Genomic DNA, 57,671 nt, shown 5'->3' on the forward strand with positions numbered 1-57,671 from the left:
TTCGTGCTGGCGGTGGCGGGCTGGGCGGTCGGCGGTTATATCGGCGCCGCGGCGGCCGCGGGGGCGAGCGCCGGTGGCGGGAAGGCCGGCGCGGGCGGGATCGGCCGCGGCATCGGCACGAGACCCTGCGGCGCTGCGCCGATGATCGCGCCGACGACGGTGCCGTGGGCGTCGCAGTCCGACAGGCCGTCCTCACCCATGATGTAGTCGCCGCCCGGAACGACCGGCAACCGTGGGCTGGGCGTGATCCCCGTGTCGATGACCGCGACGGCCACCCCGTTACCCGTGCTGTATTGCCACGCGTGGCTGATGTTGAGCAGGTCGAAGCCGGGCGCCAGCTGCGAGACGTCGGGCGTCTTCACGGTGATCGGCACCGAGCAGCTGTTGCCGCGCCGCATCGGTTGGTCCGGTCGCGGCGGCCCGTCCGGGGGCACCATGGCCGGATCCACCTTGGGCGGTGAGATCGCTTGGGCGGCAGGAATATTGCCCGTCACGGCAACCAGGATCACGGCTGCGATGATCGCGGCGGCCCGAGCGCACACCGGTTTCAGTGGCGAAGCCAAGTGAACAGCCCTCCCAGAGCCGCGGCGGCCGGCAGCAACACGATCATGGCCAACACCTCGAGCCACTCCACGGTCAACCGGATCAACGGCCTGAACCGTGTCGCGGGCACCAAAAGCGCTGCGGCCAACCCCAACGCGGCGAACGCGACCACCAGGGCGACCGGCCACACCAGGGCGGCTTCGAGGTTTCTGGGCCCGCCCAGCGCGTACTTGACGACACCGGCGCACACCGCCGCGCACGCACCGCACACCAGCGCCACCGCCTGGTACTTGGCGGCGAATCCTCGGCCCTGGGTGATGAAGATGCCCACCACCAGGCCGGCGACCAGCAGCGCCAACCACGCCCAGCGGCGACCCGGCGTCAGCACCCCCCACACCGCGACCGGCAGCACAGCCGACACGCCGACGCACAGGCCCACCTGAATCGCATTGACCAATCGCGCCGAGGCGGCGATCGCGGCGCCGCGGGCCGTGATGTCGGTGAGTTCGTCGTCCTCGTCCTCGGTTTCCTTCACGCCGACCGGCGACACCGTGTCCACGGGCATACCCTCGCGGCGCGCGAAAAGGTCGCGCCCCGTGATGGATCCGAAGTGCGGCGGCCGCACCCTCGCCACCCACAGCGCGATCGTCGGCGCCATCCGCACCAGCACGAGCAGCCCGAACAGCACACAGATCGACAGCACCTGGGCCGACACCGGGCGAAACATCCGGGCGGCGGCGACCGCGGCCGCGATCCCGCAAACCGTAACCACCGCGGTTGCCGCCGCGGTCTGCCACCGCTTCCGCGTCGCGGCGCTGATCGCGATGGCACCCAGGATCACCACCACGAGCCCGATCAGGGCGTGCGGGGCGCCGAGCCTGCCGGGCGGCGCACAGGCACCCGCCACAGCGACCAAAAGCACCGTGAGCCAAGCGAATCCGCTGAACATGTCGCGCCGCTGCGGCCATCCCGTAAACACGACGATCGACGCGATCGCGAGGAGCACGCCGACCCCGCCGGCAACGGCGGCCGGGACCAGGCCGTCGGTAAAGGCGCGCTCCCGCAACGTCAGCCCGGCCACCACGCCGGCCGCCATGGCGGCGATCACGATCGCCGTATGGGCGGCCGTCAACGCGGTCACGGGTGCGAACATCCGGTCCCCGCCGTCGCGGCCCAGCCACTTGCCCATGGCCGCCAGTGCCGTCGACAACGACTCGTATTGCGGCTCAAAGGATTCCCCGTCGACGCGCGGCACCAGCACCAGCGTGTCGCCGTCTTGGACGCCGAGCTCGTCGAGGCTCTTGTTGATGTCCAGCCGCACGCCGTTGACCTTATGCAGCTCGTAGCTGCCCGGCGGTAACGCGACCCCGTCGAAACCCTTTCGTTTCAGGTCGTCGCTGAGCAGTTCGACCATGCCCTCGAAGAAGCCCTCCACCGGCGTCCCCGCGGGGAACACCTGAGAGCACAGGTGCCTGTCGTAGGAGATATTGACCGCACACCGCGCCGGGAAGGCGACCTTGTGGGGCGAGGTCACTGCTGGGCCCTTTCGGCGCCGGCATCGGGCACGTACTTGTCGGCGAGCGCCGCAGTGATTTCGAACAGCCGCAGCCGCGACTTCTTCTTCAACTCGTGGACCGTGTCGATGATCCCGCCCTTTGCCAGGTGGGGGTCGAACGGCATCACTTCCACGGTCGCGCCCACCTTGGCGAACCGCTCGGTCAGGTAGGCCAGGGCGTCCTTGTCGGCCGCGCTGTCGGTGTGGTTGATGATCACGGTGCTGTGCGAGACCAGCTCGTGATAGCCCTGCGCGCTGAGGAAGTCGATGGCGCGCAGCACCGGCCGGGAGCGGTCCGCGGTGATTCCGGAGACGAACACCAGGGTGTCGGTGTTGTCCAAGACGGTCTTCATGACCGGGTGTTCGAGGTCCGGCGCGGTGTCCACCACCATGACGTTGTGGGTGCGCCGCAGCCGCGCGAGGACCCCGGCGAACATCGCCGGCACCAGCGGCCGGGGCTGATCGGACGTCCGGTTTCCGGCCAGCACGTCGAGCCCGACCACGTTTTGGCCCAGGTGTTCCCGGATGTCCGCGTAGCCCTGGACGTCGGTGTCGTTGATGATGGCGGTGTAGTCGCCGGGCGGCGACTCGTCGATGCGGTCCGCCAGCGTCCCGAACCCGGGGACCGCGTCGATCGCGATCACGTTCGTCGGGCGGCACTCGCGGAAGACACCGCCGATGCACGCGGCCATGGTCGACACCCCGACCCCGCCCTTGCCCGAGACCAACGTGATGACGAACTGCCGCCGGATGTGTCGCCGGATGCGTTCCTTTAATTCACGATAATGCCGTTCCCTCGGTGATTCCCCGAGGTTTATATTGCGGAAAGAAATGTTGTAAATGAATTTTCGCCATCCGGAGCCCGGAGGAATTTTTCGGGGCGCGGCTAAATCGGTAATACGCATTGTGTCCGATACCGAATCCCGGTGGCGCGCCGCTGGCGGTTCCCCCCGCCCAAGCCTCTCTTCGTCGTACATATTGGGGTCATTCCAAGAGGTCGTCACGACAGTCGACTCTAACACGATTTGGGATAGGCCGTTTACGCGATCAAACCCGCGAAGTGCATTAGAAGCGCACCCGGGTTTGCCATTCCGATGATTAGTTGTAACGCGTCTTTTGCGGCGTTGTCAGACGACGCGCCGGTAGGAGTACCACTCCTCGCCGGCGGGCAGGCTTTGGATGAGCCGCTGCACGGCCGCGCCGATGTCGCTGCGCGATCCCGGTGAGAGAACCTGGTAGCGGCGCCCGCCCGACGTCACGCCTTCCACACACAGCCGGCCGGCCGTGGTATCCATGATCGCGACCGATGAGTCCGCGATCGCAAAGCGGGCCGTTTGCTCCGGCCCGGCGCCGGCCTGCACCGCGACGATCGCCGCGTGGGCCGAACGTTCCGGATCGGCCGCCATGGTGAGGATGTGCAGCTGGTCGACATCCAGATGTTGCTTGAGCAGAAACGATTTCAGGCTGGCGGCGTCGTGCACCGACTGCAGCAGCTCCTCGGTATCCAGCGTCACCGGCCGCAGCGGCGCCGCTTCGGCGACTCCGCAGAGCCGTTCGACTTGGCCCACTACGAGCTCGGTGGCCGTGGCCGACTCGCTGGCGGTGCCGGCCGGGTAGAGCCGTACCAGCTCACCATGGCGTTCCAGCACCACCCACCAACTGGCGAACCGGCAGATGGCCGCGCGGGTGGGTTCGCGCCCCGGCACGTTGATCAGGAGCAGCAACCCGAGGTCGCGCCGCAACAGGACGGTCATCCATTCCCGGATCATCGGGTCGGCGTTGCCGGCCTCGTCGAGGGCGCCGCACGCTTTGAGCTCGGCGACGACGGGGTGGCGCAGCGCCATCTCCGGGGTCTCCAGCCGCGGCAGCAACGGCCGCAGGCCCAGCTCGGGGCACAGCTGCTCCACACCGGTCACCGCCTGCAACACCCACAGGCCATCGATTGTCGTTGTCAGCACGCCAAATTCACCTCAGCACACGCCGAAGGTGGGGCACATGCGGACCCGGGCGCCCCACCTTGGCCACGGCCCCGAGACACCGAAGTGTCTCCGGGGCAGGCGATTTCAGAACAGGTGGCCGATTTGACGGTCGGTTTGGATTGCGGCCTCGAGCACGTGCCCGGTCGTCTGACCGTGTTGGCGCACCGTGTCGATGAGGCCCTGCAGTCCCGACAGCATTTGGTATTGCGCGTCGAAGAAGCCCATTGCGCCGACGCCCGCGAAGAATTCCTGAAGGGCGTTGGTCTTGTTCGCAACGTCGGCGTGAATGGCGTCGAGCTGGCCGGCACGCGAGCCCACGTCCGCGGCGAAATCGGCCACGGGCCCGGGGTTGTAAGCGATGGGATTGGTCATGGTGAATTCCTCTCTGAAGCGATTCGGGGGTCTCGATTAAGTGATGTTGTGCGCGGTGCCGCCGAACAGGGCGCGGAACGCGGCTTGTGAATCGGCCTCATGCCCTTCCATCAGCGCCGCGGCCTGCTTGAGGCCCTCGGCCAGGCGCGTGCCACCCGTCAAGATCTTGTTGAGGTCGTTCGAAACTTCCGAAGCCGTGACATGCGAGGCGACTACGGCGTCACCCGACCATGTCGCGGGGTTCATCACGTTTTCCTGGTTTGCGAGGTAGCCCTGCGCGATCGCGATCGCGTGCTCCATATGCGATTGGATCGCATCGCTCGTGCTGCGCAGCACGTCTCCGTCCACACGAATTGACACGGTTGACTTCTCCTTCTCCGGTTAGCGGATCCCTTTGTTTTGTTGTTTCCCCTTTGCCTCCCCGGGGGGATGCGTCGAAGTGTATGGCGGCTGTTCAGATGTGTCGATTCACCCTCTGAGCAGGCTGTTTTCAGACTCTTTCGTCGACGACGCGAACGGTGGCGGGCTGCTCGGACTTCTTGTGGGACCCGCCGTGTCCGCCGGCCGCATGGCCCACCGGCATGCCGCCGACGCCCGTGCCGCCGGCCGTCGTCGTCGTCGGGGGGCGCACCGCCTCGGCACCCAGCGCGCCGCTGGGCCGCAGTCCTACTGGGCGGCCGCTGCTGCCGGGCTCGAACGCGCTGACCGGCCGGGTGAAGGTGGTCGCGGGCATGCCGCTGCCACCCAGCGAAGCCCCTCCGCCGCCGAGGCCGCCGGCCGCTCCGGGCGCCGCGGAAACCGCGCTCACCGCCGAGGCGGGGGTGGCGGCACCAGCGCCCAGCGCGCCGGGATTGGCGAACATGCCCATCATCGACTGCAGCGGCTGCATCGCGCTCATCGGCGCCTGCATCAGCTGTGACGGCGCCTGCAGCGCCTGCGGGACCGCTCCCATCATCGACTGCAGCGGCTGCATGAAGGTGCCGACCTGGCTGCCCACGTCCTGGCCGCCCGATGCGGCCTGGCCGGCGCCCGTGGTGCCCGACTGCACGCCCTGGAAGGCGGAGCGCATGCCGTCGCCGGCCGCGGCATCGGCAGCCGCCTGACCGACCGCCGAGGCCGCCTCTGCGGGGGCCGCCGGCGAGGCGCCCATGGTGGCCAGTGGCGGTGGTATCGCCAGGCTTTCGGCCAGCGCCGCGAGGACGGCCCCGTAGCTGGCGCCGGTCGCGGAGTTGTTCGGCCACATCACCCCGTAGTACTCGAACTCCAGCGAGCCGATGCGTGGCGTCAACGCACCGAACACGATCGGATTGATCTGGTAGTCGGCCGCGCATTCGACTCGGTTCGCACTGCACTCGGGTTCCGGGCGCATCGCGGCGTTGGCCGTCTGGTAGGCCGCGATCGCCGTCGAGACCACCGCCGGCTTCATGTCCACCCAGCCGGCCAGCCCATGCAGCGACGCGTTCAGCGCGGTGGCGCTCGCGGCCGAGCCGACCGATCCCATGCCCAGCCAACCCGCCGAGGTGACGACGGTGTTGATCATCGACGCGCTGGCCGAAGCGTGGTGACTGGCCCCCACGGCGGTCCAGGCCGCTCCGTTGGCCAACATCGTGGCCACCCCGGTCCCGAGCTTGAGCAGGAGGTCGTTCGCTTCGGGTGGACGCGCCGCCCACCCAGGATCAGGCATGAGCGCCGCTTACAGCCCGAGCGCCAGGCTGCGCGCTGCCTCTGTCGCGGTGTACACGCACGACGCGACGCTCTGAGTTCCCGCGAACAATCCCCTCTGCACCGCGTGCTCCTGGACCACGCCCAGGTAGGCGCCCCCGCACGCGTTCAGCGCGGTGCTGAAAAGGGCCGAGTCGGGGTCATTGCCCATGGGCAGGGTGCCGAGCAGTGCGGGTGCGGCGGACGCGGCCGCGCCTTCGACTTCCGCGCTGATTGCGGATTCCGCCCCGGCTGAGCCCAAGACAGCTTCGGGCTGTACGACGAACGACATAATTTCCCTCCGAACGTTCTCGCAGGCGAATCACTGCGAATGTCGATCAGTCTAGTGCGTGCGAGCAGATCGTGTATTCACAATTTCAATCCGCCAATCTCAGCGGAACCGAATTGGCTCGGAGATGCAGTTCTCAGGCAGTTGTACTCGCGTCTAATTAATGTCACTTGCACCGCAGAGACCGCTGTCGCCACTTCTGTAACGTGCGTCACTCTGCTTCCCGCGCACTGAAATTGGCGTTTTCACACGGCGGGCGCCCTGCCGGATAGTTTGGCGCGAATTCGCGGGCCCTCTTATCCGGTGAATACGGACGGCAACCCGACCAAAATTCCCTCGACGTCCGACTCGTCGGTCACCAACAATCCACGCCCCGGCGGCAATACTTGCGCGCGAAGGATCCGATTGATTTTGTTTTGCGGATCGTTGTCCATATAAAGCTGCGACACTTTCGCGGATGTTTGATACCTAATCCACGGGTCCATCTGCAGCGTCGCCCAGTTGGTGCTGTTGCGCGTGGTGAACACGTGCAGGCCGATCTGCCGGGCGCGTTCCATCAGCATCCACAGCGCCGCACCCACCGGTCCTGTCGCCGGGTAGGTCTGCGTCTGCGCCGTGCGCAGGTCCTGGACGTCATCGATGAGCACGAAATGCCGGGTCCCCTCCCACGGCTTGAGCGCACGCAACTCCTCCTGGCTCAGGCCCTTGGGAGGCAGCCGGGGCAGCAGGACCTGCTGCGCCAGTTCGGTGATGACCCGGTCGATCTCGTCTTGGTCGTAGGCGTAGGCGCGCACATAACCCGGGGCGTGCAAGTCCCGTAGGCCGTGTGGGGCGGCCTTGGGGTCGATCAGTGTCAGTTGGGCCTCTTCGGGACTGAACCGGCTCATGACCGCCTCGCCGATGGCCACCAGCGACATGCTCTTGCCGCACCCTTGCCGGCCGAGAATCATCAGGCCGGGGCTCTCCGACAGCCGCAGGGGCACGGGACCCAGCTGGTGGCGCTCGCCGATCGCGAACGCGATCGACAGGTCCTCCGCGCCGGCGTGGGCCGCCAGAATCGCGCTCAGCTCAACGCGTTCCGGCAACCGCTGCAGGACCGCGTGCTTGGTGACTCCGGCGACCTCGGCGATGCGCGCGCCGACGTCCGGGGTGTCCACCAGAGTGCGGGTCGCCGGATCGACCACCTTGGGAAGGCCGACCAACAATTCGTGCAACGAGTCCGTCAGACCGAAACCGGGGCGATTCAACGTCCGACGGGCCGCCTCGCGTGACTCGATCGCCGAGTGCCCCATCTGACTCTCACCCGGCTCGGCCAGCCTCAATTGGATTCGCGCCGTGGCGTTCTGCAACAGCTTCTGCCGCTGCCCGTGAATCCAGCCTCCCGCGCTGCACATCACGTGCACCCCATATTCGGGACCGCGGCTGCTCAGCGAGATGATGCGATCTCCCAAGAGCATGTCTTTGGTGTAGAGGTCGTCGTAGTCGTCGACCACCACGAAGACATCGCCGAACGGGTCGTTGGGGTCGGTGCCGCCCAGCCCGTCGCTGCCGGGCCCGAACCGCCGCTCGCGGAACCCGTCGAGGTCGATGTTGGCGCGCCGGAATGCGTCCTCGCGGGCGTCGATCAGCGCGTCCATGCTGCTCAAGATTCGCTCGATGCCCTCGGTGTCCTTGGGCGACACGATGTCCGCGATATGGGGCAGCGACCCGATCTGCGCCATCGTCGCCCCGCCCACGCAGAAGAACGTCACCCGCGACGGCGTGTACATCAACGCGGCCGAGCACATCAGCGTCATCATCGTGGTCGTTTTGCCGCGCTGCTTGGCTCCGACCACGATGATGTTGCTGCGCAACCCATCAACGGAATACACCACCTGTTTGGACTCTTCGGGGATGTCCATGATGCCCACCGGGAACACCAGCCCCGGGTTGCGGCCGTAGTCAACGTGCCACGGCTTTCCGCGCCACCCGGACACCAGGGCATCGACGGGTTCGGGGTGCTCCAGCGGCTCCAGCCACGGCCGGCGCGGCGCCCGGTGTGGCACTGTGTGCAGAGACTCCCGCAGCACGTCCACGATCTTCTTCTTCTTGAAACCGTCGTCGTGCAAGAGGAATTCGTCGGGTTCCTCGTCCGTGGCCGACGCGGCCTCCAGCGCGGCGGCGTCCGCGGAGTCCAGCGGCTGATATTGCCAGTTGTAGAGCCGGGGCTGCGTCAGGGTCATGTCGACGGTCCGGACCGCCTGGCTCCTCTTGGGCAGCACGAACGGCGCGGACAGGTAGAAGCAACGGAACGGCTCCAGGTCGCGCGGACCCACCTTGAGCAGCGCGAAACCGTTTTCCTTCGAGGGCAGGTGGTAGGCGGCGTCGGTGCCGATCACCTCGCGGCTGTCGTCGCCGGATTCGGCGCGCAGCGCGATGCGAAACGCGATGTTGGACTTGACTTTCTGCAGCGAAGACAGGTCCAGCCGTTGGCCGCCCAGCATGAAGAAGACGTTGGCCCCCCGGCCTTCCTGACCGATGTGGATGATCAGGTTGATCCACTTGTCGTGATTGGCGAACAGCTCGAGGTATTCGTCGACGATCACCAGCAGCACCGGCACCGGCGGCAGATCGCGTCCGGCCAGACGGATCTCCTCGTAGTCGTTGGCGTCTCGCGCGCCCACCGAGGTGAAAAGCTCATACCGCTGCTTGATTTCACCGTCGATGACCCGGCGCATCCGCTCGGCCAGGTGCCGTTCGTCCTTGCCGAGGTTCGACAGCGCGGCCACCACGTGGGGGATGCCCAGGATGTCCTGGGCCGCCGATTCGAACTTCATGTCGACGAAGATGACATTGAACGCCTCGGGTGAGTGCGTGAGCGCGATGCCGTACACCAACGACAGGAAGAACTCCGACTTCCCCGAGCCACTGGTGCCGATGACCACCGAGTGAAAACCGAAGCCCCCGAAGTCCTTTGCGCGAATGATCACGTTCTGCAGCTCGCCATTGGGCTTGGCGCCGACGGGGATCTCGCACCACCGCTCGTCGCCGCGGCCGCGCCGCTCCGACCACAGCCGGTCGACGTCCAGCTCGCGGGGGTCGCTAATGCCCAGCGCCCGCAGCAGTTCGGCCGCGCCGCTGGTCGAATCGGCGATCTCGGCGCTGCTGGTGGGCGACCACCGCGCCATCGAGCGCGCATACCGGTAGGCCCTTGGGATCGACAGCTGGTCCGCGTGGGCGAAGAACTTGCCGCCGGTGCGAAGGAGCGGCGCCGGCCGGCCGTCATCGTCCGCGCCGTCGTCGCCGTTGCGGCTGGCATTTTCCGCGCCGTGGGTGGCGCCGTCGACGACGGTGTGTCGCTCACTCATCTCGTAGAGCTGATCCCTGCCGAACCCGACCCCGATACCGGGCCGAGAGGCTATGCGCAGCACCGTGATTCCGGCTTTACCGACTTGGCCGACCACGCTCTCCCATGCCTCCGGACTCCCGGTGTTGTCGTCCACGATCACCCAGTGCGGGCCGAGATCGGCCCCGGCGTCGGGCTGGCCGGTCTCCAGGGTCGAGCCGAGGGTGGTCGGGCTGGCCGCGGCCAGCGGCGTCCACTGCCCGCGCCTGCCCTTCATGTGCAGCTCGGCGCCCAGTGCCGCCTCGAGTTCCTCGGGTGTGGCGAAGATCAGGCGCCGCCAGCCGCACGCGTCGAACAGCTCGTCGTGCAGGTTGTGCGGTAGCCACACCATCCACGACCACAACTCGGGGTTGCGGGTGACCACCATCAACTTGACGTCGCGCGGGTTGTGGAACACCGCCAGCGAGCACAGCACCGAGCGCATCAGGGACCTGACCCGGTTCAGATCTTCACCGACGAAGCTGAAGCCGGGCGCGGATCGCAGGTTCACCACCTTGGCGATGTCGCGAATCTTGCGTTGTTCCAAGATGAAATCGCGGAGGGCCTGGCCGGTAACCGGTTCCAGCTCCTCGTCGGAGGCGATGTCGGGCCATGTCACCGACAGCACCGAATCCGGGGCATGCTGCACGCCGGTGCCCAGCCGCACCTCCAAGAAGTCGACGTCGCCGCGACCCCGCTCCCACATCCGCGGACCGCCGATGATGGCCCCCAACCCCCGGGGATCGGAATGCACCGATTGCTGCCAGTGGCGCTGCGCGCACACCGCGTTCTGGATCTCGTCGCGGTTACCGTCCAGGTCGCGCAGGTAGCGGCGGCGGCCCTTTTCCAGTTCCCCCCAGGTGATTTTGCGCGCGCGCCCGAACCGGCCCGAAAACGCCAACATGCTGAAGGCGCCGATTCCCATCAACGGGAAGAACCCGGTCGAGAGGCTGCGCACTCCCGATACGTAGAGCATGACGACCGTGCCGATCAGTGCGACGATCAGCGCCGGCACGCCGATCATCACCCAGATGTTGCGCGGTTCGCGTTCGGGCAGGGCAATCGGCGCATTGGGCGCCACCCGAACGGGTTTCGGTGGCTGGATCTTGACACGGTTGATGGGGAACGCTTTCTTGGACATCTTCTAGCCTCCCGCCCTTGCCGATGTCGTCACCACGGTCGCCTGTCCTGTCGCGGGCACCGTGTCGCGCGCGACCAACGCCGCCTGCTGCGACAACGCCGGCCCCGCGGCAAAGGTCCGCAACAACGGCCACGGCGCCTGCACCGCCATCGCCGGATCCAGGCCCAGTGCGCGCAGGGTCGAATCGTCGGATGCGATGCCGAACCGCACGCCGTTGTCGGCCACCCAGAACAGCGATTCCCTTGAGTCGCTCGTGATCACGCCGCTCGTCGATGTGACGAAGTTGGCCGCACCCGGCAACACCAGCACCTGATTGGCCACGACGGATGCCGGATCGCGGTCGTCGCGGACCAGGCGCACGATCCGGTCGTCCATCGACGAGGGCGCCGGAAGCCCACGCCCGTTGTAGATGGCGACCCGGGCCTGCGGATCGGTCGATGCCTTCTCCCACCCGACACATGTCGTCGGATTTGCCGCGGAGTCAATGAAATTCAGATGCCCGGTCGGGTAGTAGTCCACCGTCAGCGAGCTCACCTCGGGAATGTTGACCAGCACGTCAGGAGTGACCGTCCGCGGCGACGCCGACCCGTAGGAGTTCGCGCTGCGGAGCAGATCGGCCACGAAGCCCCCGACCTTTTGCACCCCATCGGCGAGCAACACGTAGAACTGGCTGCCGCCGCCGGCGGTTTGGGCCTGCAGCACCGCTCCCACCTGGGAGCCGGGCAGCCACCGCGACGGCGTTCCTGCGTCGGGGACCTTGGGCACGCGAATCGGCTCCGTGGCGGGCATCCCGTCGAAGAGCGCGCGCGAGATCTCCACCGGCACAGTGGTTCCCGGGTCTAGCCCAAGGCTCAGCGTGACCGCCCTGTCAGAGGGGTCGATTTGTGAGCGTTTTCCACCCCAGATCACATAGGTGGCGCCTTGAAACGTCGCCAGCAGTCCCGCGTCCTTTGCCATCGGGGCGGCGCGACCGCCGATGAGCTGGCCCGCGATGGAGGTCACCACGGGCTTATCCGCGGTGCGCGGCCTGCCCGCCGTATCGCATACCGCCCACGCCGACACCGCTCCCCGGTTGACATGCATGGCCGCGGGCGCGCCCGGAATGCCGACCAGCGGCCCGGTCGGATACTTCGCGATCTCGGCCGGTTTCACCCACGTCGGCTGCCCGGCGGTGCCCGTCGCTAGGCGCGCCGACGTCAAATTGAGCGCCGGATACAACCGGCCCTCGATGCGAGCGTAGATCGCCCCGGATTCGCGGTCCCCGATAATCGCCGAATCGCCCACCACGCCACTGGGTTTGATCACGTTCAGGAGAACCATCCAGCCTGAGGCGATGGCCACCAACACGACCGAGAGCACCAGGGCGGCGGTCTGTTTGCGGTCGTCGTGCTTCATTCGCACCGAGAAGCGGGTCGTCGCCGCCCGCAGCCGACGGTTGTAGAACAGGTGCCCCGAATTCTGGTCGCGGTTGGACAAACTCAACGGCATTGCTCAGTAGCCCCTCGGTCCGAGGCGCGGATCGGCCTGCTGTATCCGATCGGCCAAATCCGACGCATCGACGGCGACGCCGTACCGGCGTTGTGCGTAGTTGATGAAGGCGCAGGCCTGCGCGACCAGGTCATGGATGCGCGTCGACGTGCCGGGCTCGTGATAAGCAGCGAAGGTCGGGGCGATGAACTGCCACGCACCCTTGCTCGGCGTGCCCCTCGCGGCGTTGGAGTCCCAGTTGTTTTCGGCGTACGCGTCGTAGTTGGACTCCCGGCGCGCCACCAGGTCCATGCCACGCTCCCAGCGGGCGCGTGCGACCGGGTCGTGAATGCCCTTGATATCCAGGGCTTTACGGATAGCGGTCCGGACCGCTGCGCGGCCGCTGCCGAGCTCGGCGTGGCGGTGGTTGTATCGCAGCCGCCGCAGCCGCAGCGCCAACATCCGTGCCCGGGAGCGCGCCCGCATGATGTGCCCGTGCTGTGTGCGCAATCGAGCGGCCATCCGAACCGTCGCCTCGCGCCGGCCAAGCGGCGTGTCGCCCGCCGGCACGGCGTCGGCAATCGCGGCGTGCAGGTTGAGTCCCGTCGCGGTCCTCGCTTCAAAGCGGTCGGCACGCGCCGTTCCCAGGATCGCGGCCAGCGATCCGTCGATCTCGGCTAGCCGGCGCAGCCTCCCCGTCGCGATTGCCGATCGGGTCGTCGCCTGCGCCGGGCCCCCGCCCGTGTGGGTCGCCCGGCGGATGCGGTCGGCGTGGCCATGCAGCCGCGCGAGCGTGTCACCGACGTCGTGGCCGGGATCGCCGCCGGCGAAGAGGCGGTGGCCCCGGGCCAGGGCGGCCACCGCGTGCGTCATCGCAGGATCATTCAACGATTCCCCCACCGTAATTCCGATCGAAATCGGCCTGCGCCTCTTCGCGCAATGCCTCAAAGACCATATTCAGCCGGTCCATCAACTCCCGACACGAGTACGACGTCACCACATGGGGGGCCAACGACAGTCCGGTGAGCCGCCCGTCGGAATTGCACACCGCGTAGACGTCACCAACGTCGGCGGTAAAAGTCACCGATTCCTGGGCGGCCAGAACGGCCTCCCACTTCTCGAAATTCGCCTTTAGGTCCGCCAAGACCTGGTCGACTAATGCTTTATCCGCCGCGGCGTCCGGGCGCACCGCATCCGTATCGGACACCTCAGCCACAACTCCCATAACTCCTGGCCCACGAGCCGACCCTCGTTTCCCCGCCGCGACACGCACGTGGCCGCACGGTCATGACATTACTGCCGCTGGGGGGTAGCGACCACTCATCTTTTCGCCGGTATTAGGGGCCATCGCGTCAATGCAATTGGATCGGTAATGCCATTCAAAGCCGGCGTTTCTCCACTCAGCGCCGAGAATTGTCGTTTTCAATGCAGGACTGGACGAATGGCTTATTCGGGGGCCTCTTCGTCCGTCGGCACGATCACGATGCGCCGGTTGGGCTTGGCCACGACCGGCGGTTTGCCCTCGGCGGACTTCGTGACCGGAACCTTCGGCGGGACCGTCAAGCGGCCTTTGACCGGCTGTCCGTTGGGAATGCCCGGGACCGTCACGCGCTTTTCTGCGGGCTTGTCCTTGCTTGCGTCCCCGCCCGCGCCCATGCCGCCGGGCATCATCGGCATGCCGGTCATGCCCATCGGTCCGGTCTGCGGCGTCATCCCGCCGGTCTGCGTCACCGTCACCGGTTTGACCGACGATGCCGCGGGCGTGGTCGGAGGCGATGACGACGGCACGGGCGGCGGACCCATAAAGCCGGTCGGGGTGGTCCCACCGCCGACGCCGCCACCGCCTCCGCCACCGAGGCCGGCGTCACCGCCGCCGGCGCCGCCGAAACCGGGTTCTTCGGCCGACATATCAGTCAGCGCGGCCGCGGCCTCGCCACCCTTCGCCGCACCCATCAAGGGCTGGATCGCGCTCTGCGCGGCCTGCATCGCCTGCTGCGGAAGCTGGGTGAGCGGTCCCATGACACCGCCGAGCGCGCCGGTCAGCGAACCCGCGAGCCCCGAGGCCATCTGGGGAAGCATCTGCGCCAGCTGCTGGAACTGCTGTGAGGATTGGGCCTCATTGGCCGGAAACTTCTGCGCGGCGTCGAGCGCGTGGGCCCGACGATCGGCCTCGCCGGCAAGGCTGGCCGCCTGGTCGCCGGGCACACCGCCGTTGGCCGCGAGCGCGAGGCCGGCGGCAGCCCCGTCGACCGTTGTTCCGCCGGCAGGAACGGGATTCGGCCCTATCGTCGGCGGCGGGAACGGCGCCGTCGGTAGGGTCGGCACATCCACACTTATCGGCCCTCTGCCGCCTCCCATGAATGCCCCTCAACCCTCATGCGTCGCTGCCCGGCCGTCGCTTTGGGGCCGCCACACAAACCATCTCCTGAATCGAATGGTAGATCGACGGCAGCTCGGTTTGTAGTCACCGCAGCTTTGCCGCGACCGCTTGGAACCACGCAACGTGGTAGTGCGCCAGCCATTCGTGGCCTTCGATAAGGGCCTGCACCGCTGCCAGGAGCATCCAGTCGGCCGCCGGCGATAAGTCGTGCGGATCCTCGAGCGCTTTGTTGTAAGCGGCTTGCTGCTCGTGGCGCAACGCGTCGACCTCGTTCTCGGTGACTCCTGTTCCCCGGGTCGCGGCTTGTGCCAAGGTCTGGGCAATTCGCGGTAATCCGTCGCGGCGCCGAACTGCGTCAACCAGCGTTGGGCCGAGCTCTTCCACTTCGGGGCCCTTGCGTGCGAGGCGATCACCGGTGAGGGGCGGGTCATCGGGTCCCGGCTTGGCGATGAATCCATGGGCCTTGTACACCGCCACACTGGTGACCGCGCCCAGCAGATCGACCACGTTGGCGTCGGGTCGGCGGACCGCCGGCTCGAGCAGTCGGTTCACGCCGACCGGGATCTTCACGTTCGGCGGGATCCACCCGCACCCGATGCTGCCGACCAAAAGCGTTGTGCCATCGTCGCGCAAGCCGGCGGCCCATGAGAGGCCCGGAGCCTGGCGGGCCACCGAGTCCACCAGGCGCTGCAGCCTCTGCTGTTCGGCGGCCCGACTCGACGCGTCGCCAGCCACGGCGCCAGTGGCCGCGGACAAGGCCGCTGTTCCCGCCGGAGTCGCCGCACCGGCCCCGGCCTGAGCGGCCGCACCCCGCTGGACCGTGGACATCAACGGGCTGCCCGCCGAGGGCGACGTCGACGGCGACGGCGCTACCGGTGCGCCAGATACGGGCGCTGTTGGCGGTGAGACTGCCGGAGGGGCAACAACGGGAGGACGCAGGTCGGAGCCGTAGGCGGGGAGTGGACCTGCCGGGACTGACGACGCGCCGGCAACCGGGCTCATCGGAGTGGACATCGGCATCGCCGTGGCGACCGGTACCGCGCCGCCCGTCGAGGACACCGGGGCTGCGGGGGCGGCGGCGGCCGATACGCCCGAGCCATGGTCCACTGCAGCGGAATCGACGGCACCGGCCGCGATGGTTGGAGCTATCGCGGGCGCGACCGGCGCCTGGGGTGGTGCCGTCGCCGGCGACCCCGTTGCATTCATCAGTCCCTGTGACAGGTTCTGGGCACCGGCCGCCGCCGGCTGGCCGGTCATCATTCCTTGGGCGAACGACTGCCCGAGCTGATTCGGCGAGAGCCCAGGCAAGCTGGCGGCTGGGGAAAGACCGCCGCCACCAGGTAGCGGCGCATTTACTGCAGGAGCGCCTGGAAGCTGCGGACCCGTTGCAGTAGCCGGAAGCACTGGACTGCCCGCGCCGCTACCGCCGGACTGCCCAATGCCCGGCCCAAAGGCTGTGCTTAATTGTTCCCCGGGGCCCGAACCGCCGCCCGCGGCCTGCCCACCTGCGTTTCCACCTCCGACGCCAGAGCCCATCGGGGTAACGGGCTCGGGCCCGCTGCCGCTACCACCTCCGGTGCCGGTGCCCATAGCCGGTTGCTTCGCACCATCCAGCCCCTGCGTCTTGAGGAATTCTTGGGAGGACATCGCAACTCCCTCGGCGGCGAGGATTTTTTGCGTGGCGTCCATAATTGCCGCAACCGCAGCATCGGCTTTGTACGCAGCGAATCCGTTCGCCTCGGCGATTAGCTTTTCAATTTCGGCGGCCTTTAGGGGCGCGGGTTCCTTCGAGTTCTCGACGTTCGCGATCCGCTGATTGTAATCGTCGGCAATTCCCCTAAGCCCCTCACGCAGGTTATCGATTGCATCAGCCCCCGCTTCAAGAGCATCTGCTTTCGCAGCGTATTTCTCAGCTAAATCAAGGTGATGTTTTTCGCCCTGCTGAAAGCGGCCGACAAGATCATCGACAGTATGTCCCTGATTGCTTGACGCTAATAGTGTCCACTGCGCATGTAATTCCTGGGCGTAGCCTTCTTGCTGTTGTGACTGCCCCCTCCAATGAGCAGCACCTGCCCGAAGTGTCGCTGAGGATTGCGGCCACCACGCGCCGATCAGGACCGGCGTGTGCTTCCCAGCAGGCAAGTCGGCCCCCATGCCCCCTCCTCAGACGGCGATTGACCTAGTAAACGCAGGCGTGCCACCGGCACGAGCGGCCTCGATGTCGGGCGGATGCAGCCACCGGGCGATTTGATCTGCTGCTGAAAGTTCCCATTTTTCCTGTGATTACGGACATATCGCCGCCATCGCCCCATCTAAGCGGTTCACATCATCGACAGCTTGCTGGAAAACCGGCGACGTCTTATCGAACACGCTACTTATGGCATCCGCGTTGCGGTACGCAGCCGCGAGATTTCGGGCAGCGTCGCGCTCACTATTGCCCAAGGCAGGGTTACTGGCCGCCACTTCAAGCATCCCTGCCGCATTGGTAACTGATACCCGCGCGATCGCCACGTCGGTCGCATTCGTATCTTGCTTTACGGCGCGCGCGGCGATCTGATATTGGACGCAGAGTTCCTTTTTGGCAGTAGCAATTTGATCGGCCGTGAAGGTCGGCCGTGGGGTCGTCGCAGCGGTCGGAGCCTTATCTGCGCTATCGGCTGGACGGGTGAGCGCAATGATGCCCACAACAAGCGCCGACACCGCGATGAGACCGACTAGGGCCAGGACGACAGCTATCCAGCCATTCGAAGTCGGCCTGCCGGGTACTGGTGGTGTCCACTCCGCCATCGGAGGCGGGTTCGCGTTCATCACCCGGTTAAGGCTAATCGCCTGTGCGGCGGAGTCACTTCAGGCCACCGACTCCAAGCGTTCTAGAAGCTTGCACCGGCGAGGCATTGTTCGCCCCGCCGGCTCCTAGCGGTCTTGCCTTGAGGTCCCGGGGCCGTGGGTACCGCCAGCGTGACCGCTAGTCGATAATCAGGGCAACCAAGACGGTCCCGGCAACTAAGACGAGTAGCTACAAAAGCGTCTCACCTGGAGTTCGCTTGTTGGCTATCGTGGTTTGGCGATGGTCCGCATCTGAAGTTACTGGCTGTCGCGCTGGGCGAACGGGGTGCGGGATTTGCGGTGGTTGGTTGGTAGCAGATCGTGCTGACTGTGGGTTCTGTATTTGCCGGATACCGGATTGAGCGCGTGTTAGGCACCGGCGGCATGGGAAACGTGTACCTGGTACGCAATCCAGACTTGCCGCGCAGCGAAGCGCTGAAGGTGTTGGCCACGGAATTGTCGCGTGATCCAGACTTCCGTGCGCGGTTCATACGGGAGGCTGATGTAGCTGCCGGTCTGGATCATCCCAACATCGTGTCGGTCCACCAGCGCGGCCAGTTCGAGGGCCAGCTCTGGATGACAATGCAGTTCGTCGACGGCGTCAACGCCGAGGATGCGCAGCGAGCAGGGATGATGCCCGCAGCGCGGGCGGTGCATGTAGTCGGCGAGATAGCCAAGGCCCTCGACTATGCGCACGCACGTGGCGTAGTGCACCGCGACGTGAAGCCGGCGAACTTTTTATTGTCTGGGACGATTGGCCGCGACGAGCGGGTGCTGCTGGGAGATTTTGGGATCGCGCGTGCCCTCGACGATGCGGGGCTGACGTCAACTGGGGCAGTGCTAGCCACGTTGTCCTACGCTGCGCCGGAAGTTCTTGCGGGACAAGCTTTTGATGGCCGGGCCGACCTATATTCGTTGGGCTGCGCGCTGTTTCGGCTGCTAACCGGCGCGACACCGTTTTCATCGGGCGGTGGGGCAGCCGCGGTGGTCGCGGGTCATCTGTTCCAACCGCCGCCGAGGGTCAGCGATCGGGCGCAGGGCTTGACGAGCGCAATGGACATGGTGGTCGCGATCGCGATGGCCAAGGAACCGGCGCGCCGGTTCGGCTCGGCGCGCGAGCTCGCAGATGCCGCCGCCGCAGCCCTACATGCGGACGCGAAAATCGGATGGGCGCAAGCGAACTTGGCGCCACGCGGTATTCACACTGGCTCGGGAGCGAGCTCACCGTGGTCTAAAAATCCGCGCGGGCCGGCGACCGTGATGGCTACACCGTCCGTGCACGGCTCGTCACCGCGCCTCCCAGGGGTACAGTCCCGGCGCCACCGGCGTGTCCTCGCTGCAGCAGCAGGCGGGATAGTTGCGGTGGCGGCAGCGATCGGCGTGATCATCACAGCGCACAATCCGCGGGCCGCGGCCCCCGCCACTACGACAGCTCTTGGCCCTACGACCACTGTGACCTCGACCACCGCGCGACCTCGGCCGCCAATAGTGACACCGGCGCGCTTGCCCGATTTGCTGGCGCCTCTCGACGACGTCAAGAACTATATGGGCATCCAAAATCTGGTCGCACAACAGCCGACACTGCAACCTAGCGAAAACCCCAACGGCCCCATCGACCGTAAGGAGTGCAGACCGACACTCGGAGGCGGCGCACCCAACTCCTACGACATGCAGGGCATTATTGGCTACTACTCGCTGCTGATAAATGAGCCCCGCAATGGCACTCCCCTGCAAGGTGCGGGCCAAGTGGTGGTGGCGTTTCGGGACGCTGACGCCGCCGAACAACAGCTGGCGAATTCGGTAGCGATCTGGCGTAAGTGCGGCGGCTCGACCATGACATTGCCGGGAACTCCTAGGAATGTGCCTGTTTCGATGAGTGTTCCGGACACAACCGCCAACGGGATCACCACGATGGTTCTGAAAGTTCAAGGACCAGCGATCAGAGCGCGTGATGACCGCGCGATCGCCGCCAAAAACAACGTACTCGTCGACGTCAGCGTCAATATGGTGAATAGCGACCGCGGACAGCAGGCAGTTCTTGATATCACCAACTCCGTTCTCCGCAATATTCCTGATTGACTATGACGACAAAGGTCCTCGGTCGGTCTGCCTGTTATGCGGGCCCACCGCTGCACGACGCTTCTTTCGCCGGCGCCCGCCGCAATTCGCTATTACCCCACCGGCCCGCGATGCCGATGCCCAGTCGTGGCGGGACGCACCACTTCGGGGTCGACCAAACGGCCCAGGCCGTATTCGCCGCGGTGACGCGCCGTCATGCGATCACCTTCCAGCGCGTCGCCGTGACCGGAAACCACGTCGGACATGCTGAACAGCGACTCCGACCCGTCGTCGAAATAGTGGAGGTGGTCGTAGAACGGGTTCATCGGGGTGCCGGGCACTTCGGCTTTGAACCGGGTAGAGCCGTAGCCGTCGACGGCGGGATCGTTGCCAAGCCCTCCGAAGTTCATCCCGATGAGGCCGGGGCCGGTCACCCGGGCCGGCGACCAAGTGACCGCATCACCCGATGCCGCACCGACGTAGACGTGTCCGCCCTGTGGCAGATGAAAGTCGGCCGCCGAACGCGCCAGGTCGGTGCCCGGGGATCCGACGAGAACCACGTCGTTCGCACGCATCCCGTGGGCCGCCGCCGCGTCCGCGACGAGGGTGGATCCGTACGAGTGGCCGACGACCGTCATATGGGTCGGTGCCCCTTCGTGGGTAATCCCAAGGGCGTTCACGTCGGCGGCCAACACCCGCGCGCCATCGCGGGCCATCTCCGCTTCGCGAAGGGCGGGATCGATCCAGTTATCCGGCGCGTCGTAGCCGACCCACGTCACCACGGCAGTCCCGTTGCGCCAATCGGCGCGGGAGGACTCCTGATACAGACGCACACCCTCGGTCTCCGCCAGCGTTCCCTCGCGCACCGAAGTGGCCGCACCCTTCACCAAGACGGCCGTGTTGACGGCGGTGTCGGGATTACCGATCGCGATGGCCGCGGCTCCCTCGCCGCCGAAGGCCTCGGGCTGGTACTTCAACAGGAACACGTCCGCGCTGCCGCCTGACGCCTCCAACCCGTGTCGGGTGCGAAAAGCGTTGGCGTAGCGGTTGATTGCGACGCCGGTCAGCCCGTACCTGCCGGGTTCAGCGAGCACGTCGTTGACACCGACGCCGCGCAACGTGGCGAGGTCTTCAACGCGACGGAGGTCGTCGTTCATCACCGCCTGATTGACGCGACTCCGCAAGGCGACGGGAACGCCGTTGAGGTTTCCCAGCTCCGGAAGATGGTCGGCGATCAATCGGCTCTGCTGTTCCCCGTCGAGCGTCTTCCACCACCGGTTGACCTCCTCCGCGCTGGTTCCCGGCGACGGAATCCCCAGCGGCTCTGCGCCGTTCGTCGACGCATCCACCGAGCGCAGAACCGACGAGTCGTAGCCGTCCGTGCGCAAGGTGGTCAGCGACCGCTGCAAAGACTCCGAGTAGCCATCGCGCCGCGACCGAAGCTCGGCTAACGCGGCCGCGGTGTCGTCGATGGCCTTCTGCTCCAGGGCGCGGATGAGCGCATCCAACGCGATTCGATCGGGCGCAGTGAGGCCGTCGTCATTCTCTAAAGCCAGCGCTTGGCCGAGCAGGTCGTCAGCCCGCCGCAGTTGGGTCTCCAGCGTCGAAATCAACCCTGCGCCAGCGCATTGCGCCTCGGCCAGCGCCGCGGCCACGCCTTCCAAATCAGCGCCGATCTTGGCCAGATGCACGGACTGACCGCCGAGCGACTGCATCGTGCGCCGCACTTCGGCCGAGTCATCGATCGGGTCCTCGCCCGTCACCCGATTCCAGGAGGCCTCGAAGCGACGACGTGCCGCATCGAAGGCGGCGCTCGATTCGGCGGTGCAGCGGCCCGCGTCGTGAAACGCTTGCGCCAGTTCGGAAATCTGGGCCGGGCGCCCCACTTGCAGGCTGTCGTCTATCGCCCAGGGGTCGCCGCCGGCTTCGGCAATCAGGTGTGGGTTGCTGATGTATCGGAAGTCCATCGCACCGCCCGCTCGTCGGCGGCGTTGCGGTCATCCATGTTGGTGAACTCGTCGGCGGCGTAATGCGCCTTGTGGCCGAGTCCGGTCAGCGTCTCCTGGTGGGCCTGCAAGTTCTTGACGTGCCGCCCGTGCGCGGCGGTCACCGACTCGTGAAACGCCTCGGCGGCGGGAAAGCCACCGAACATCCCCGAGGCCAGCGGGCCCCGCGACAGCGCAGCGGCCCCCTCCTGTGCATGCCCGCCGGCGCGGTGCGACTCGTTGGCCCCCGAGTGCAGCAAGTCAGTGTCGACGAACACCGCTACCCCTCCCCGGCCATACGACGAACGAACTGGTGGCAAAGCTAATCACCGCGCGGGTGACGGTCAATTCAGTCATAGGGTGCTCGCTCCGTCGGCCAGGCCGTCGCCGTCGGTGTCGGTAAGCCTGGTGTTCCACCGGCCATCGCCGTCCGAATCGACGTACGCACTCACACCCCCCTCGCCGGCGCACAGCACCCGGTCCGCCAGCCCGTCGCCGTCGGTGTCGAGCAATCGGTCGTCGGCCTGGCCGCGCCCGTCGAAGTCCACCAGCGGGCCGCCGGTGTGCTCGACGCCGTCGAGCCCGAACCACCGCAGCTGCCCACCCCGGTCGACGGCGACCCCCCACGTCCCCGACCCGTCGTCGGTAAAATACGCCTCCGGGGCGCCGTCATTGTCGAGATCGAGGGCCGCGTGGTCGGCCATCCCGTCTCCGTCGAAATCCGCCAGCGCGTCGTCCTGCATTCCGTCGCCGTCGAGATCCAACCCGAACGCATCGAGCCGGCCGTCGCCGTCCAGATCGAGGTTGGGCTGGCCGTTCCAAATGGCCGCGGAGCCATCGTCATTACCCAGGCAGTAATCCATGCCTTTTCGGACGCTGGGCAACCGCTAGGCGTTCCCGCGCGATCGCCACCACGACAGCAGCTCGGCGGTCGCCTCCTCGGTCGTCAGCGGACCGCGTTCGAGCCGCAACTCCTTCAGATACCGCCACGCCTCGCCGACTTGCGGGCCGGCCGGGATCCCGAGCAGCTCCATGATCGCGTTGCCGTCCAAATCGGGGCGCACCCGCGCCAAATCCTCCTGGGCCGCCAGCTCGGCGATCCGCGCCTCCAGCCGGTCATAGCTGGCCTGCAGCCGGGCGGCCCGGCGCTTGTTGCGAGTCGTGCAGTCGGCGCGGACCAGTTTGTGCAGCCGCGGCAGCAGCGGCCCCGCGTCGGTCACGTAGCGGCGCACCGCCGAATCGGTCCACTTGCCCTCGCCGTAGCCGTGGAAGCGCAGATGCAGAAACACCAGCTGCGAGACGTCGTCGACCATCTGCTTGGAGTACTTCAACGCCCGCAACCGCTTTCGGGCCATCTTGGCGCCCACCACCTCGTGGTGGTGAAAACTCACCCCGCCGTTGGGCTCGTGCCGCCGCGTCGACGGCTTGCCGATGTCGTGCAGCAGGGCGGCCCAGCGCAGCACCAGATCCGGGCCGTCGTCTTCCAGGGCGATCGCTTGGCGAAGCACCGTCAGCGAATGCTGGTAGACGTCCTTGTGCTGGTGATGTTCGTCGATGGCCATCCGCATGCCGCCCACCTCGGGCAGCACCACCTCGCCCATCCCGGTCTCCACCAGCAGGTCGATGCCAGCCACCGGGTCCTCGCCGAGCAGCATCTTGTCCAGCTCGGCCGCCACCCGCTCGGCGCTGATCCGCGCCAGCTGCGGGGCCATCTCGTCGATCGCGTCCCGCACCCGCGGCGCGACCGTGAAACCGAGCTGCGAGACGAACCGCGCGGCGCGCAGCATCCGCAACGGGTCGTCGCCAAACGACACCGAGGGCGCGGCCGGGGTGTCCAGCAGTCGCTCGCGCAGCGCCGCCAAACCGCCTAGCGGATCAAGGAATTCGCCAGGCCCAGTCGGCGTCACCCGCACCGCCATCGCATTGGCGGTGAAATCGCGGCGCACCAGATCGTCCTCGAGGCGCTCGCCGAAGCGCACCTCGGGCTTGCGCGACACCTGGTCGTAGGCGTCGGCGCGGAAGGTGGTGATCTCCAGGCGATAGTCACCCTTGCCGACACCGACCGTGCCGAACTGGATACCGGTCTCCCACACCGCGTCGGCCCAGCGCCCCACCAATTCCTGAACCTGCTCGGGGCGCGCGTCGGTGGTGAAATCCAAGTCGGGACTGAGCCTGCCCAGCAACGCGTCCCGCACCGAACCGCCGACGAGGTACAGCTCGTGCCCGGCGGCATCGAACAGCGCGCCCAACTCACCCAGCACGGGGGCGTGCCTATTCAGCGCGACCGCGGCGGCGGTCAACAGGTCGGCATCGGCGTCAGGCACGTTCGATCAGCGTAGTCGGGTGACCTGGCTGACACTGACCCCCCGCCACCGCACGGCAAGCGGCGAGTATCTCGGGAAGAAGGACCCCCGCCAGCTACTATCGCTTGGGTGTCGGACGCCGAACAAGCCAGACCACGTCGACGCCGGGGCCGGCGTCGGCGTCGTGGCGCGGCAGGCGCGGCCGAGACCCCCACCGATCCCCAGACGAACGGCGACTCGTCGCCCCCCAAACCCCGGCGGTCCCGGCCATCCCGCCACGTACCGGATCGACTCAAAACCGTGCACGAAACCTCCGCCGGTGGGCTGGTCATCGACGGCATCGACGGGCCACGCGACGAGCAGGTCGCGGCGCTGATCGGTCGCGTCGATCGGCGCGGACGGATGCTGTGGTCGCTGCCCAAAGGACATATAGAGATGGGCGAGACCGCGGAGCAGACCGCGATTCGAGAGGTCGCCGAGGAAACGGGTATTCGCGGCAGCGTGCTGGCCGCGCTGGGACGCATCGACTACTGGTTCGTGACCGATGGCCGCCGGGTGCACAAGACCGTGCACCACTATCTGATGCGCTTCTCCGGCGGCGAGCTGTCCGACGAGGACCTCGAGGTCGCCGAGGTGGCGTGGGTGCCGATCGGCGAGTTGCCGTCCAGGCTGGCCTACGCCGACGAGCGCCGCCTCGCCCAGGTCGCCGACGAGCTGATCGACAAGCTGCAGAACGACGGCCCGGCCGCGCTGCCGCCGCTGCCCCCGAGCGCGCCCCGGCGGCGCCCACAGACGCATTCGCGGACCCGGCATTCCGACAATCCCGTGGCGGGCCGGAAGAACGGTCACGGGCCGGGGCCGTGACGGTTCCCCGACTCTGCTGGGCCGGCTTTGTGCGCCTTGCCGCAGTGGTTGGCATCGTGGCCGGTTTTGCGATGTTCGCCGGGCCCGCCCCGCGCGCGGCCGCGGGCGAGCCCGGGGAGACACCGTTCGTCCGGGTCCGCATCGACCAGGTGACCCCCGACGTAGTCACCACAACGAGCCCGCCCGTCGTCACCGTCAGCGGAATGGTGACCAACATCGGTGACCGCCCGGTGCGCGACGTCATGGTGCGGCTCGAGCACGCGCCGGCGGTCAACGACTCTGCGGCGTTGCGGACCTCCCTGGACGGCGGCACGGACCAGTACCAGCCGGCCGCGGACTTCCTCACGGTGGCCCCCGAATTGCAGCGCGGCCAGGAAGCCGGGTTCACGCTGTCGGCCCCGCTGCGCTCGCTGGGCAAGCCGTCCCTGGGGATGGAGAAGCCCGGCATCTACCCCGTCCTGGTCAACGTCAACGGGACACCCGACTACGGCGCCCCGGCCCGCCTGGACAACGCGCGGTTCCTGCTGCCCGTGCTCGGTGTGCCGTCGGACCACGCCGACGACCTCAATTCCGTCGTCGCGCCGGATACCTCCAAGCCGGTGTGGATCACCATGCTCTGGCCGCTGGCCGACCGGCCGCGGCTGTCCCCCGGCGCACCCGGCGGCACCATCCCGGTCCGGTTGGTCGACGACGACTTGGCCACCTCACTGGCCACCGGCGGGCGGCTCGACGTCCTGCTGTCCGCGGCCGAGGTCGCCACCAGCCACGACGTCGACCCGGACGGCGCCGTCGGCCACGCGCTATGCCTGGCCGTCGACCCGGACCTGCTGGTCACCGTCAACGCAATGACCGGCGGCTACGTGGTGTCCAACTCGCCCGACGGGCCCGCCCAACTGCCGGGCACCCCAACGCATCCCGGCACCGGCCAGGCCGCCGCCACCGAATGGCTGAACCGGCTGCGCGCCCTGGCCCACCGCACCTGCGTGGCGCCGCTGCCCTATGCCCAGGCCGACCTCGACGCCCTGCAGCGCGTCAACGACCCCGGGCTGAGCGCCGCCGCCACCAACAGCGTCGGCGGCATCGTCGACCGCATCCTGGACGTGCCGTCCATCCGCGGAGCCACGCTGCTTCCCGACGGCCCCTTGACCGGCCGAACCGTCGGCCTGCTCAGCGCCAACGACAGCACCGTCGCGATCGCCGCGGGCGACCTGTCCGCCCAGGACGCGACGAACGAGAACCCGGCCGGCGTCGACACCGCGCCGAGGCGGCTGTCGCCCCAGGTGGTGGCGGCGCCGTTCGACCCCGCCGTCGGGGCCGCGCTCGCCGGCGCGGGCAACAACCCAACGGTCCCCACCTACCTAGACCCTTCGCTGACCGTCCGGCTCTCGCACGACTCGAACACCGCCCGGCGCCAGGACGCGCTGGGCTCGATCTTCTGGCATGCGTTGCAGCGCGACGCGGCCCCGCGCACCCAGCTGCTGGTGCCGCCGGCGACGTGGAACCTGCAGGCCGACGACGCGCAGGTCATCCTGACCGCCCTGGCTACCAGCATCCGGTCCGGCCTGGCGGTGCCGCGACCGTTGCCCGCCGTCGTCGCCGAGGCCGGCGCCCACACCGAGCCGCCCGAGCAGGTGACCAACGACGGCGCCGCGCGCGGCCGGTTCACCGATGACGTCACCGCCAACATCGCCGCCCAGGTCGGCCGGCTGTGGGGCCTGACCTCCGCGCTGAGCACCGACGAGCGCACCGGCCTGACCGGCGTCCAGTACACCGCGCCGCTGCGCGAGGACATGCTGCGCGCGCTGAGCCAATCCGAACCCCCGGACACCCGCAACGGGCTGGCCCAGCAGCGCCTGGCGGTGGTCGGCAAGACGATCAACGACCTGTTCGGCGCGGTCACGATCGTCAACCCCGGCGGCTCCTACACGCTGGCCACCGAGCACAGCCCGCTGCCGCTGGCGCTGCACAACGGCCTCGCGGTCCCGATCCGGGTGCGGCTGCAGGTCGACGCGCCGCCGGGGATGACGGTCACCGACGTCGGCCAGATCGAATTGCCGCCGGGCTACCTGCCGCTGCGGGTGCCGATCGAGGTGAAATTCACCCAGCGCGTCGCGGTCGACGTGAGCCTGCGGACCCCCGACGGCATGCGGCTCGGCGACCCCGTGCGGTTGTCGGTGCATTCCAACGCGTACGGCAAGGTGCTGTTCGCGATCACGCTCAGCGCGGCGGCGGTGCTGGTGCTGCTGGCCGGTCGCCGGCTCTGGCACCGGTTCCGCGGCCAGCCCGACCGCGCCGACCTGGACCGTCCCGACCCGCCGCACCCCGGATCCGCCGACCTGCACGACGAGATCGACGATCGGGTCGAGCCCAAACCCCGCGTATGAACCCCGCCTTTCGGCGGACGCACCCACAGCCGCCACAGCAGCGTTTGCCGGCGCCGCCTCGCCACGCCCGCCCGGGCCCGCCGACCGGTCCCCTGCCGCCGGTGCCGGAGCTGGCGCGTCGCCGGCCCGAGCTGTCCGACGCCGCCCTGGTCTCACGGTCGTGGGCGATGGCGTTCGCGACGCTGATCAGTCGCCTCACCGGCTTCGCGCGCATCGTCGTGCTGGCCGCCATCCTGGGTGCGGCGCTGTCCAGCGCCTTCTCGGTGGCCAACCAGCTGCCGAACCAGGTCGCGGCGCTCGTGCTGGAGGCGACGTTCACCGCGATATTCGTTCCGGTGCTGGCCCGCGCCGAGCAGGGCGACGCCGACGGCGGCGCGGCGTTCGTGCGGCGCCTGGTCACGCTGACGACCTCGCTGCTGGTGGTCGTCACAGCGCTGTCGGTCGTGGCAGCGCCGTTGTTGGTGCGGCTGATGCTGGGCCGGGCCCCGCAGGTCAACGAGCCGCTGACCACCGCCTTCGCCTACCTGCTGCTGCCGCAGGTGCTCGCCTACGGGCTGACGTCGGTGTTCATGGCGATCCTGAACACCCGCAATGTGTTCGGGCCGACGGCGTGGGCCCCCGTCGTCAACAACGTGGTGGCGCTGACGACCCTCGGGGTGTACCTGGCGGTGCCCGGCGAGCTGTCCGTCGACCCGGTCCGGATGGGCAACGCCAAGCTGCTGGTGCTCGGCATCGGCACCACGCTCGGGGTGTTCGCGCAGACGGCCGTGCTGCTGGTGGCGCTGAAACGCCAGCGGGTGAGCCTGCGCCCGCTGTGGGGAATCGACGAGCGCGTCAAGCGATTCGGCGCGATGGCCACGGCGATGGGGCTCTACGTGGTGATCAGCCAGCTCGGACTGGTGGTCGGCAACCAGGTCGCCAGCGCCGCAGCCGCGTCCGGTCCCGCGATCTACAACTACACCTGGCTGGTGCTGCAGCTGCCCTACGGCATGATCGGCGTGACCGTGCTGACCGTGGTGATGCCGCGGTTGAGCCGCAACGCCGCCGCCGACGACACCGGGGCCGTGCTCGCCGACCTGTCGCTGGCGACCCGGCTGACGCTGGTCACGCTGATCCCGATCGTGGCGTTCATGACCGTCGGCGGCCCGGCGATCGGCAGCGCGCTGTTCGCCTACGGGCATTTCGGCGAGGTCGACGCCGGCTATCTGGGCGCGGCGATCGCGTTGTCGGCGTTCACGTTGATCCCCTACGGCCTGGTGCTGCTGCAGCTGCGCGTCTTCTACGCGCGCGAACAACCCTGGACGCCCATCGTCCTCATCCTCGTCATCACCGCGGTCAAGATCGTCGGCTCGGTGCTGGCACCCCACCTCACCCACGACCCCAAACTGGTGGCCGGGTTCCTCGGGCTCGCCAACGGCGTCGGATTCCTGGCCGGCGCCGTCGTCGGCTACTACCTGCTGCGACGGGCGCTGCTGCCCAAGGGCGGCCACCTGATCGGCGTCGGCGCGGTGCGAACGATCCTGGTGACGATCGTGGCGTCGATGCTGGCCGGCCTCGTCGCCCACGTGGCCGATCGGCTGCTCGGCCTGGCCAGGCTGACGGCGCACGGCGGCGCGGGCTCGCTGCTGCGGCTGTTGGTGCTGGGAATCATCATGTTGCCGATCATGGCCACGGTCATGGTTCGCGCGCGGGTCCCCGAGGCGCAGGCCGCGTTTGATGCGCTGCGGCGCCGCTTTTCGCGCCGCGGCCCGAGCCTCCCGGTTGCTTCGCGCAAACCGGCTGGGCGGCAGGGATCGTCTCGGCCGGGCCACGTCACGTACCCTGAGCAGAGGAATTCGTCCCCGCCGGGGGTAAGTGCGGTCCAGGAGCCGATCCGGCGCAGGCCTCCGGAGCGGGTAGCCAGCGCCCGAACGAAAGGACCGGAGGTGACCGACCGCCCAGTGGAAAGCGCATCGAGCGCTGGATCCGGCTTGGGGTCAGGCGCCGAGGACTTCCAGCCCGACATTCCGCCCCGGCCGGCGCCCGAACGGTCGGCGCCGCGCCCGTCCGACCGCCTGAACGGCGACCTTTCGGCCGACAACGCCGGCGGGCCGATCCCGTTCGACGCGCCCCGCGAACGGGCCGGGGATTTGGCCGACGACGTGCACCTCGTCCCGGGCGCCCGCATCGCCGCCGGCCGGTATCGGCTGCTCGTCTTCCACGGCGGCGCACCGCCGTTGCAGTTCTGGCAGGCGCTGGACACCAAGCTCGACCGGCAGGTGGCGCTGACTTTCGTCGATCCCGACGGCGCCCTGCCCCCCGAGGTGCTACAAGACATCCTGTCCCGGACCCTGCGGCTGAGCCGGATCGACAAGCCCGGCATCGCCCGCGTCCTCGACGTCGTCCACACCGGCTCCGGCGGCTTGGTCGTCTCGGAGTGGATCCGCGGCGGTTCGCTGCAGGAGGTGGCCGACACCGCGCCGTCGCCCATCGGCGCCGTCCGCGCGATGCAGTCGCTGGCCGCCGCCGCCGATGCCGCACACCGCGCCGGGGTCGCCCTGTCGATCGACCACCCCAGCCGGGTGCGCGTCAGCATCGACGGCGACGTCGTGCTGGCCTACCCCGCGACCATGCCCGACGGCAACCCGCAACAGGACATCCGCGGCATCGGCGCCGCCCTCTATGCGCTGCTGGTCAACCGGTGGCCGTTGCCGGAATCCGGGGTGCGCAGCGGGCTGGCACCGGCCGAACGTGATTCCACCGGTAATCCCGTCGAACCCATGGCCGTCGACCGCGACATCCCCTTCCAGGTTTCGGCGGTCGCGGTGCGGGCGGTTCAAGAAGACGGCGGAATACGCAGCGCCTCAACCCTTTTGAACCTGCTGCAGCAGGCGACGGCGGTGGCCGATCGCACCGAGGTGCTCGGTCCCATCGATGATTCGCCCGCGCTGCCGCCCACCACCCGGTTGTCCACCGGTCGCGAGTACGCGACCTTCGCGCGCAGGCGCCGCAACGTGCTGATCGGTGTCGGCGCCGCCGTCGCCGTCATCGTGGTGGCCCTGCTGGTGTTGGCGTCGGTGGTGAGCAAGATCTTCGGCAACGTCGGCGGCGGCCTCAACAGAGACGAGCTCGGGCTCAACGGGCCGTCGTCGTCGGCGGCGTCGTCGGCTCCCAGCTCCGCGGCCGCGGGCAGCGTCGTCAAGCCCACCAAGGCGACGGTCTACTCCCCCGACGGGGACGCCGACAATCCCGGCCAGGCCGGGCAGGCGATCGACGGCGACCCCTCGACCGCCTGGTCGACCGAGGTCTACACCGACGCGGTCCCGTTCCCCTCCTTCAAGCAGGGCGAAGGGCTGATGTTGCAGCTGCCCAACCCCACCGTGGTCGGTCAGGTCAGCATCGACACGCCCAGCAGCGGCACCAAGGTCGAGATTCGCGCGGCCTCGACGGCGGCGCCGTCCCGCCTCGAAGACACCACCGTGCTGGCTCCGGCATTCACGCTCAAGCCCGGGCATAACGTCATCCCGGTCCGGGGCGGCTCGGCGACGTCGAACGTGCTGGTGTGGATCTCCACGCTGGGAAGCACCAACGGCAAGAGCCAGGCCAGCTTCTCGGAAGTCACGGTTCAAGCCGCATCCTGAGCGCGCTCACAGACCCGGCGTTGGTGAAGTGCCGCACCACCCCCGATTGGTTAATGTCCGGCCGTGGGTCTCGGGGGGAACAGCCAGGGCGAGCGCAGTGACGCCGAGCTGCTGGCGGCCCACGTCGCCGGCGACCGCTACGCCTTCGGCGAGTTGTTCCAACGCCACCAACGCCAGCTGCACCGGCTGGCCCGGCTGACCACCCGCACCCGCGAGGACGCCGAAGACGCACTGCAGGACGCGATGCTTTCGGCGCATCGCGGCGCCGGATCGTTCCGGCATGACGCCGCCGTCGGCAGCTGGCTGCACCGCATCGTGGTCAACGCCTGCCTGGACCGGCTGCGCCGCACCAAGGCCCACCCGACGGCCCCCCTAGAGGACGTCTACCCGGTCGCCGATCGCACCGCGCAGGTCGAGACGGCGATCGCGGTGCAGCGGGCCCTGATGCGCCTTCCCGTCGAGCAGCGGGCCGCGGTGGTGGCCGTCGACATGCAGGGCTACTCGGTCGCGGACACCGCCGCGCTGCTGGGCGTTGCCGAGGGCACCGTCAAGAGCCGATGTTCCCGCGCCCGGGTCCGCCTCGCCGAGCTGCTCGGCTACCTCAACGTCCGCGCCACGCCCGACCGCCCCGCCGGTCAGCCGGGCTGCGCATGACGGACACTGGGGCGGATGGGTGAAACCGACGACGAAACCGCGGACGGTGCGGCGGACCCTCCCCTGACGGTCGAGCTCCTCGCCGACCTGCAGGCCGGTCTGCTCGACGACGATTCCGCGGCCCGCCTGCGCCAACGGGTCCGCGACGACCCGGACGCGGAGAAAATCCTGCGGGCCCTGAATCAGGTGCGCTGCGACGTCGCGACGTTGGGTGCCGATCCGGCGTCCGCGCCCGAGGTGCCCCCGGACGTCGCCGCCCGGATTTCGGCGGCGTTGGCCTCGGCCGACCACCCCGCCGCCGCGCACTCGGCCCGGCCGCATCTGGGGCCCGCCAGGGTGGTCGCGGGCCTGACCGGCGTGGGCGCGGTGCTGGCGGCGATCGGGGTCGGCACGGTGGCGCTGATCAGCGCGCCGGAGCCCGCCCCGAGCACCCCGGCCACCGCCGAGCACATCACGGTGTCGACGCCGCCGATGACGATCCCGCTGTCGCAGGCCGAAATCCTCGGCCTGCTCAACCTCAGCCCCGACTACGGCCCGCTCGGCGACCCCGCACGGCGCGCGTCCTGTCTCAGCGGCCTCGGCTACCCGGCGTCCACGCAGGTGCTGGGCGCGCGACCGGTGGACATCAATGCCCGCCCCGGCGTGCTGCTGGTCTTGCCCGGCGACACGCCCGAGAACCTGGCGGTCTTCGCGGTGGCGCCGAATTGCAGCGCCGCCGATACCGGGTTGCTGGCGAACACGCAGGTCCCCAGGACCTAGTCTGGTGGCCAGCTCCCGGGAACACCCGCGCCTACGCTGGCGTTCGTAGACGTAGCTTCCGTACCTGAAAGGCCCGAATGACTGCCGACACCTCCGCTGCCCACGACACCGTCCACGACGTCATCGTCATCGGCTCGGGTCCCGCCGGGTACACCGCGGCGCTCTACACCGCCCGCGCGCAGCTGGCCCCCCTCGTTTTCGAGGGCACGTCCTTCGGTGGCGCGCTGATGACGACCACCGAGGTGGAGAACTACCCCGGCTTTCGCGAGGGCATCACCGGCCCGGAGTTGATGGACGAGATGCGCGAGCAGGCGCTGCGGTTCGGCGCGGACCTGCGGATGGAGGACATCGAGTCGGTATCGCTGGACGGGCCCGTCAAGTCGGTCGTCACCGCCGACGGCGAAACCCACCGGGCCCGGGCCGTCATCTTGGCCATGGGCGCGGCCGCCCGCTACCTGCACGTCCCTGGCGAACAGGAGTTGCTGGGTCGCGGCGTGAGTTCGTGTGCCACCTGCGACGGGTTCTTCTTCCGCGACCAGGACATCGCTGTGATCGGCGGCGGCGACTCGGCGATGGAAGAGGCCCTCTTCCTCACCCGCTTCGCCAGCAGCGTCACGCTGGTGCACCGGCGCGAAGAGTTCCGGGCGTCCAAGATCATGCTCAACCGCGCCCGCAACAACGACAAGATCACGTTCATCACCAACGCCGCCGTGTCCGCGGTCGAGGGCGACACCACGGTGACCGGATTGCGGTTGCGCGACACCGTAACTGGCGAAGAATCCACCCTCGCGGTGACTGGCGTTTTCGTGGCGATCGGTCACGAGCCGCGCTCGGAGCTGGTGCGCGATCTGGTCGACGTCGATCCCGACGGCTACGTACTTGTGCAGGGGCGCACGACCAGCACCTCGCTGGAGGGCGTGTTCGCGGCCGGCGACCTGGTGGACCGCACCTACCGACAAGCGATCACCGCCGCCGGCAGCGGCTGCGCCGCGGCCATCGACGCCGAGCGTTGGCTGGCCGAACAGGAAGACGAGCCCGCAACCGGAAACGCTGAGGGTACCGACACATTGATTGGAGCACCACGATGACCGAAAAGGCCGGCGCCACAATAGAAGTCTCCGACGCATCCTTCTCCTCGGAGGTGTTGTCGAGCAATAAGCCTGTGCTGGTTGACTTTTGGGCCACGTGGTGCGGACCATGCAAGATGGTCGCTCCGGTTCTGGAGGAGATCGCGAGCGAGCGCGGCGACCAGCTCACCATCGCCAAACTCGACGTCGACGCCAACCCGGAGACGGCCCGGGATTTTCAGGTGGTTTCGATCCCCACCATGATCCTGTTCAAGGACGGCCAACCGGTGAAGCGGATCGTCGGCGCCAAGGGCAAGGCGGCGCTGCTGCGCGAGCTTTCCGACGCGGTTCCCAACCTCGCCTGACGCCCGTCGGGTTCGTCGCACCACGCCCCGCGCTTAGCCTGGGGTTTTCCGAAAATTGAGAAGGATCTGCGACAATAGCGCTTAGCCGTTGCCCAAATTCAGCCTGTCAATTTGTCCCGGAGGACCTTTGGTATGTCGAGTCCGCGCCGTGAATACGGCGAGGCGCTGCGCTGTGGTGACCGCAGCGCTGCCGTGACCGAAATCCGGGCGACGCTGGCCGCGCTAGGGCTGCTGGACAATCCCGAAGAAGACCTGACCACCGGCCGGCACGTGGCCGTGGAGGTCTTCGATGCCCACCTCGATCAGGCGGTGCGCGCGTTCCAGCAGAATCGCGGGCTCCTGGTGGACGGCATCGTCGGCGAAGCCACCTACCGCGCGCTGAAGGAGGCCTCGTATCGGCTGGGCGCGCGGACGCTGTATCACCAATTCGGCGCACCGCTCTACGGGGACGACGTCGCCACCCTCCAGGCGCGGCTCCAGGACCTCGGTTTCTACACCGGCCTGGTCGACGGGCACTTCGGCCTGCAGACCCACAACGCTTTGATGTCCTACCAGCGCGAATACGGACTTTCCGCCGACGGCATCTGCGGCCCGGAAACCTTGCGGTCCTTGTACTTTCTCAGCTCACGGGTCAGCGGCGGCTCGCCGCACGCCATCCGCGAGGAAGAGCTGGTCCGCCGCTCGGGACCCAAACTGTCGGGCAAGCGCATCATCATCGATCCGGGCCGCGGCGGCACCGACCACGGCGCCATCATGCAGGGGCCGGACGGACCTGTCAGCGAAGCAGATGTGCTGTGGGACTTGGCGAGTCGGCTCGAGGGCCGGATGACCGCGATCGGCATGGAGACCTTTCTGTCGCGGCCGACCAACCGCAGCCCGTCGGATGCCGAACGCGCGGCCACGGCCAACAACGTCGGCGCGGACCTGATGATCAGCCTGCGCTGCGAATCCCAGGCCAGCCCGTCGGCCAACGGCGTCGCCTCCTTCCATTTCGGCAACTCGCACGGTTCGGTCTCGACGATCGGGCGCAACCTCGCCGACTTCATTCAGCGAGAAGTCGTGGCCCGCACCGGTTTACGGGATTGCCGAACCCATGGGCGGACGTGGGATCTGTTGCGGCTCACCCGGATGCCCACGGTTCAGGTCGACGTCGGCTACATCACCAACCCGCGCGACCGCGCGATGCTGATCTCCACGCAGACCCGCGACGCCATCGCCGAAGGCATCCTCGCCGCGGTCAAGCGGCTCTACCTGCTCGGCAAGAACGACCGGCCCACCGGCACCTTCACCTTCGCCGAGCTGCTGGCCCACGAGCTGTCGGTGGAGCGGGCATCCAGGCTGGGCGGTTCTTAACTGCTCCCGTTGATCCGCAGCGTATTTCCCACAGCAGAAGAACCCGAACCCGCCCCCACCGGCTCTTCCAGTTGGGCGTTGGCCAGCAGGCGCTCCAGCGCCGCCTCGACCTCGGCCTTCCAACCAAGTCCCTTGTCCAACTCCAGCCGCAGCCGCGGAAAATACTTGTGCGGCGCCACCACAACGAATCCCACGTCCTTCAAGAACTCGGCGTCGATCATGCAGTGGTCGACCGAGCAGTCACCGAGCGCCTCCAGCACCGGCCAGACATCGGGGTCCACCATCCGCGGATCCTGCAGCTCGGACGCGGCCGGCGTGCGACCGAACGCTTCCAGCGCCCGGACCCCGCGGCGCACCAGCTCGTCGACGACTCGGGCGATGAGCCCATGCGGCAGGTCGTCGGCGGCTTGCCCCGGCTCGATGTTCATCGACGTCAGCAGCACCGCGTCGGCGGACACCGGCGCGGTGGGAAACCGTTGCGCCCGTGGCACCGCCCGCGGCGGGGCGTAGAGGACGTATCCCAGGCACGGCGGCTCGGCGTGGCTGCGCTCGTCGTCGGGAATCGCGGTCGCGACCAGCCCGCACGAACCCCACTCCAGCATCACCATCGACAACCACGCTTCCTTTTCGAATTCGGGGTCGGCGAGGTGGTCCTGGTTACCGAGGGTCGCGGGGTCGACCTCCCAGAACACGCATCGGCGCGCATGCTTGGGAAGCTGCTCGAAAGCCTCGAGCCGAAGCGGCGTGATTCGAGCGGACACTAGCCTCCTGGCTTCCGTGCGGTCCTGCAGCCATTCAATTGTGGCCCACCGGCAACCTCTCCAGGATAGGAGAGTTTGACCTCATCGGACCAGTGTTTGCCCCGCCACTTGGGCCGCCCCGGGGTGACGGTCCGGGCACCGGGTCGGCCGCCGGGTAAACGACGAAACACCTTGAGGCACATGGGAACTCCGCTGAGTTAAGGCAAACGAGGCCGGCGATTTCGGGCCCCGAAGGGCCCCAGTGTCACAGTGACGTAATTACACCGTGTGTACGGTCATGCCTTCGGAGGGGTCATCACGTCCACGATCCGCTGGAGATCCTCGACCGAGCCGAACTCGACGACGATCCGCCCCTTGCGTTTGCCCAGGCTGACCGTGACCCGGGTGTCGAAGGTGTTGGACAAGCGCTCAGCAACGTCTTGAAGGCCGGGCATCTGAATCGGCTTGCGGCGTTGCGGGGCCGGGGCGGCGCCGTCGCCGCGGTTGGCCAGGGTGACCGCTTCCTCGGTGGCGCGCACCGACAGACCCTCGGCGACGATCCGCCCGGCCAGCTCCTCCTGCGCCTCCGGGCCGGACTCCAGGGCCAGCAGCGCGCGGGCGTGGCCGGCGGACAGGACCCCCGCTGCGACCCGCCGCTGCACCGCGATCGGCAGCTTCAGCAACCGGATCATGTTGGTGATCAGCGGCCGGGACCGGCCGATGCGGGACGCCAGTTCGTCGTGGGTGACGTCGAACTCGTCGAGCAGCTGCTGGTAGGCCGCCGCCTCCTCCAAGGGGTTCAGCTGTACCCGGTGGATGTTCTCGAGCAGGGCGTCGCGCAGCAGATTGTCGTCGCCGGTCTCGCGCACGATCGCCGGGATGGTGGCCAGGCCCGCCTCCTGCGCGGCGCGCCAGCGTCGCTCCCCCATCACGATCTGGTACCGGGCCCCGCCCGGCGCCCCGGCCACCGCGCGGACCACGATCGGCTGCAGGAGCCCGAACTCGCGAATGGAGTGCACCAGCTCCGAGAGGGCCTCCTCGTCGAACACCTGCCGGGGCTGACGCGGGTTGCGCTCGATGTCGCCCGGCGCGATCTCGCGGTAGACCGCGCCCACCGAGGCGGCCTCCTGCGCCGGCCCCCCGATCAACACGTCGGCCGCCGCGTCCCCCATCCGCGGGCCCAGCGTCGCCGGCCCCGAGTCGCCCTCCGCCGGGCCGGTGGGGATAAGCGAAGCCAGGCCCCGGCCGAGGCCGCCCTTCTTGCGTAATGGCTGCGTCATGGTCGTCCCTTCACGGATGGTGTTCAATCGCGCTCGGCGAGTTCGCGGCTCGCGTCGAGATAGCTCATCGCCCCGCGCGAACCGGGGTCGTAGTCGATGATCGTCATGCTGTAGCCGGGCGCCTCGGAGACCTTGACGCTGCGCGGAATCACCGTGCGCAACACCTTGTTTCCGAAGAACCGGCGGACCTCGTCGGCGACCTGATCGGCCAGCTTGGTTCGTCCGTCGTACATCGTCAGGATCACGGTGGTCACCTCGAGCCGGGGGTTGAGGTGGGCCTTGACCATCTCGATGTTGCGCATCAGTTGGGACACGCCCTCCAGCGCGTAGTACTCGCACTGAATCGGGATCATCACCTCGGGCGCGGCCACGAGCGCGTTGATCGTGAGCAGTCCGAGCGAGGGCGGGCAGTCGATGAAGACGTAATCGAAGTCGAACTGGTCGAGCTCGGCCAGCGCGGTGCGTAGCCGGTTCTCGCGCGCGACCATGCTCACCAATTCGATTTCGGCGCCGGCCAGGTCGATCGTCGCCGGCACACAGAACAGCCGCGCGCTGTGCGGGCTCGGCCGTAACGCGTCACGCAGCGATACCTCGCCGATGAGGACCTCGTACGAGGACGGGGTCCCCGACTGCCGGTCGTGGATGCCCAGCGCGGTGCTCGCGTTGCCCTGGGGGTCGAGATCGATGACGAGAGTCTTGAGGCCTTGCACGGCCAGCGCGGCGGCGAGGTTGACCGCGGTGGTCGTCTTGCCGACGCCGCCCTTTTGGTTCGCGACGGTGAATACCCGTCGGTGGGTCGGGCGGCGCAGCGGCGAGTAGGTCGTGTGGAGGACTCGCATGGCACGCTCGGCGGCGGCGCCGATCGGGGTGTCGTATTCGCTCGGTGTTTCACGTGAAACATCGGTCGGCGCGGCGTCCTCCGCTGCGGCCGGCGCCGGGGGCTGCGCCTGCGCGACGGCCGGTGACGGCGGGGGTCCGTTGGACCAATCGGGTGGAGAACTCACCGTGCCCCCCTGTCTGCCGACCGTGCCGGCTTCTGGCGCGAAGGCCTTCCTCGTCGCGCTAAGACCACGGTTGCGGGCGGACACAAGTAGTTCACGCCACATGTCACCACCCTGACATCCACGGCACCCGATCCGGCCATCACACGCCGGTGCTCTTGCACTTCGTCGGGAGCGCGCTCCCCCTTGATCGCGATCATCCGCCCGTCCTGCCGCAGCAACGGCATGCTCCACTTCGCCAACTTGTCCAGCGCCGCAACCGCGCGCGACACCGCGGCGTCCCGGGAGCCGAATCGATCGCGCACCCAAGGGTCCTCCGCACGGCCGCGCACCACCTCGACCGCCAACCCTAGTTCGGCTACGGCCTCGGTGAGAAACTCGCTGCGGCGCAGCATCGGTTCGAGCAGCACGACCTCGAGATCGGGCCGCGCGATCGCCAGCGGGATCCCCGGCAACCCGGCCCCGCTGCCGATATCGATCACCCGCTCGCCCGGATCGAGGAGCTCCCCGACCGCCGCACTATTTAATAGGTGACGGTCCCAGAGCCGACCCACCTCCCGGGGGCCCAGGAGTCCGCGCTCCACGCCGGCGCCCGCGAGCAATTCCGCGTAGCGCCGCGCGAGATCCATCCGGTCCCCGAAGACGGCGGTCGCGGCATCCATCGATCCGGCGCCCTCCGCGTCCCCGCCGCCGGCATGTTTCACGTGAAACATCTCGCTGTCTCGTTTCACGTGAAACATCCTCGATCCTCTGCGGCCCGTGGGGACATCCGCGAATTACACGGCTGTGACTCGGTGGGCTAGTCGAGCAGGACGACGACCCGGCGCGACGGCTCCTGGCCCTCGCTCTCGCTGTGCACCCCGGGCACCGCGGCCACGGCGTCGTGAACGATCTTGCGCTCGAACGGTGTCATCGGGGAAAGCTCCTCGCGCTCCCCGGTGCTCAGCACGCGGCGCGCCACCTTGTCGCCCAGCGCGGCCAACTCCTCGCGGCGCCGGCGTCGCCAGCTCGCGATGTCGAGCATCAGCCGGCTGCGCACGCCGGTCTTCTGGTGCACCGCCAGCCGGGTGAGTTCCTGGAGGGCATCGAGCACCTCGCCGCCGCGGCCGACCAACTTGTTCAAGTCGTCGCTGCCGTCGATGCTCACGACCGCGCGGTCGCCCTCGACGTCCAGGTCGATGTCGCCGTCGAAGTCCAACAGGTCCAACAGCTCTTCCAGGTAGTCGCCGGCGATCTCCCCCTCGGCGACCAGTCGCTCCTCCTGGTCGTCGACGCGGTCGGGGCCGCGGTCCCCCGCCGTCTCATCGGCGGACGGGGCCTGCGCGTCGAGTTCGGTGTCCACGTCGCGCTCGGTGGTGTCGGCGTCTGTCATGTCGTTCCCTCTCCCTCATCACGGGTCCCTCTGCAGTCGGGTCACTCGCCCGGGGGACCACCTAAAAGCTGTGGCGCGTCGTCAGCGCTTTCGTTTCTTCGGCCGCGCCCCGGGCCGCGGGGTGCGGTTGGTCGGGCCGTTGGTGCGCCCCGCCGGGTTCGGCTTGTCGGGTTGCGCCGTTGCCGTTTTCGCCCCGGCGGCACCGTCACCGGATCCCTCGGAATCCGTGTCCGCGTCGGTGGCGTCGTCGGTCCCCGCCGACGAACCATTGCCGCTCGCCGACGCCGTCTTAGAATTGCGCTTCGGCTTGGCGCCCGGCGCCGGCGCGTTGGCCGCCCGCCGCTGCACGGCCTCCTGCCGCTTGGCCTCTTCCTCTTTCTCGATCATCCCGAACACGTAGTGCTGCTGTCCGAACGTCCAGATGTTGTTGGAGAACCAGTACAGGATGATCGCCAGCGGAAGAAACGGACCACCGACGACGACGCCGAGCGGAAACACATACAGCGCAAGCTTGTTCATCATCGCGGTCTGCGGATTGGCCGCCGCCTCCGCGCTCTGCCGGGCCACCGACGCGCGGCTGTTGAAGTAGGTCGCGACGCCGGCCAGGATCATCACCGGCGCACCCACCGCGATCAGTGCCGGCCGGCTGAAGTGAGTGAACGCGTCCAACCCGGCGTGCTGGGTCATGAACGCGCCGATCGGGGCGCCGAACAGGTTCGCGTCCAGGAAGTGACCCACGTCGGCCGGGCCGAAGAAATAGTTTCCGGTGGCCCGGTTCTGGGCCACCGACATATGCGGCTGGCCGAAGCCGCCGGTCGTGCGGTTGAAGGACCGCAGCACGTGATACAGCCCGAGGAACACCGGGATCTGGGCGAGCATCGGCAGGCAGCCCAGGATCGGATTGAAGCCGTGCTCGCGTTGCAGCTTCTGCATCTCGAGCGCCATGCGCTGGCGGTCCTTGCCGTACTTCTTCTGCAGCGCCTTGATCTGCGGCTGCAGCTCCTGCATCTGCCGAGTGGTGCGGATCTGGCGCACGAACGGCTTGTACAGGATCGCCCGCAACGTGAAGACCAGGAACATCACCGACAGAGCCCAGGCGAAGAAGTTCGACGGTCCCAGCGCGGCCGCGAACAACTTGTACCAGGCCCACATGATCCACGACACCGGGTAGTAGAAGACGTCGAGGCTGAAGAAATCAAACGACAAAAGACTCACTCTCCCGTTGCTGCGGCGCGGTGCGCCCCGCTGGTCTGGGGCCGGCGCCTTCGAAGCTCGCCCGGCATCCGTGTCGATCCGGTATCGGATCCCATCCTCCCCGATGCCACGGTCCACATTTGGCGAGCCTGGCCACCGACAACCAGCTCCCCCGGATCAAGCCGTACTCGGTGAGGGCGTCGACGGCGTACTGGCTACAGGTCGGTACGAAGCGGCACGTCGCCGGGCGGAGCGGCGACACCATGTGCCGGTACAGCTGGATCAAGAAAATCAACCCACGCGTGGTGGCCCGCCCCGCCCCGCCGATCACGGCACGCACCCCCGCCGCACGCGTCACCGCTCGGCTCCCGCCGACTCGAACGCGCGTCGCAGGCAGCGCCGCAGCTGCTGCTCGAGCCGTGCCGACGACGCCAGCCGACTGCTTGGCAACGCGCGGATCACCACGTGATCGGATTGGTGGAGGTCGCCCAACATGGTCCGGGCGGCGTGCCGCAACCGACGCGCCACGCGATGACGCTCGACGGCCGATCCCACCGGTTTGGCGATGATCAGACCCACCCGGGGGCCTGTGCCGTCCCCGGAAGCCCGCCGGACGTGCACGACGACATCGGGCTGCGCCGAGCGCACCCCGTACTTCACCGCGGCGTCAAACTCAGTTGACCGCCTCATGCGGTTGCGTGCGGAAAGCACCGCCAAAAACCTGGCGTTGCGATCAGGCAGTTAACGCGCGGCGGCCCTTACGGCGCCGGCCGGAGACGATCGCCCGCCCGGCGCGGGTGCGCATCCGCAACCGGAAGCCGTGCACGCGGGCTCGGCGCCGGTTATTCGGCTGGAAGGTCCGCTTGCCCTTGGCCACGGCGTTCTCCTCGTAATTCGAACCTTCCGTCCGCTCGCGCCATTCGTCCGCGGGTCGGTCGGAGGTGGGTCTTGCTACTGGCCGGCGCGGTCCCCGGTCGTAATCTGGGTCGCAGCCGTATCGCCGACTTTCGGGCGACTGTTTGAGGGTACTGACGTGCCATCGCTGGGTCAAACTTGGTCTGCCGCAACGCACCAAACTCACACATCCGCGAAAACCGAAGTTCTCGAACGCGTTCCTGCGGCACCATAGGAGGACGGGCGACGGGCAGGCCCCAGAACACCCTAGAGAAGCCGATTGGAATGCAGCAGAACTGTTGGCAGCCGAACGGAAAACTGTTAACTTCGGGCAATGCCGTTTCAGAGTGGAGCGGCGCTCGACGACAAAGCGAGGATGGCGGATCGAGTAGCTGTCTAGGCGACCTACGGAGGTTGCCATCAGCACGAAGATCGCGGGCCGTCGCCGGTAGGCTGCGGCTCGTCTACGATCATCCTGTCCACACCTGTGGATAACCATGTGGACAGCTGTTTCGTCGTTAAGCGTTAGTTGCCCCTCGACCCGGGATCTGCGAGAGCCAGGGAGATTACGTCGTTGACCGATGACCCCGGTTCAGGATTCACAACAGTTTGGAACTCGGTCGTCTCCGAGCTCAACGGCGAGTCCCCTTCGGACGGCATCACGGCCAACCGCACCGCACTTGTCACTCCCCTGACGCCCCAGCAAAGGGCGTGGCTGAATCTCGTCCGGCCGCTGACGATCGTCGAGGGGTTTGCTCTGCTGTCGGTGCCGAGCAGCTTCGTGCAAAACGAGATCGAACGTCACCTGCGCGCCCCGATCACCGACGCGCTCAGCCGCCGGCTCGGGCAACAGATCCAACTCGGCGTGCGCATCGCCCCACCGCCCGAGGACTCCGACGCGAGCGCGTTCACCAACGCCGAGGCCTTCCCCCAAGCGTCGGAAACCTCCGCCCTCGACCAGGCCGACGATGCCGACCTCGACACGTCGATCGACACCGACGAAACCGACGAAAATGGTGAAGTCCCGGGCGGCGCGGAACAGAGCTGGCCCAACTACTTCACCGAACGCCCGCACGCGGCCGACCCGGCCGTCGCCGGCGGCACCAGCCTGAACCGGCGCTACACCTTCGACACCTTTGTCATCGGCGCGTCCAACCGCTTCGCACACGCCGCGGCCCTCGCCATCGCGGAAGCCCCGGCCCGCGCCTACAACCCGCTCTTCATTTGGGGCGAGTCCGGCCTGGGCAAGACGCACCTACTGCACGCCGCCGGCAATTACGCCCAACGGTTGTTTCCCGGCATGCGCGTGAAATACGTCTCGACCGAGGAATTCACCAACGACTTCATCAACTCGCTGCGCGACGATCGCAAGGTCGCGTTCAAACGCAGCTACCGCGACGTCGACGTGCTGCTGGTCGATGACATCCAGTTCATCGAGGGCAAGGAAGGTATCCAGGAAGAGTTCTTCCACACCTTCAACACCCTGCACAACGCCAACAAGCAGATCGTCATCTCGTCCGACCGGCCACCCAAGCAACTCGCCACGCTGGAAGACCGGCTGCGAACGCGGTTCGAGTGGGGACTGATCACCGACGTGCAGCCCCCCGAGCTCGAGACCCGCATCGCGATTCTGCGCAAGAAGGCACAGATGGAACGGCTGGCGGTGCCCGATGACGTTCTCGAGCTGATCGCCAGCAGCATCGAGCGCAATATCCGCGAGCTCGAAGGGGCTCTCATCCGGGTGACGGCGTTCGCCTCGTTGAACAAGACCCCGATCGACAAGGCGCTGGCCGAGATCGTGCTCCGTGATCTCATCGCCGACGCGAGCACCATGCAGATCAGCGCGGCCACCATCATGGCCGCCACCGCCGAGTACTTCGACACCACCGTCGAGGAACTGCGCGGCCCGGGCAAGACTCGGGCGCTCGCGCAGTCCCGCCAAATTGCGATGTACCTGTGCCGTGAGCTCACCGACCTGTCACTGCCCAAGATCGGTCAGGCATTCGGGCGTGATCACACCACGGTCATGTACGCGCAGCGAAAGATCTTGTCCGAGATGGCCGAGCGCCGTGAGGTCTTCGATCACGTCAAGGAGCTCACGACCCGCATCCGGCAGCGGTCCAAGCGCTGACCGCGGCCCCTCGAGACCACCCTGCCAAAGTTTTTTTCAAAAAACTTCTCGCTCCCCTGTCACAACTGTCACTCCAGGGCGTTGTGAGCAGCGCTGTGCACAAGCCCGTCAAAGACCGGTGCAGGAATGGGGTTTCCGTGCACACCCGTCTTCCATCCCCATCCGCCCAACAAGCGCCGCCCCGTTGTCAACGATGTCATCCACAACCCCGTCGCTCCCCTAGCTGCGCTAAGGCCGGGCTGTCCACAAGATGCACAGGCCTTAATACTGGTACTGAGATCTTTCCGTTATTTCTTCTTTGAAGAACGGCGTTGGGGACACCCATTGACCGCGCCGCGCCGAGACCCACCTTCACCCGGCTTGTCGGCGTCTGCGATTAGCTTTCAAGATGGCGGCAGAAGATCTACGGTTGTGGTTCGACTGCTAGCGGCGGGCGGCTAGCCACCGTGGTTTTGAAGGTTTTTGGACACTCGGCAGGTAAAGGGACGCAATGGACGCGGCGACGACAACAGCTGGCCTCACCGACTTGAAGTTCCGTCTGGTGCGAGAGTCATTCGCCGATGCGGTGTCGTGGGTTGCAAAGAACCTGCCGACCCGGCCGGCGGTGCCGGTGCTGTCCGGGGTGTTGCTGTCGGGCTCGGACGACGGGCTGACGATCTCCGGGTTCGACTACGAGGTGTCCGCCGAAGCACAAGTTGCGGCCGAAATCGCTTCTCCGGGAAGCGTTTTGGTATCCGGACGGTTGTTGTCGGACATCACCCGGGCGTTGCCGAACAAACCCGTCGACTTCTATGTCGACGGCAATCGGGTCGCGTTGACCTGCGGAAGCGCCCGGTTTTCCCTTCCGACGATGCCGGTTGAGGATTACCCCACGCTGCCCGCGTTGCCCGAAGGCACCGGCACCCTGCCCGCGGATCTGTTCGCGGAGGCGATCGGCCAGGTCGCCATCGCGGCCGGTCGGGACGACACTCTGCCCATGCTGACCGGGATCCGGGTTGAGATTTCCGGTGACACGGTAGTTTTGGCCGCGACCGACAGGTTCCGCCTGGCGGTTCGCGAGCTGACGTGGACGGCGCTGTCGCCCGACATCGAGGCGGCGGTGCTGGTACCGGCCAAGACGTTGTCCGAGGCGGCCAAGGCCGGCGCCGACGGGTCCGAGGTTCAGTTGTCACTGGGCGCCGGCGCCGGGGTCGGCAAAGACGGGTTGCTGGGTATCAGCGGCAACGGCAAGCAAAGCACCACCCGGCTCCTGGACGCGGAGTTCCCGAAGTTTCGTCAGCTGCTGCCGGCCGAGCACACCGCCGTTGCCACCATCAACGTGGCCGAGCTGACCGAAGCCATCAAGTTGGTCGCGTTGGTGGCCGACCGCGGTGCCCAGGTGCGGATGGAATTCTCGGACGGAACGCTGCGACTGTCGGCCGGCGCCGATGATGTGGGCCGGGCCGAGGAAGATCTCCAGGTCGATTTCGTCGGCGAACCGTTGACGATCGCCTTCAATCCGACGTATTTGACCGACGGACTCGCGTCGGTCCATTCGGAGCGGGTGTCGTTCGGTTTCACGACGCCCGGCAAGCCCGCGCTGCTGCGCCCGGCCTTCGACGGCGACAGCTCCCCCACGGGCACCGGGCCCTTCCCCGCGTTGCCGACTGATTATGTGTACCTGCTGATGCCAGTCCGGCTGCCCGGATAGGTGTACGTCCGGCATTTGGGTCTGCGTGATTTCCGGTCCTGGGCTCACGCCGACCTCGAATTGCAGCCGGGCCGGACGGTGTTTGTCGGTCCCAACGGGTTCGGGAAGACGAATTTGGTTGAGGCCCTTTGGTATTCGACGACGCTGGGTTCGCACCGGGTGGGCACCGATGCGCCGCTGATCCGGGCAGGCGCGGACCGCGCGGTGGTCTCGACGATCGTCGTCAACGACGGCCGGGAATGTGCGATCGATCTGGAGATCGCCGCGGGCCGCGCCAACAAGGCGCGGCTCAACCGCTCGCCGGTTCGCAGCACGCGCGAGATCGTCGGTGTGCTGCGCGCGGTGCTTTTCGCGCCCGAAGACCTGGCCCTGGTGCGGGGTGACCCGGCGGATCGGCGACGCTACCTCGACGATCTGGCCACCGTCCGCCGGCCGAGGGTCGCCGGTGTGCGCGCCGATTACGACAAGGTCTTGCGGCAACGCACCGCGCTGTTGAAGTCCCTTTCGGGTGCGCGGTACCGGGGCGACCGCGGCGCGCTGGACACCCTGGACGTGTGGGACAGCCGGCTGGCCGAGCACGGCGCCGAATTGATGGCCGCCCGCATCGATTTGGTCAACGAGCTGGCACCGGAGGTGGAAAAGGCCTATCAGTTGCTCGCGCCGGGATCCCGTCCCGCCTCGATCGCCTACCGCTCGAGCCTCGGCGCCCGCGACCCCGAGGACGTCAAAGGTGACGACCGCGAGTTCTTGGAGGCCGCCTTGTTGGCCGCCCTGTCGGCGCGGCGCGACGCGGAACTGGAGCGGGGAATGTGTCTGGTCGGCCCGCACCGCGACGACCTGGAGCTGCGGCTCGGCGACCAACCCGCCAAAGGCTTTGCCAGCCATGGCGAATCGTGGTCGTTCGCTGTCGCGCTGCGGTTGGCGGCGTATGAGTTGCTGCGGGCGGACGGCGGCGAGCCGGTGTTGTTGCTCGACGACGTGTTCGCCGAGCTCGACGCGACCCGCCGCCGTGCGTTGGCGGCGGTGGCCGAGTCAGCCGAGCAGGTTTTGGTGACCGCGGCGGTGCTGGAAGACATTCCCGCGGACTGGGATGCTAGGCGGGTGCATATCGATCTGCGCGACGATGACGCGGGCCGGGTCTCGGCGGTGCAGTCATGACCGACGCGAACGACGCGAACGACGTTGCGAGATTGGGCGGCCTGACGGGGATCGATCTGGTGCGGCGCACCCTCGAGGAGGCCCGGGCGGCGGCCCGCGCGCAGGGAAAGGACGCCGGGCGCGGGCGGGCGGTGCCGTCGGTACCGCGGCGGGTGGCCGGCCAGCGACGGAGCTGGTCGGGTCCGGGTCCGGACGTTCGCGATCCGCAACCGCTGGGCCGGCTCGCGCGCGACCTCGCGAAAAAACGCGGTTGGTCGGCGCACGTGGCGGAAGGCACGGTGCTGGGCCATTGGCCGTCGGTGGTGGGACAGCAGATCGCCGACCACGCCACCCCGACTGCGCTCAACGAGGGTGTGCTCAGCGTAACGGCGGAATCGACGGCGTGGGCCACCCAACTGCGGATGATCCAGGCGCAACTTTTGGCCAAGATCGCCGCGGCCGTCGGCAACGGTGTGGTGACGTCGCTAAAGATCACCGGCCCTACCGCGCCGTCGTGGCGTAAGGGGCCCCGCCACATCGCCGGCCGGGGGCCGCGGGACACATACGGTTAAGGCGCCGCGGGACCGAAATCGGTCCCCAGTCGCGCGTTGATCCACAGGCGGCTCAGAGCCGCCAGGATGAAGGAGACTCCTATCAGGGACGTCGGGACGCGGCAAGAATAAAAAAATCGTCCGCACGGCGCAGTTAGCTGGGTAGAAACGCGCCCAGAGAATGGGTGCCAAGCCTCGATCACGGTAGAGTGGTGGCATGCGTCTGCCGCGGTGACCGGACCGCCCGCATGAAACCCCAAGGAGAGCATTCCGACCGTGGCTGCCCAGAAGAAGAAGCCTCAAGCTGGATACGGCGCCGAACAGATCACCGTCCTCGAAGGGCTGGAGGCTGTCCGCAAACGCCCGGGCATGTATATCGGCTCCACCGGCGAGCGTGGTCTGCACCACCTCATCTGGGAAGTGGTCGACAACTCGGTGGACGAGGCGATGGCCGGTTACGCGAACCAGGTCGACGTCCGGTTGCTGGAGGACGGCGGCGTCGAAGTGGCCGACAACGGGCGCGGTATCCCGGTGGCGATGCACGCCACCGGCGCGCCGACCGTGGACGTGGTGATGACCCAACTCCACGCCGGCGGCAAGTTCGGTGGCGAGAACAGCGGCTACAACGTCAGCGGCGGCTTGCACGGCGTCGGCGTTTCGGTGGTCAACGCGCTATCAACCCGGCTCGAGGTCGATATCTCCCGCGACGGCCACGAGTGGTCGCAGTTCTACGACCACGCCGTGCCGGGCACCCTCAAACAGGGCGAGGCGACCAAGAAGACGGGGACGACGATCAGGTTCTGGGCCGATCCGGACATCTTCGAAACCCTCGAGTACGACTTCGAGACCGTCGCGCGCCGGCTGCAGGAGATGGCGTTCCTCAACAAGGGTCTGACGATCAATCTCACCGACGAGCGGGTAGAGCAGGACGAAGTCGTCGACGAGGTGGTCAGCGATACCGCCGAGGCGCCCAAGACCGCGGAGGAGAAGGCGGCCGAATCGGCCGCGCCGCATAAGGTCAAGCATCGCACCTTCCACTACCCCGGCGGCTTGGTCGACTTCGTCAAGCACATCAACCGCACGAAAAGCCCGATCCAGCAGAGCGTCATCGACTTCGACGGCAAGGGCGCCGGCCACGAGGTCGAAATCGCGATGCAGTGGAACGGCGGCTACTCGGAGTCGGTGCACACGTTCGCCAACACGATCAACACCCACGAGGGCGGCACCCACGAAGAGGGCTTCCGCAGCGCGTTGACGTCGGTGGTGAACAAATACGCCAAAGACAAGAAGCTGCTGAAGGAGAAGGACGCCAACCTCACCGGCGACGACATCCGGGAGGGCCTGGCCGCGGTCATTTCCGTGAAGGTCGCCGAACCGCAGTTCGAGGGCCAGACCAAGACCAAGCTGGGCAACACCGAGGTCAAGTCGTTCGTGCAGAAGGTGTGCAACGAACAGCTGACGCACTGGTTCGAGGCAAATCCCTCGGAAGCGAAAACAGTTGTCAACAAGGCGGTGTCGTCGGCGCAGGCCCGCATCGCCGCCCGCAAGGCGCGGGAATTGGTGCGCCGCAAGAGCGCCACCGATCTGGGCGGGCTGCCGGGCAAGCTCGCCGACTGCCGCTCCACCGACCCGCGGAGGTCCGAACTGTATGTGGTGGAGGGCGATTCGGCCGGCGGCTCGGCCAAGAGCGGCCGGGATTCGATGTTTCAGGCCATCCTTCCGCTGCGCGGCAAGATCATCAACGTCGAGAAGGCGCGCATCGACCGGGTGCTGAAAAACACCGAGGTTCAGGCGATCATCACCGCGCTGGGCACTGGCATCCACGACGAGTTCGATATCAGCAAGCTGCGCTATCACAAGATCGTGCTGATGGCCGACGCCGACGTTGACGGCCAACATATTTCGACGCTGCTGTTGACGTTGTTGTTCCGCTTCATGCGGCCGCTGATCGAGAACGGGCACGTGTTTTTGGCGCAGCCGCCGCTGTACAAGTTGAAGTGGCAGCGCAGCGATCCCGAATTCGCCTACTCCGACCGCGAGCGCGACGGCCTGCTGGAGGCCGGGCTGAAGACCGGCAAGAAGATCAACAAGGAAGACGGCATCCAGCGCTACAAGGGTCTGGGCGAGATGGACGCCAAGGAGTTGTGGGAAACCACCATGGACCCGTCCGTGCGGGTCTTGCGCCAAGTCACCCTGGACGACGCGGCGGCCGCCGACGAGCTGTTCTCCATCCTGATGGGGGAGGACGTCGACGCGCGCCGAAGCTTTATCACCCGTAACGCCAAGGACGTTCGCTTCCTAGACGTCTGATCGATCAGGCACGCGTATCCCGACGCAAACGAGGAATAGATGACTGACACCACGCTGCCCCCGGGCGACGAGGCCGGCGACCGTATCGAACCGGTTGACATTCAGCAGGAGATGCAGCGCAGCTACATCGACTACGCGATGAGCGTGATCGTCGGCCGCGCGCTGCCCGAGGTGCGCGACGGGCTCAAGCCCGTACACCGCCGGGTGCTCTACGCGATGTACGACTCCGGCTTCCGCCCGGACCGCAGCCACGCCAAGTCGGCGCGGTCGGTGGCCGAGACGATGGGTAACTATCACCCGCACGGCGACGCGTCGATCTACGACACGTTGGTGCGCATGGCCCAGCCGTGGTCGCTGCGCTACCCGCTCGTCGACGGCCAGGGCAACTTCGGTTCGCCGGGCAACGATCCGCCGGCGGCGATGAGATATACCGAGGCGCGACTGACCCCGCTTGCGATGGAGATGCTGCGCGAAATCGACGAGGAGACAGTCGATTTCATCCCCAACTATGACGGGCGGGTGCAGGAACCGACGGTGCTGCCCAGCCGGTTCCCCAACCTGCTGGCCAACGGTTCGGGCGGCATCGCGGTCGGCATGGCGACCAACATCCCGCCGCACAACCTGCGCGAGCTCGCCGAGGCCGTGTTCTGGTGCCTCGAGAACCACGAGGCTGACGAGGAAGCGACCCTGGCCGCGTGCATGGAGCGTGTCAAGGGACCCGACTTCCCCACCGCCGGCTTGATCGTCGGCAGCCAGGGCATCTCCGACGCGTACAAGACCGGCCGCGGCTCCATCCGGATGCGCGGCGTGGTCGAGGTCGAAGAGGCCAGGGGCCGAACGTCTTTGGTGATCACCGAATTGCCATATCAGGTCAACCACGACAACTTCATCACCTCGATCGCCGAGCAGGTCCGCGACGGCAGGCTGGCCGGCATCTCCAACGTCGAGGACCAGGGCAGCGACCGGGTCGGTGTGCGCATCGTCGTCGAGATCAAGCGCGACGCGGTGGCCAAGGTGGTGCTCAACAACCTCTACAAGCACACCCAGCTGCAGACCAGCTTCGGCGCGAACATGCTGTCCATCGTCGATGGCGTCCCGCGCACCCTGCGGCTCGACCAGATGATCCGCCACTACGTCGAGCACCAACTCGACGTCATCGTCCGGCGCACCACCTACCGGCTGCGCAAGGCCAACGAACGGGCCCACATCCTGCGCGGTCTGGTCAAGGCGCTCGACGCGCTCGACGAGGTGATCGCCCTGATCCGCGCGTCGGAGACGGTCGACATCGCCCGCGCCGGCCTGATCGAGCTCCTCGACATCGACGAGATCCAGGCCCAGGCGATCCTGGACATGCAGCTGCGGCGCCTCGCCGCCCTGGAGCGCCAGCGAATCATCGACGACCTGGCCAAGATCGAGGCCGAGATCGCCGACCTGGAAGACATCCTGGCCAAGCCGGAACGGCAGCGCGGCATCGTGCGCGACGAACTCAAAGAGATCGTCGACAAGTACGGCGACGACCGTCGCACCCGGATCGTGGCGGCCGACGGAGAAGTGAGCGACGAGGACCTGATCGCCCGCGAGGACGTCGTCGTCACGATCACCGAAACGGGTTATGCCAAGCGCACCAAGACCGACCTGTACCGCAGCCAGAAACGCGGCGGCAAGGGCGTGCAGGGCGCCGGGCTCAAGCAGGACGACATCGTCGCGCACTTCTTCGTGTCCTCGACGCACGACTGGATCCTGTTCTTCACCACGCAGGGCCGGGTGTATCGGGCCAAGGCCTACGAACTGCCCGAGGCGTCCCGCACGGCGCGCGGCCAGCACGTGGCCAACCTGCTGGCCTTCCAACCGGAGGAGCGCATCGCGCAGGTCATCCAGATCCGCAGCTACGAGGACGCGCCGTACCTGGTGCTGGCCACGCGCAACGGCCTGGTGAAAAAGACCAAGCTGACCGACTTCGATTCCAACCGGTCGGGCGGGATCGTGGCGATCAACCTGCGTGACAGCGACGAGCTGGTCGGCGCGGTGCTGTGTTCGTCCGAGGACGACCTGCTGCTGGTGTCGGCCAACGGGCAGTCCATCCGCTTCTCGGCGACCGACGAGGCCTTGCGCCCGATGGGCCGAGCCACCTCGGGCGTGCAGGGCATGCGGTTCAACGCCGACGATTACCTGCTGTCGCTGAACGTGGTCCGTGAGGGCACCTACCTCCTCGTCGCCACGTCCGGCGGTTACGCCAAGCGCACCGCGATCGAGGAGTACCCGGTGCAGGGCCGCGGCGGGAAGGGCGTCCTGACCGTCATGTACGACCGCCGGCGCGGCAGGCTGGTCGGCGCGTTGATCGTCGACGAGGACAGCGAGCTCTACGCCATCACCTCCGGGGGCGGCGTGATCCGGACGGCGGCGCGCCAGGTCCGCAAGGCCGGACGGCAGACCAAGGGCGTCCGGTTGATGAACCTGGGTGAGGACAACACGTTGTTGGCCATCGCGCGCAACGCCGAGGAAGCCGCGGACGAGGCCGTCGGGGACCCCGATGACGCCGAGGATGCGCAGAGCTAGGCGGGTAACGATGCGGGTAAGCGGGGGTCCGCAGAAGCGCCCGGGCAACTAGACTCGGCCCGACGGGCGATGCGGACCCAGCGGAGGTCCTCTCCACGGGCCGGAGCCGGGCAATAGACTCGGCCCGACCACACATAATGCGACTGCCACCGCAGGTGGCCAGCGCAGCAGATCTAAGGAGTCGGGGTGACCTCACCGAACGAGCCGGGCGCCCCCAAACCGGGCGACGGCCTGAATGGGGATGGCGCGGCCGAGCGTGCCGGGGCGCACCGCGCGGCGCCCGGCCACACCGGCCGGGCCCATGACGCCGGTGATTCGCCACCACGGCAGCGCGGCGCCGCCCGGGCATCCGCCCCTGCGCATCGCGAGCCCGAACCGCACGCCGAGCCGCGGCCGGGCGCCGCTCCCACCAGTGCCGATGCCCGACTCAACCGCTTCATCTCCGGGGGGTCCGCGCCCGGGGCCGGCGCACCCCCGCGTGGGAAGCCGTATGAATTCGACCCCGCGCCGCCACGCGGCGACGGCCCGCCCGCCGAGGCCTACGCCAGCGAGTTGCCCGATCTGTCCGGGCCCCTTCCGCGATCCCCGCAGCGCAAGCCCGCGCCGGAGCGCAGCGCGGAGGCGCCGAGCCCGTCCGTTTCGGCCAGGTCCACGAACGCCGACACCAACGAAGGGCGCGAAAACCGGGTCCAGGTGTCGCGGCGCACCCGCGGTCCCGTTCGGGCCAGCATGCAGATCCGGCGGATCGATCCGTGGAGCACGCTGAAGGTGTCCCTGTTGCTCTCGGTGGCGCTGTTCTTCGTGTGGATGATCGCGGTGGCGTTCCTGTATCTCGTGCTCGGCGGCATGGGCGTGTGGGCCAAGCTGAACAGCAACGTCGGCGACCTGTTGAACAACACCAGCGGCAGCAGCGGCGAATTGGTTTCCAGCGGCACGATCTTCGGCGGCGCGGTGCTGATCGGCCTGGTCAACATCGTCCTGCTGACCGCGATGGCCACCATCGCCGCGTTCGTCTACAACCTGGCCACCGATTTGATCGGCGGCATCGAAGTCACGCTGGCCGACCGGGACTAGTGGCGATCACGCGGTTTTGGGGGTCGGGCGACGATTGCGGTAATCTCGTCGCTCGGCCGTACGCGAGTGCGGGCCTGTAGCTCAGGCGGTTAGAGCGCTTCGCTGATAACGAAGAGGTCGGAGGTTCGAGTCCTCCCAGGCCCACAACCATGTGCCCGTCCAGACGTTGCGTGAGGCTTGCATTGCCACTGGCATTGGTCGCTGTGGTGGCGGCGGTGGTGCGGGCACGACGCGGGGTCGAGGTCTGGCACGTGGCGGTGGACGAATCACCCGATCGCCCACCGAGCCACGATGAGGGGCCTTAGCTCAGTTGGTAGAGCACCGCCTTTGCAAGGCGGGTGTCAGGGGTTCGATTCCCCTAGGCTCCACAAGCCACAAGCCACGCGCCGTCCGCGATTACCCGGCCGCCGGAGGTTTTGCCATCACCGAGGGCTTGAAACCGTAGGTCGGAAGCATTCTCCCGTAACGGTTTCCGCCGAGTTGCCCCATTGGAGCCATGGGCAGGGCATTCATTCCTTCGGCCCCGGCCGGCACAACCGCGGCGTTGAGGGCGGCCACCCCCGGGTTGGTCACCGCGCTCACGGGCGCCCAGCTCGGGGGCACCGACAAGGCGCCCAGCGGCAGCGCTCTGCCCAGACCACCCGCCGCCACGCCCCCGGCGTTCGCTCCGGCGTTCGCCGCCGACTGCGCCGCGCCCTCGGCCGCCTTGACCGCGGGAGCGAGGCCCTTGGCGAAGGTGGTCATGGCCGTAATCCCGTTGCTCACCTGGCCGAAGGACTGCGTCGACTGGATCATCGACTGCGCGGTCGACACGTACGGCACCAGGTACTTGCTGTACAGCATGACCACGTCGTCCAGGATCGTGTTGGTCGAAATGTACTTATCGAGCTGCGTGCCATTGAAGGACGAAACCAGTTCGGCCAACGGATTGGGGACGGACTCCAAACGCGTCAGCACCTCCTGCACGACGCTCCGGACGGGGTTGTCGGCGGCGGCTGCGGATACCGCGGCGGACTGGCGGGCCACGCCGGAGGGATCGGCCACCTCCGGTGGCTCCGCGAAATCGGTCAGCTGTGCCGCGGCGGCCGAGGAGCTCGCGTAGGCATACATCGCCGTCGCGTCCTGGGCCCACATTTCGAAATACTCCGCCTCGGTGGCCGCGATCGCCGGGGCGTTTTGCCCTAAGAAATTCGTCGCGAGCAAGGCCGCCAGCTGCGCGCGGTTGGCCGCGATCACGGGAGGGGGGACCGTCATGGCGAACGCGGTCTCGTGTGCGGACGCTGCGGCGGCGGCCTGGCTGGCGGCCAGCTCGGAATGCGTGCCGCTGCTTTGGAGCCACGCCACGTACGGCGTCGCGGCCGCCACCAGTGATGCCGACGCGGGACCCAGCCACGGTCCGCTAGTCAGGGAAGAAATCACCGACTGGCATCCTGCGGCGGCCGAGTGCAATTCGGCGGCGAGCTCACCCCAGCCCGCCGACGCGGCAACCAACGAGCCCGCCCCCGGACCGCTGTACATGCGCGCGGAGTTGACCTCGGGCGGCAACAATCCGTAGTCCATCGCGGCTCAGCCCGCAGATGCCGCGTTCGCGGCTTCCGTTGTGGCATAGGACGCCGCGCCCGCGGCCAGCGTGGCGACGAACAACTGATGAATCGCCGCCGCCTGAGCGCTCAACGCCTGAAAACGCTGCGCGTGCGCGGCGAAGTGGGCCGCGGTCAGCGCGGAGACCTCGTCGGCGGCGGCAGGAACGACGCCGACGGTCTGGGCGGCCACCGCGCCATTACCGGCGTTCAACGCGGCGCCGATCGACTGAAGATTGGCGGCGGCCGACGCCAGCTTCTCCGGATAAGCAGTTACGAAAGACATGAGGGTGTCCCTTTCGAGGTTTTGTCGTTGGCACGGAACGATATAAACAGCGCGCGACCCATTTGTCGGGCTTTAATGAGAGATGGGCTCTGACCTGGCTTTTCCTAGAAAGCTCACGGTGATTCGAATTCTGCTATTCGAAAGTTGTGAATTCGACCGGCCATTTGTCGGAATTCGGTTAGAACGCAAGCCCATCGCGCCGCGGAATATGAGCCCGATTTGAATTATCGGCTATAGAAGAATATTCGTCAGCCTGAGTGTATGGATTCCGTAGGGATTGACGGCGGCGAGACCGGTTCCGCCGAAATGCACGCTCAGAGGTCCGCACCCTCGGCCAAGTAGGTGACTCGATACCAACGCCCAGGCGGCGTCAGCCGCGTGTCGTAGCTCTCGGTCGCGGTCACCGACTCCAGGCGGACGTCCGTCAGATGCGGGTTCTGAACGCGAACATGGTCTTCGAGCGCCGCGTCCAGCGCGCCGCCGGTGAGAGTCACATCCGCGAGGGCCCTGCCCTCGTACCTCGTCCAAGTCACGCCTCACATCCTTGCTGCCTCATCCGGTGGAACCGAGGAAGCGTTGAATCAGGGCGCGTTCGGCGGCCGGGTCTTTGACTGGCCAGAACCACAGCGCCAGGAAGACGCGAATCAGCCACTGCGCGGCCAGCGGGTCGTCGTTGTCGGGGCCGAGCATCTCGGCGGCCAACGCGGTGACAGTGGGCGAGCTGATGACCCACTCGCTGACAGGATTCGCGTGTATCGACTGCATGAGCTGGGCCAGCGGATCCGACCGCAGTCGTTGTAGCGCGAGGATCGTGGCGGTCACCACGCGCTCGGGGCCCCTGAGGTCCTTGATGACTTCCCGCGTGGCGTCGACGATGCGAGCGGCCTGGATAGCGACGACGGCGTCGCGGATGGCCGTCTTGCCGCCGGCGTGCCGGTAGATCGTCGCGGGCGAGCAGTGCACCCTGGCCGCCAAGGCTTCGATCGTGAAGCCCTCGTACCCCTTGCGGGAGATGAGATCGGCGGCGGCGGTGTAAATCCGTTCGGTGGCCTCGCTACGGCGGTCGCGTCCCACCAACCAGTCGTCGCGCGGCATCCACCCATGCTCCACCACAACGCAGCCCGTAGAAATACTTCTCTCACGTTGAGAATTTTCCAGGCCGATTTCTCAGGCTAATGCGCTGCTGGCAAGAGGTGGGCGCAGCCGCGCTCGACCGGCGCCGGGCGCCATCGCCCCTCAACATCGCCTGGTCCCATTGACGTCGCTGGTTGATCGCGTCGAGCCTTGACGCATGCCCGTCCTGGACAGACCGATCGAGCTCCTCGGCGCCGAGGCGCTACAAGATCCGTACGCGCTGTATGACCGCATGCGCGGCGAACTGCCGGTGCAGCGCATCGGCGACTCCGTCTTCTACGCCGTATGCGGCTGGGACGCGGTCCAGGAGGCGGTCGAGCGCGTGGACGACTTCTCGTCAAACCTCACCGCCACCCTGGTTTTCCAGGAGGACGGCACCGTTACCCCGTTCGACATGGGGCCGGCCGGAGGCGCCGCCCACGCGCTGGCCACCGCGGACGATCCGGCGCACGCGGTGCATCGCAAGATTCTGTTGCCGCATTTGTCGGCCAAGCGGGTGCGGATCATCGAGGAGTTCGCTGCCGCCACCGCCGACCGGTTGTGGGAGCAGAACCTGCGAGACGGCCAGATCGAATGGATGGGCGCCATCGCCAACCGGCTGCCGATGATGGTGGTCGCGCAACTTCTTGGCCTGCCCCATGACGACGTCGACAAACTCATTCGACTGGGCTATGCCACCACCACGCTCCTCGACGGGATCGTCACCTCCGAACAACTCGAAGGGGCGTTCGCGGCCGCGCTGGAACTGTCCGGGTATGTCACGGAGCATTTCGAAAAGGCAAGCGGCAGCGGCGAACACGGCCTGATCGCCGACCTGGCGGCGCGCTGTGCGTCGGGGGAACTCGACCAATTACCGGCAATGGGCATCATGATGACGCTCTTCAGCGCCGCCGGAGAATCGACGGCGTCGCTCCTGGGCAGCGCCGCGTGGATACTGGCCGATCGCCCCGCGATCCAAAGCCGGCTCCGTGAAAAGCCGGAATTGCTAGGCCCTTTCATCGAGGAGACGCTGCGCCTCGAGTCGCCGTTCCGCGGCCATTACCGGCACGTGTGGCGCGACACCACGCTGGCCGGGGTCGAGATGCCGGCCGATTCCCACCTGCTGCTGATGTGGGGAGCGGCCAACCGCGACCCGGCGCACTTCGACGCCCCGAACGAATTCCGCCTGGATCGCGCCGGTGCCAAGGGTCACCTGGCGTTCGGCAAGGGCGTGCACTTTTGCGTGGGCGCCGCGCTGGCCCGCCTCGAAGCACAAATCGTGTTGCGCAAGTTATTGGAGCGCACCGCCTGGATCGAGGCGATCGACGTCGGCGACTGGCTGCCGAGCATCCTGGTCCGGCGCCGCAAAAGCCTGCGGTTGGCGGTCAGCTGACGATCACGGGCGCGGCTGCACGTCCACGCTCGGCGGCCGCGGCGACGGCTCCTCGCCGCCGGCGCGCATCGAACGCCGGACGACGCTGAACGCGACGGCGCCGCCCGCCAGGACCACGACGGCGGCCCCGGCGATCACCCAGGGCCGCGGCTTGCGGCGCTGCGCCCGGCGCGCCTGCTGCAGCGCCTGAGGCAGCCCGGAGACCACCTCCTGGGCGGCGGCCAGCTCCTGCGCGAGTGTTTCTTGGGCAGCGGCGATTTCGCGCGCGAGCCGGCCCTCGCGGTAACGGCGACGAAGCCCCGACGCGGTCGACTGCGCGCCGTGGACGCTCAGCCCGACG

49 protein-coding genes, 2 tRNA genes and 1 pseudogene (1 of these 52 running past the window's edge) are annotated in these 57,671 nt (G+C 67.7%); 19 read left to right on the forward strand and 33 right to left on the reverse strand.

Annotation, left to right across the window (positions count from 1 at the left end):
- From A5655_RS06730 to A5655_RS27765, 15 genes and pseudogenes are all read right to left on the reverse strand, one after another.
- Positions 1–563 (reverse strand): annotated as a pseudogene (locus tag A5655_RS06730) (type VII secretion-associated serine protease); the annotation flags it as partial.
- The gene (gene eccD / locus A5655_RS06735; RefSeq protein ID WP_082978527.1) at positions 548–2,077 is read right to left on the reverse strand and encodes a type VII secretion integral membrane protein EccD; all 1,530 of its coding nucleotides are present in this window, start codon (positions 2,075–2,077) and stop codon (positions 548–550) included. The gene eccD and the pseudogene A5655_RS06730, both read right to left, overlap by 16 nt.
- A complete protein-coding gene (locus tag A5655_RS06740) occupies positions 2,074–3,102 on the reverse strand; it encodes a MinD/ParA family protein (RefSeq protein ID WP_156764743.1) in 1,029 nt (342 codons plus the stop codon). Before A5655_RS06740 ends, eccD begins: the two co-directional genes overlap by 4 nt.
- Positions 3,103–3,225: 123 nt before the next feature.
- Entirely contained in the window at positions 3,226–4,056 is an 831-nt protein-coding gene (locus A5655_RS06745; protein ID WP_067007148.1) for an ESX secretion-associated protein EspG, read from the reverse strand.
- Between the two features lie 105 nt (positions 4,057–4,161).
- Positions 4,162–4,449, reverse strand: coding sequence for a WXG100 family type VII secretion target (locus A5655_RS06750; protein ID WP_067007152.1), 288 nt, complete (start codon positions 4,447–4,449; stop codon positions 4,162–4,164).
- A gap of 36 nt (positions 4,450–4,485) precedes the next feature.
- Positions 4,486–4,809, reverse strand: coding sequence for a WXG100 family type VII secretion target (locus tag A5655_RS06755; RefSeq protein WP_067007156.1), 324 nt, complete (start codon positions 4,807–4,809; stop codon positions 4,486–4,488).
- Between the two features lie 130 nt (positions 4,810–4,939).
- Positions 4,940–6,133: a PPE family protein gene (locus A5655_RS06760; protein ID WP_067007159.1), complete on the reverse strand. Its 1,194-nt coding sequence runs from the start codon at positions 6,131–6,133 to the stop codon at positions 4,940–4,942.
- 9 nt (positions 6,134–6,142) lie between these two features.
- Positions 6,143–6,442, reverse strand: coding sequence for a PE domain-containing protein (locus tag A5655_RS06765; protein WP_067007162.1), 300 nt, complete (start codon positions 6,440–6,442; stop codon positions 6,143–6,145).
- A gap of 293 nt (positions 6,443–6,735) precedes the next feature.
- Positions 6,736–10,944 carry a type VII secretion protein EccCa gene (gene eccCa, locus A5655_RS06770; protein ID WP_067007166.1) on the reverse strand — a complete coding sequence of 1,403 codons (4,209 nt, stop codon included), beginning with the start codon at positions 10,942–10,944 and terminating at the stop codon, positions 6,736–6,738.
- 3 nt (positions 10,945–10,947) lie between these two features.
- Positions 10,948–12,432, reverse strand: a complete 1,485-nt coding sequence (eccB, locus tag A5655_RS06775; protein WP_067007169.1) for a type VII secretion protein EccB — start codon at positions 12,430–12,432, stop codon at positions 10,948–10,950.
- 3 nt (positions 12,433–12,435) lie between these two features.
- Positions 12,436–13,284, reverse strand: a complete 849-nt coding sequence (locus A5655_RS06780) for a transglycosylase (RefSeq protein ID WP_067007172.1) — start codon at positions 13,282–13,284, stop codon at positions 12,436–12,438.
- Between the two features lie 7 nt (positions 13,285–13,291).
- Positions 13,292–13,627, reverse strand: coding sequence for a DUF2710 family protein (locus tag A5655_RS06785; protein WP_231999089.1), 336 nt, complete (start codon positions 13,625–13,627; stop codon positions 13,292–13,294).
- 230 nt (positions 13,628–13,857) lie between these two features.
- Entirely contained in the window at positions 13,858–14,769 is a 912-nt protein-coding gene (locus A5655_RS06790) for a hypothetical protein (RefSeq protein ID WP_067007178.1), read from the reverse strand.
- 106 nt (positions 14,770–14,875) lie between these two features.
- Positions 14,876–16,945: a DUF5631 domain-containing protein gene (locus A5655_RS27760; RefSeq protein ID WP_156764744.1), complete on the reverse strand. Its 2,070-nt coding sequence runs from the start codon at positions 16,943–16,945 to the stop codon at positions 14,876–14,878.
- A 129-nt stretch (positions 16,946–17,074) separates the two neighbouring features.
- Positions 17,075–17,602, reverse strand: a complete 528-nt coding sequence (locus A5655_RS27765; RefSeq protein ID WP_197508617.1) for a hypothetical protein — start codon at positions 17,600–17,602, stop codon at positions 17,075–17,077.
- 336 nt (positions 17,603–17,938) lie between these two features.
- Between A5655_RS27765 and A5655_RS27005 the strand changes: the two genes are divergently transcribed.
- Positions 17,939–19,696 (forward strand): serine/threonine-protein kinase PknH/PknJ, encoded by a 1,758-nt coding sequence (locus A5655_RS27005; RefSeq protein WP_255361992.1) that lies wholly within the window; start codon positions 17,939–17,941, stop codon positions 19,694–19,696.
- Between the two features lie 92 nt (positions 19,697–19,788).
- Here A5655_RS27005 and A5655_RS06805 read toward each other — a convergent pair whose 3' ends face one another.
- The 4 genes from A5655_RS06805 to A5655_RS06820 all read right to left on the reverse strand — a co-directional run bounded on the left by A5655_RS06805 (position 19,789) and on the right by A5655_RS06820 (position 23,984).
- Positions 19,789–21,642 carry an alpha/beta hydrolase gene (locus tag A5655_RS06805; RefSeq protein ID WP_067007186.1) on the reverse strand — a complete coding sequence of 618 codons (1,854 nt, stop codon included), beginning with the start codon at positions 21,640–21,642 and terminating at the stop codon, positions 19,789–19,791.
- Positions 21,609–21,938 (reverse strand): DUF2563 family protein, encoded by a 330-nt coding sequence (locus A5655_RS06810; RefSeq protein ID WP_067007189.1) that lies wholly within the window; start codon positions 21,936–21,938, stop codon positions 21,609–21,611. Before A5655_RS06810 ends, A5655_RS06805 begins: the two co-directional genes overlap by 34 nt.
- Positions 21,939–22,013: 75 nt before the next feature.
- Positions 22,014–22,523 (reverse strand): pullulanase, encoded by a 510-nt coding sequence (locus A5655_RS06815; RefSeq protein WP_067007192.1) that lies wholly within the window; start codon positions 22,521–22,523, stop codon positions 22,014–22,016.
- Between the two features lie 24 nt (positions 22,524–22,547).
- Entirely contained in the window at positions 22,548–23,984 is a 1,437-nt protein-coding gene (locus A5655_RS06820; RefSeq protein ID WP_067007195.1) for a CCA tRNA nucleotidyltransferase, read from the reverse strand.
- 108 nt (positions 23,985–24,092) lie between these two features.
- Between A5655_RS06820 and A5655_RS06825 the strand changes: the two genes are divergently transcribed.
- The 8 genes from A5655_RS06825 to A5655_RS06860 all read left to right on the forward strand — a co-directional run bounded on the left by A5655_RS06825 (position 24,093) and on the right by A5655_RS06860 (position 35,029).
- Positions 24,093–24,827: an NUDIX hydrolase gene (locus A5655_RS06825; RefSeq protein ID WP_067007198.1), complete on the forward strand. Its 735-nt coding sequence runs from the start codon at positions 24,093–24,095 to the stop codon at positions 24,825–24,827.
- Positions 24,824–27,211 (forward strand): hypothetical protein, encoded by a 2,388-nt coding sequence (locus tag A5655_RS06830; protein WP_067007201.1) that lies wholly within the window; start codon positions 24,824–24,826, stop codon positions 27,209–27,211. The genes A5655_RS06825 and A5655_RS06830 overlap by 4 nt, the downstream gene beginning before the upstream one ends.
- Entirely contained in the window at positions 27,208–30,831 is a 3,624-nt protein-coding gene (locus A5655_RS06835) for a murein biosynthesis integral membrane protein MurJ (protein ID WP_067007205.1), read from the forward strand. The genes A5655_RS06830 and A5655_RS06835 overlap by 4 nt, the downstream gene beginning before the upstream one ends.
- Positions 30,832–30,894: 63 nt before the next feature.
- Complete coding sequence (gene sigM, locus A5655_RS06840; protein ID WP_067007208.1) at positions 30,895–31,485, forward strand: RNA polymerase sigma factor SigM; 591 nt, start codon at positions 30,895–30,897, stop codon at positions 31,483–31,485.
- A gap of 15 nt (positions 31,486–31,500) precedes the next feature.
- Complete coding sequence (locus A5655_RS06845) at positions 31,501–32,244, forward strand: hypothetical protein (protein ID WP_067007211.1); 744 nt, start codon at positions 31,501–31,503, stop codon at positions 32,242–32,244.
- Between the two features lie 77 nt (positions 32,245–32,321).
- Positions 32,322–33,332, forward strand: coding sequence for a thioredoxin-disulfide reductase (gene trxB, locus A5655_RS06850; protein WP_067007215.1), 1,011 nt, complete (start codon positions 32,322–32,324; stop codon positions 33,330–33,332).
- A complete protein-coding gene (gene trxA, locus A5655_RS06855; protein ID WP_067007218.1) occupies positions 33,329–33,676 on the forward strand; it encodes a thioredoxin in 348 nt (115 codons plus the stop codon). The genes trxB and trxA overlap by 4 nt, the downstream gene beginning before the upstream one ends.
- 132 nt (positions 33,677–33,808) lie before the next feature.
- Complete coding sequence (locus A5655_RS06860; RefSeq protein ID WP_067007221.1) at positions 33,809–35,029, forward strand: N-acetylmuramoyl-L-alanine amidase; 1,221 nt, start codon at positions 33,809–33,811, stop codon at positions 35,027–35,029.
- On the opposite strand, the gene A5655_RS06865 is transcribed toward A5655_RS06860, so the two are convergent.
- From A5655_RS06865 to rpmH, 9 genes are all read right to left on the reverse strand, one after another.
- Entirely contained in the window at positions 35,026–35,790 is a 765-nt protein-coding gene (locus A5655_RS06865; protein ID WP_067007224.1) for an acetyltransferase, read from the reverse strand. The two genes, A5655_RS06860 and A5655_RS06865, sit on opposite strands and share 4 nt — an antisense overlap.
- Positions 35,791–36,065: 275 nt before the next feature.
- Complete coding sequence (locus A5655_RS06870) at positions 36,066–37,049, reverse strand: ParB/RepB/Spo0J family partition protein (RefSeq protein WP_067007227.1); 984 nt, start codon at positions 37,047–37,049, stop codon at positions 36,066–36,068.
- 23 nt (positions 37,050–37,072) lie between these two features.
- Positions 37,073–38,155, reverse strand: coding sequence for a ParA family protein (locus A5655_RS06875; protein ID WP_156764746.1), 1,083 nt, complete (start codon positions 38,153–38,155; stop codon positions 37,073–37,075).
- Positions 38,050–38,712: a 16S rRNA (guanine(527)-N(7))-methyltransferase RsmG gene (gene rsmG / locus A5655_RS06880; protein WP_231999091.1), complete on the reverse strand. Its 663-nt coding sequence runs from the start codon at positions 38,710–38,712 to the stop codon at positions 38,050–38,052. The genes A5655_RS06875 and rsmG overlap by 106 nt, the downstream gene beginning before the upstream one ends.
- 137 nt (positions 38,713–38,849) lie before the next feature.
- A complete protein-coding gene (locus A5655_RS06885; protein ID WP_067007230.1) occupies positions 38,850–39,422 on the reverse strand; it encodes a R3H domain-containing nucleic acid-binding protein in 573 nt (190 codons plus the stop codon).
- Between the two features lie 81 nt (positions 39,423–39,503).
- Positions 39,504–40,637 carry a membrane protein insertase YidC gene (gene yidC / locus A5655_RS06890; protein ID WP_156764747.1) on the reverse strand — a complete coding sequence of 378 codons (1,134 nt, stop codon included), beginning with the start codon at positions 40,635–40,637 and terminating at the stop codon, positions 39,504–39,506.
- Positions 40,618–40,974: a membrane protein insertion efficiency factor YidD gene (gene yidD, locus A5655_RS27010; protein ID WP_231999090.1), complete on the reverse strand. Its 357-nt coding sequence runs from the start codon at positions 40,972–40,974 to the stop codon at positions 40,618–40,620. Before yidD ends, yidC begins: the two co-directional genes overlap by 20 nt.
- Positions 40,971–41,327, reverse strand: a complete 357-nt coding sequence (gene rnpA / locus A5655_RS06895) for a ribonuclease P protein component (RefSeq protein ID WP_082978534.1) — start codon at positions 41,325–41,327, stop codon at positions 40,971–40,973. Before rnpA ends, yidD begins: the two co-directional genes overlap by 4 nt.
- A 22-nt stretch (positions 41,328–41,349) precedes the next feature.
- Entirely contained in the window at positions 41,350–41,493 is a 144-nt protein-coding gene (gene rpmH / locus A5655_RS27015) for a 50S ribosomal protein L34 (RefSeq protein ID WP_068111553.1), read from the reverse strand.
- Between the two features lie 591 nt (positions 41,494–42,084).
- On the opposite strand from rpmH, the gene dnaA reads away from it, so the two are divergent.
- The 9 genes from dnaA (at position 42,085) to A5655_RS06940 (ending at position 53,327) form a co-directional block, all read left to right on the forward strand.
- Positions 42,085–43,641 (forward strand): chromosomal replication initiator protein DnaA, encoded by a 1,557-nt coding sequence (dnaA, locus tag A5655_RS06900; protein ID WP_067007239.1) that lies wholly within the window; start codon positions 42,085–42,087, stop codon positions 43,639–43,641.
- 490 nt (positions 43,642–44,131) lie between these two features.
- Positions 44,132–45,331 carry a DNA polymerase III subunit beta gene (gene dnaN, locus A5655_RS06905; protein WP_067007242.1) on the forward strand — a complete coding sequence of 400 codons (1,200 nt, stop codon included), beginning with the start codon at positions 44,132–44,134 and terminating at the stop codon, positions 45,329–45,331.
- Positions 45,332–46,489: a DNA replication/repair protein RecF gene (gene recF / locus A5655_RS06910; RefSeq protein ID WP_067007245.1), complete on the forward strand. Its 1,158-nt coding sequence runs from the start codon at positions 45,332–45,334 to the stop codon at positions 46,487–46,489. It abuts the gene before it with no gap.
- The gene (locus A5655_RS06915) at positions 46,486–47,040 is read left to right on the forward strand and encodes a DUF721 family protein (RefSeq protein ID WP_067007248.1); all 555 of its coding nucleotides are present in this window, start codon (positions 46,486–46,488) and stop codon (positions 47,038–47,040) included. The genes recF and A5655_RS06915 overlap by 4 nt, the downstream gene beginning before the upstream one ends.
- 255 nt (positions 47,041–47,295) lie before the next feature.
- Positions 47,296–49,329, forward strand: coding sequence for a DNA topoisomerase (ATP-hydrolyzing) subunit B (gene gyrB, locus A5655_RS06920; protein ID WP_067007251.1), 2,034 nt, complete (start codon positions 47,296–47,298; stop codon positions 49,327–49,329).
- A 39-nt stretch (positions 49,330–49,368) separates the two neighbouring features.
- Complete coding sequence (gene gyrA, locus A5655_RS06925; protein WP_067007254.1) at positions 49,369–51,885, forward strand: DNA gyrase subunit A; 2,517 nt, start codon at positions 49,369–49,371, stop codon at positions 51,883–51,885.
- 186 nt (positions 51,886–52,071) lie between these two features.
- A complete protein-coding gene (locus A5655_RS06930) occupies positions 52,072–52,959 on the forward strand; it encodes a DUF3566 domain-containing protein (RefSeq protein WP_067007257.1) in 888 nt (295 codons plus the stop codon).
- Positions 52,960–53,029: 70 nt separating this feature from the next.
- Positions 53,030–53,103, forward strand: a tRNA-Ile gene (locus A5655_RS06935).
- A gap of 151 nt (positions 53,104–53,254) precedes the next feature.
- A tRNA-Ala gene (locus A5655_RS06940) sits at positions 53,255–53,327 on the forward strand.
- A 28-nt stretch (positions 53,328–53,355) separates the two neighbouring features.
- On the opposite strand, the gene A5655_RS06945 is transcribed toward A5655_RS06940, so the two are convergent.
- The 4 genes from A5655_RS06945 to A5655_RS06960 form a co-directional block, all read right to left on the reverse strand.
- Positions 53,356–54,519 (reverse strand): PPE family protein, encoded by a 1,164-nt coding sequence (locus A5655_RS06945; RefSeq protein WP_067007260.1) that lies wholly within the window; start codon positions 54,517–54,519, stop codon positions 53,356–53,358.
- Between the two features lie 6 nt (positions 54,520–54,525).
- Positions 54,526–54,825 carry a PE family protein gene (locus tag A5655_RS06950; RefSeq protein ID WP_067007263.1) on the reverse strand — a complete coding sequence of 100 codons (300 nt, stop codon included), beginning with the start codon at positions 54,823–54,825 and terminating at the stop codon, positions 54,526–54,528.
- Positions 54,826–55,139: 314 nt separating this feature from the next.
- A complete protein-coding gene (locus A5655_RS06955) occupies positions 55,140–55,358 on the reverse strand; it encodes a hypothetical protein (RefSeq protein WP_067007266.1) in 219 nt (72 codons plus the stop codon).
- Positions 55,359–55,377: 19 nt separating this feature from the next.
- Positions 55,378–55,920, reverse strand: coding sequence for a TetR/AcrR family transcriptional regulator (locus A5655_RS06960; protein ID WP_067007269.1), 543 nt, complete (start codon positions 55,918–55,920; stop codon positions 55,378–55,380).
- A 196-nt stretch (positions 55,921–56,116) separates the two neighbouring features.
- Between A5655_RS06960 and A5655_RS06965 the strand changes: the two genes are divergently transcribed.
- A complete protein-coding gene (locus tag A5655_RS06965; RefSeq protein ID WP_067007272.1) occupies positions 56,117–57,331 on the forward strand; it encodes a cytochrome P450 in 1,215 nt (404 codons plus the stop codon).
- Between the two features lie 3 nt (positions 57,332–57,334).
- Here A5655_RS06965 and cwsA read toward each other — a convergent pair whose 3' ends face one another.
- Positions 57,335–57,671, reverse strand: partial view of a cell wall synthesis protein CwsA gene (cwsA, locus tag A5655_RS06970; protein ID WP_067007275.1) — the 3' portion only. Its footprint extends 98 nt past the window's final position; 337 of the gene's 435 nt are visible here — the last part of the coding sequence; its start codon lies off the right edge, out of view — the gene reads right to left on this strand; it ends in the stop codon at positions 57,335–57,337.

Origin of the sequence: Mycobacterium sp. 1081908.1 (assembly GCF_001673535.1) — a bacterium.
Taxonomy (GTDB): Bacteria; Actinomycetota; Actinomycetes; order Mycobacteriales; family Mycobacteriaceae; genus Mycobacterium.

Coding starts and splice junctions, on each gene's coding strand:
- A5655_RS06860 (WP_067007221.1), top strand. CDS start 33,809: ATGTCGAGTCCGCGCCGTGAATACGGCGAGGCGCTGCGCTGTGGTGAC.
- A5655_RS06815 (WP_067007192.1), bottom strand. CDS start 22,523: ATGGATTACTGCCTGGGTAATGACGATGGCTCCGCGGCCATTTGGAAC.
- A5655_RS06805 (WP_067007186.1), bottom strand. CDS start 21,642: ATGGACTTCCGATACATCAGCAACCCACACCTGATTGCCGAAGCCGGC.
- A5655_RS27760 (WP_156764744.1), bottom strand. CDS start 16,945: ATGGGGGCCGACTTGCCTGCTGGGAAGCACACGCCGGTCCTGATCGGC.
- A5655_RS06760 (WP_067007159.1), bottom strand. CDS start 6,133: ATGCCTGATCCTGGGTGGGCGGCGCGTCCACCCGAAGCGAACGACCTC.
- A5655_RS06945 (WP_067007260.1), bottom strand. CDS start 54,519: ATGGACTACGGATTGTTGCCGCCCGAGGTCAACTCCGCGCGCATGTAC.
- A5655_RS06870 (WP_067007227.1), bottom strand. CDS start 37,049: ATGACGCAGCCATTACGCAAGAAGGGCGGCCTCGGCCGGGGCCTGGCT.
- rsmG (WP_231999091.1), bottom strand. CDS start 38,712: ATGGATGCCGCGACCGCCGTCTTCGGGGACCGGATGGATCTCGCGCGG.
- trxB (WP_067007215.1), top strand. CDS start 32,322: ATGACTGCCGACACCTCCGCTGCCCACGACACCGTCCACGACGTCATC.
- A5655_RS06765 (WP_067007162.1), bottom strand. CDS start 6,442: ATGTCGTTCGTCGTACAGCCCGAAGCTGTCTTGGGCTCAGCCGGGGCG.
- trxA (WP_067007218.1), top strand. CDS start 33,329: ATGACCGAAAAGGCCGGCGCCACAATAGAAGTCTCCGACGCATCCTTC.
- A5655_RS06915 (WP_067007248.1), top strand. CDS start 46,486: ATGACCGACGCGAACGACGCGAACGACGTTGCGAGATTGGGCGGCCTG.
- A5655_RS06875 (WP_156764746.1), bottom strand. CDS start 38,155: ATGTGGCGTGAACTACTTGTGTCCGCCCGCAACCGTGGTCTTAGCGCG.
- A5655_RS06780 (WP_067007172.1), bottom strand. CDS start 13,284: ATGACGCACGCGGTGGCCGCCCTGGCCCGGGGCCACCGCCTCTTCGCC.
- A5655_RS06965 (WP_067007272.1), top strand. CDS start 56,117: ATGCCCGTCCTGGACAGACCGATCGAGCTCCTCGGCGCCGAGGCGCTA.
- dnaN (WP_067007242.1), top strand. CDS start 44,132: ATGGACGCGGCGACGACAACAGCTGGCCTCACCGACTTGAAGTTCCGT.
- A5655_RS06750 (WP_067007152.1), bottom strand. CDS start 4,449: ATGACCAATCCCATCGCTTACAACCCCGGGCCCGTGGCCGATTTCGCC.
- A5655_RS06885 (WP_067007230.1), bottom strand. CDS start 39,422: ATGACAGACGCCGACACCACCGAGCGCGACGTGGACACCGAACTCGAC.
- gyrA (WP_067007254.1), top strand. CDS start 49,369: ATGACTGACACCACGCTGCCCCCGGGCGACGAGGCCGGCGACCGTATC.
- A5655_RS06790 (WP_067007178.1), bottom strand. CDS start 14,769: ATGGGAGGCGGCAGAGGGCCGATAAGTGTGGATGTGCCGACCCTACCG.
- A5655_RS06835 (WP_067007205.1), top strand. CDS start 27,208: ATGAACCCCGCCTTTCGGCGGACGCACCCACAGCCGCCACAGCAGCGT.
- A5655_RS06950 (WP_067007263.1), bottom strand. CDS start 54,825: ATGTCTTTCGTAACTGCTTATCCGGAGAAGCTGGCGTCGGCCGCCGCC.
- eccB (WP_067007169.1), bottom strand. CDS start 12,432: ATGCCGTTGAGTTTGTCCAACCGCGACCAGAATTCGGGGCACCTGTTC.
- eccCa (WP_067007166.1), bottom strand. CDS start 10,944: ATGTCCAAGAAAGCGTTCCCCATCAACCGTGTCAAGATCCAGCCACCG.
- A5655_RS06960 (WP_067007269.1), bottom strand. CDS start 55,920: ATGCCGCGCGACGACTGGTTGGTGGGACGCGACCGCCGTAGCGAGGCC.
- A5655_RS06845 (WP_067007211.1), top strand. CDS start 31,501: ATGGGTGAAACCGACGACGAAACCGCGGACGGTGCGGCGGACCCTCCC.